The 57,671-nt window shown below is 35.2% G+C and carries 47 protein-coding genes and 1 other RNA gene (1 of these 48 running past the window's edge); 24 read left to right on the forward strand and 24 right to left on the reverse strand.

What is annotated here, in order from left to right:
* Positions 1-130: 130 nt before the first annotated feature.
* Both HNS38_RS01735 and HNS38_RS01740 read right to left on the reverse strand, forming a co-directional pair.
* Positions 131-373: a hypothetical protein gene (locus HNS38_RS01735; RefSeq protein WP_172278385.1), complete on the reverse strand. Its 243-nt coding sequence runs from the start codon at positions 371-373 to the stop codon at positions 131-133.
* A gap of 4 nt (positions 374-377) precedes the next feature.
* Positions 378-3,845: a S8 family serine peptidase gene (locus HNS38_RS01740; protein ID WP_172278387.1), complete on the reverse strand. Its 3,468-nt coding sequence runs from the start codon at positions 3,843-3,845 to the stop codon at positions 378-380.
* A 660-nt stretch (positions 3,846-4,505) separates the two neighbouring features.
* Here HNS38_RS01740 and HNS38_RS01745 point away from each other — a divergent pair.
* The 5 genes from HNS38_RS01745 (at position 4,506) to HNS38_RS01765 (ending at position 11,022) form a co-directional block, all read left to right on the forward strand.
* Positions 4,506-5,852, forward strand: a complete 1,347-nt coding sequence (locus HNS38_RS01745) for a hypothetical protein (protein WP_172278389.1) — start codon at positions 4,506-4,508, stop codon at positions 5,850-5,852.
* 69 nt (positions 5,853-5,921) lie between these two features.
* Positions 5,922-6,452 carry a cytochrome c nitrite reductase small subunit gene (gene nrfH, locus HNS38_RS01750; protein ID WP_172278391.1) on the forward strand — a complete coding sequence of 177 codons (531 nt, stop codon included), beginning with the start codon at positions 5,922-5,924 and terminating at the stop codon, positions 6,450-6,452.
* Between the two features lie 20 nt (positions 6,453-6,472).
* The gene (gene nrfA, locus HNS38_RS01755) at positions 6,473-8,011 is read left to right on the forward strand and encodes an ammonia-forming cytochrome c nitrite reductase (RefSeq protein WP_172278393.1); all 1,539 of its coding nucleotides are present in this window, start codon (positions 6,473-6,475) and stop codon (positions 8,009-8,011) included.
* Positions 8,012-8,134: 123 nt separating this feature from the next.
* Positions 8,135-10,525 carry a cytochrome c biogenesis protein CcsA gene (gene ccsA, locus HNS38_RS01760; protein WP_172278395.1) on the forward strand — a complete coding sequence of 797 codons (2,391 nt, stop codon included), beginning with the start codon at positions 8,135-8,137 and terminating at the stop codon, positions 10,523-10,525.
* Between the two features lie 41 nt (positions 10,526-10,566).
* A complete protein-coding gene (locus tag HNS38_RS01765) occupies positions 10,567-11,022 on the forward strand; it encodes a hypothetical protein (RefSeq protein ID WP_172345872.1) in 456 nt (151 codons plus the stop codon).
* An 88-nt stretch (positions 11,023-11,110) separates the two neighbouring features.
* On the opposite strand, the gene HNS38_RS01770 is transcribed toward HNS38_RS01765, so the two are convergent.
* From HNS38_RS01770 to HNS38_RS01840, 15 genes are all read right to left on the reverse strand, one after another.
* Entirely contained in the window at positions 11,111-11,341 is a 231-nt protein-coding gene (locus HNS38_RS01770; protein WP_172278399.1) for a hypothetical protein, read from the reverse strand.
* A 20-nt stretch (positions 11,342-11,361) separates the two neighbouring features.
* Entirely contained in the window at positions 11,362-12,117 is a 756-nt protein-coding gene (locus HNS38_RS01775; protein ID WP_172278401.1) for a hypothetical protein, read from the reverse strand.
* Between the two features lie 15 nt (positions 12,118-12,132).
* Positions 12,133-13,017 (reverse strand): UPF0158 family protein, encoded by an 885-nt coding sequence (locus HNS38_RS01780; protein WP_172278403.1) that lies wholly within the window; start codon positions 13,015-13,017, stop codon positions 12,133-12,135.
* A gap of 24 nt (positions 13,018-13,041) precedes the next feature.
* Positions 13,042-14,040, reverse strand: coding sequence for an RNA ligase family protein (locus HNS38_RS01785; RefSeq protein WP_172278405.1), 999 nt, complete (start codon positions 14,038-14,040; stop codon positions 13,042-13,044).
* A 386-nt stretch (positions 14,041-14,426) separates the two neighbouring features.
* Positions 14,427-15,842: a hypothetical protein gene (locus HNS38_RS01790; RefSeq protein ID WP_172278407.1), complete on the reverse strand. Its 1,416-nt coding sequence runs from the start codon at positions 15,840-15,842 to the stop codon at positions 14,427-14,429.
* 423 nt (positions 15,843-16,265) lie between these two features.
* Positions 16,266-17,993 (reverse strand): LruC domain-containing protein, encoded by a 1,728-nt coding sequence (locus HNS38_RS01795; RefSeq protein WP_172345873.1) that lies wholly within the window; start codon positions 17,991-17,993, stop codon positions 16,266-16,268.
* Positions 17,994-18,206: 213 nt separating this feature from the next.
* Positions 18,207-18,557 carry a chaperone NapD gene (locus HNS38_RS01800; RefSeq protein ID WP_172278411.1) on the reverse strand — a complete coding sequence of 117 codons (351 nt, stop codon included), beginning with the start codon at positions 18,555-18,557 and terminating at the stop codon, positions 18,207-18,209.
* A 76-nt stretch (positions 18,558-18,633) separates the two neighbouring features.
* Positions 18,634-19,587, reverse strand: a complete 954-nt coding sequence (locus HNS38_RS01805; protein ID WP_172278413.1) for a WD40 repeat domain-containing protein — start codon at positions 19,585-19,587, stop codon at positions 18,634-18,636.
* 105 nt (positions 19,588-19,692) lie between these two features.
* Positions 19,693-20,346, reverse strand: a complete 654-nt coding sequence (locus tag HNS38_RS01810; RefSeq protein WP_172278415.1) for a nitrate reductase cytochrome c-type subunit — start codon at positions 20,344-20,346, stop codon at positions 19,693-19,695.
* Positions 20,346-21,164, reverse strand: a complete 819-nt coding sequence (gene napH, locus HNS38_RS01815; RefSeq protein ID WP_172278417.1) for a quinol dehydrogenase ferredoxin subunit NapH — start codon at positions 21,162-21,164, stop codon at positions 20,346-20,348. The genes HNS38_RS01810 and napH overlap by 1 nt, the downstream gene beginning before the upstream one ends.
* Positions 21,157-21,966: a ferredoxin-type protein NapG gene (napG, locus tag HNS38_RS01820; RefSeq protein ID WP_172278419.1), complete on the reverse strand. Its 810-nt coding sequence runs from the start codon at positions 21,964-21,966 to the stop codon at positions 21,157-21,159. The genes napH and napG overlap by 8 nt, the downstream gene beginning before the upstream one ends.
* Before the next feature lie 10 nt (positions 21,967-21,976).
* Positions 21,977-24,766, reverse strand: a complete 2,790-nt coding sequence (napA, locus tag HNS38_RS01825) for a nitrate reductase catalytic subunit NapA (protein WP_172278421.1) — start codon at positions 24,764-24,766, stop codon at positions 21,977-21,979.
* 407 nt (positions 24,767-25,173) lie between these two features.
* Positions 25,174-26,325, reverse strand: a complete 1,152-nt coding sequence (gene cydB, locus HNS38_RS01830; RefSeq protein ID WP_172278423.1) for a cytochrome d ubiquinol oxidase subunit II — start codon at positions 26,323-26,325, stop codon at positions 25,174-25,176.
* Between the two features lies 1 nt (position 26,326).
* Positions 26,327-27,886 (reverse strand): cytochrome ubiquinol oxidase subunit I, encoded by a 1,560-nt coding sequence (locus tag HNS38_RS01835; protein ID WP_172345874.1) that lies wholly within the window; start codon positions 27,884-27,886, stop codon positions 26,327-26,329.
* A 3-nt stretch (positions 27,887-27,889) separates the two neighbouring features.
* A complete protein-coding gene (locus HNS38_RS01840; RefSeq protein ID WP_172345875.1) occupies positions 27,890-28,105 on the reverse strand; it encodes a DUF4492 domain-containing protein in 216 nt (71 codons plus the stop codon).
* 233 nt (positions 28,106-28,338) lie between these two features.
* Here HNS38_RS01840 and HNS38_RS01845 point away from each other — a divergent pair, with 233 nt between their 5' ends.
* Genes HNS38_RS01845 through HNS38_RS01855 form a run of 3 tightly spaced genes read left to right on the forward strand, consistent with a single transcriptional unit; the run spans position 28,339 to position 30,425 of the window.
* Positions 28,339-29,358: an aminoglycoside phosphotransferase family protein gene (locus tag HNS38_RS01845; RefSeq protein ID WP_172345876.1), complete on the forward strand. Its 1,020-nt coding sequence runs from the start codon at positions 28,339-28,341 to the stop codon at positions 29,356-29,358.
* Between the two features lie 9 nt (positions 29,359-29,367).
* Positions 29,368-29,781 carry an RNase adapter RapZ gene (locus HNS38_RS01850; protein WP_172278431.1) on the forward strand — a complete coding sequence of 138 codons (414 nt, stop codon included), beginning with the start codon at positions 29,368-29,370 and terminating at the stop codon, positions 29,779-29,781.
* Positions 29,781-30,425, forward strand: coding sequence for a cation transporter (locus HNS38_RS01855; RefSeq protein WP_172278433.1), 645 nt, complete (start codon positions 29,781-29,783; stop codon positions 30,423-30,425). Before HNS38_RS01850 ends, HNS38_RS01855 begins: the two co-directional genes overlap by 1 nt.
* Before the next feature lie 444 nt (positions 30,426-30,869).
* Here the strand turns inward: HNS38_RS01855 and ffs are convergent.
* Positions 30,870-30,969: signal recognition particle sRNA small type (gene ffs, locus HNS38_RS01860), an RNA gene on the reverse strand.
* A gap of 156 nt (positions 30,970-31,125) precedes the next feature.
* Here ffs and HNS38_RS01865 point away from each other — a divergent pair.
* The 5 genes from HNS38_RS01865 (at position 31,126) to lon (ending at position 36,991) form a co-directional block, all read left to right on the forward strand.
* Positions 31,126-31,551 (forward strand): SoxR reducing system RseC family protein, encoded by a 426-nt coding sequence (locus tag HNS38_RS01865; RefSeq protein ID WP_172278435.1) that lies wholly within the window; start codon positions 31,126-31,128, stop codon positions 31,549-31,551.
* Positions 31,552-32,637 carry an acyl-CoA reductase gene (locus tag HNS38_RS01870; RefSeq protein ID WP_216663611.1) on the forward strand — a complete coding sequence of 362 codons (1,086 nt, stop codon included), beginning with the start codon at positions 31,552-31,554 and terminating at the stop codon, positions 32,635-32,637.
* A 131-nt stretch (positions 32,638-32,768) separates the two neighbouring features.
* Positions 32,769-33,023 (forward strand): type B 50S ribosomal protein L31, encoded by a 255-nt coding sequence (locus HNS38_RS01875; protein WP_172278437.1) that lies wholly within the window; start codon positions 32,769-32,771, stop codon positions 33,021-33,023.
* 153 nt (positions 33,024-33,176) lie between these two features.
* On the forward strand, positions 33,177-34,355 hold the full coding sequence (locus tag HNS38_RS01880) for a GlmU family protein (protein ID WP_172278439.1): 1,179 nt from the start codon (positions 33,177-33,179) through the stop codon (positions 34,353-34,355).
* Positions 34,356-34,537: 182 nt separating this feature from the next.
* Entirely contained in the window at positions 34,538-36,991 is a 2,454-nt protein-coding gene (gene lon, locus HNS38_RS01885; protein WP_172278441.1) for an endopeptidase La, read from the forward strand.
* Between the two features lie 19 nt (positions 36,992-37,010).
* On the opposite strand, the gene HNS38_RS01890 is transcribed toward lon, so the two are convergent.
* The 3 genes from HNS38_RS01890 to HNS38_RS01900 all read right to left on the reverse strand — a co-directional run bounded on the left by HNS38_RS01890 (position 37,011) and on the right by HNS38_RS01900 (position 40,436).
* A complete protein-coding gene (locus tag HNS38_RS01890; RefSeq protein WP_172345877.1) occupies positions 37,011-39,101 on the reverse strand; it encodes a ComEC/Rec2 family competence protein in 2,091 nt (696 codons plus the stop codon).
* A gap of 44 nt (positions 39,102-39,145) precedes the next feature.
* Positions 39,146-39,943: a gamma-glutamyl-gamma-aminobutyrate hydrolase family protein gene (locus HNS38_RS01895; protein WP_172345878.1), complete on the reverse strand. Its 798-nt coding sequence runs from the start codon at positions 39,941-39,943 to the stop codon at positions 39,146-39,148.
* A 79-nt stretch (positions 39,944-40,022) separates the two neighbouring features.
* Positions 40,023-40,436, reverse strand: coding sequence for a thioesterase family protein (locus HNS38_RS01900; protein ID WP_172345879.1), 414 nt, complete (start codon positions 40,434-40,436; stop codon positions 40,023-40,025).
* 245 nt (positions 40,437-40,681) lie between these two features.
* Between HNS38_RS01900 and HNS38_RS01905 the strand changes: the two genes are divergently transcribed.
* From HNS38_RS01905 to HNS38_RS01950, 10 genes are all read left to right on the forward strand, one after another.
* A complete protein-coding gene (locus HNS38_RS01905) occupies positions 40,682-41,812 on the forward strand; it encodes a glycosyltransferase (RefSeq protein ID WP_172278449.1) in 1,131 nt (376 codons plus the stop codon).
* A gap of 75 nt (positions 41,813-41,887) precedes the next feature.
* Entirely contained in the window at positions 41,888-42,601 is a 714-nt protein-coding gene (locus tag HNS38_RS01910) for a hypothetical protein (RefSeq protein ID WP_172278451.1), read from the forward strand.
* A 364-nt stretch (positions 42,602-42,965) separates the two neighbouring features.
* Positions 42,966-44,573 (forward strand): carboxyl transferase domain-containing protein, encoded by a 1,608-nt coding sequence (locus HNS38_RS01915; protein ID WP_172345880.1) that lies wholly within the window; start codon positions 42,966-42,968, stop codon positions 44,571-44,573.
* Positions 44,574-44,629: 56 nt separating this feature from the next.
* Positions 44,630-46,534 carry an acetate--CoA ligase gene (gene acs, locus HNS38_RS01920; protein WP_172278455.1) on the forward strand — a complete coding sequence of 635 codons (1,905 nt, stop codon included), beginning with the start codon at positions 44,630-44,632 and terminating at the stop codon, positions 46,532-46,534.
* A gap of 84 nt (positions 46,535-46,618) precedes the next feature.
* Positions 46,619-47,422: an enoyl-CoA hydratase-related protein gene (locus HNS38_RS01925; RefSeq protein WP_172278457.1), complete on the forward strand. Its 804-nt coding sequence runs from the start codon at positions 46,619-46,621 to the stop codon at positions 47,420-47,422.
* Between the two features lie 54 nt (positions 47,423-47,476).
* Complete coding sequence (locus HNS38_RS01930) at positions 47,477-49,462, forward strand: acetyl-CoA carboxylase biotin carboxylase subunit (protein WP_172345881.1); 1,986 nt, start codon at positions 47,477-47,479, stop codon at positions 49,460-49,462.
* 51 nt (positions 49,463-49,513) lie between these two features.
* The gene (locus HNS38_RS01935) at positions 49,514-50,662 is read left to right on the forward strand and encodes an acyl-CoA dehydrogenase family protein (RefSeq protein ID WP_172278461.1); all 1,149 of its coding nucleotides are present in this window, start codon (positions 49,514-49,516) and stop codon (positions 50,660-50,662) included.
* A 23-nt stretch (positions 50,663-50,685) separates the two neighbouring features.
* Entirely contained in the window at positions 50,686-51,378 is a 693-nt protein-coding gene (locus HNS38_RS01940; protein ID WP_172278463.1) for a CoA transferase subunit A, read from the forward strand.
* A 144-nt stretch (positions 51,379-51,522) separates the two neighbouring features.
* Complete coding sequence (locus HNS38_RS01945; protein ID WP_172278465.1) at positions 51,523-52,179, forward strand: 3-oxoacid CoA-transferase subunit B; 657 nt, start codon at positions 51,523-51,525, stop codon at positions 52,177-52,179.
* Positions 52,180-52,430: 251 nt separating this feature from the next.
* The gene (locus tag HNS38_RS01950; protein WP_172278467.1) at positions 52,431-53,438 is read left to right on the forward strand and encodes a pyruvate carboxyltransferase; all 1,008 of its coding nucleotides are present in this window, start codon (positions 52,431-52,433) and stop codon (positions 53,436-53,438) included.
* Positions 53,439-53,442: 4 nt separating this feature from the next.
* Here HNS38_RS01950 and HNS38_RS01955 read toward each other — a convergent pair whose 3' ends face one another.
* From HNS38_RS01955 to HNS38_RS01965, 3 genes are all read right to left on the reverse strand, one after another.
* The gene (locus tag HNS38_RS01955; RefSeq protein WP_172278469.1) at positions 53,443-54,759 is read right to left on the reverse strand and encodes a DEAD/DEAH box helicase; all 1,317 of its coding nucleotides are present in this window, start codon (positions 54,757-54,759) and stop codon (positions 53,443-53,445) included.
* A 393-nt stretch (positions 54,760-55,152) separates the two neighbouring features.
* Positions 55,153-55,599 carry a DUF2147 domain-containing protein gene (locus tag HNS38_RS01960; protein WP_172278471.1) on the reverse strand — a complete coding sequence of 149 codons (447 nt, stop codon included), beginning with the start codon at positions 55,597-55,599 and terminating at the stop codon, positions 55,153-55,155.
* Between the two features lie 76 nt (positions 55,600-55,675).
* The gene (locus HNS38_RS01965; protein WP_172278473.1) at positions 55,676-56,626 is read right to left on the reverse strand and encodes a hypothetical protein; all 951 of its coding nucleotides are present in this window, start codon (positions 56,624-56,626) and stop codon (positions 55,676-55,678) included.
* A gap of 293 nt (positions 56,627-56,919) precedes the next feature.
* On the opposite strand from HNS38_RS01965, the gene HNS38_RS01970 reads away from it, so the two are divergent.
* Positions 56,920-57,671: the 5' end (the start) of a glycosyl hydrolase gene (locus HNS38_RS01970; RefSeq protein WP_172278475.1), read on the forward strand. Its footprint extends 2,533 nt past the window's final position; 752 of the gene's 3,285 nt are visible here — the first part of the coding sequence; the start codon lies at positions 56,920-56,922; its stop codon lies beyond the right edge, outside the window.

Here is a 57,671-nt window from a genome sequence, read left to right on the forward strand (position 1 = left end):
AAAAATATTACGATTAACAACTGAATTTCAGATAGTTAAAAACCGAACTCAGGTTCCTAGAAAAAATAAAAAGCTAGAAAAATAGACTTTCCTAGCTTTAAAAATATGTTTTTTAAGAAGAAAAACTTTTCTAAGATTCTTCTTCCACAGTATAGTCTGGTTTTTTTAAATAGTATTTTGCATAACCATAAGCTAAAGCTACAGAAACTAATATGACTATTCCACCACCAATAGGGGCTCCACCACCAACTGGTGTATTCCCACCACCGGGGGATCCATTATTATTATTTGGAGGAGGGGGAGTTTGGGCGAAACCAGTATTTAAAGCCATAAAGAATAAAAAGATAGATAAGGTTTTCAATAGTTTTTTCATAGCTTTATTTTTTGATGATGATTTTTTCTGTTTGTTGTTGGTTTTCACCTATTAATTGAACCAAATATACAGCATTTTCAACATTTAAAGCAAATCTATGGAGATTTTTCTCTGAAAGAGAGCTTTCAAATACCAGCTGACCATTTAAATTATACACTTTTATAGAGGAATATGCTGTTGGTTGTTCTTGAGAAACATATATCTGATTGCCTATAGAATAGATGTTGGTTTGGGAGTTGATGAACGATTGAGTATTGGTAGCATTCAAATGTAATACAAAACGTTCTTCATCATCACTTGTAGACCATTCAAACTCATAAGAACTTAATTTAAGATTGTGTAAGATTCCTGTCTTGGTGTCCTCTAATTCAACAGCTGCGATACCATTTATTTGAACTATATCGATAGAGTATTTACCATTGTTTTGGCATTGGAATCCCAATTGAATGGTATTGGTTTCTGGTCTTCTATCGATACTTAATTGAGTATCTTCATATTTTGTATAAATCTGGGGTAAATCCATTCTGGGTGAAAAGAATTTATGCGCATCGTATTTACGCTCATAGCCAGGGCTTGCATCACTAATAAAACCAATCCAAACTTCATCAGAAATAGCATCAATACCTGTTTTTAATACCACTCCATTCGCAATTGTGTTTTCTTCTTTAACAAAGGTATTTGTCCCGCTATGAACTCGATCTGCATTACCTACATTAAAAGTTCCTGTATAATCGGCCACTATAAAGAATCCTTGACCAGGAGGAATGTATTGGGAGCCATCTCCAGCTTCATCATTATATGTTCTGTAGATTTCGTTTACGCCATCATAAGTATGTTTTGCACCATATCCTATACCATCTAATAAATCCCAATCTATCGATGAAGGAAAAGGATTTCCGATAAGATTAGCTCCTATATATCCACTGGCGTTTGCTGTTTTTGTAATAGGAATATTACTGTTGCCAGTATATGGAGCTCCTGTGAAGGTAAACAAGTTAGTTTTGGAATCAGACCAAAGTGAATATCCTATTCCTTTTTCCAAATCATCAGTTAAGGAAGTGATTTCTATCCAATCAGCTATTGTTTCATCCCATTTTTGCAGATACGATCCTGCAAAAACATCTGCTTTATTACCTGATAATGGAGCGCTAATATAATGCCATGCATCCTCAGCTACATATCGCTCCATATTAAATGTCCCATTATTAAAAATATCTCCTAAAGTTATTAGTGAGCCAATACCTGTAGCATCTGATTTGATATTAAATATACCATTGTTGGTGAAATCTCCATTTACTGTTACTCCATTATTTACACTTAAATTAAAGGTTTTGCCAGAGGTAATGGTCAGATTATTACAGTCCAATGAACCTGAACTGGTGTAGTTTCCATCAATTATTGCATGAATGGAAGCAGTAGGTGCGCCTCCATCCCAAGTGGAGCCTTCCCATGTTGTAGTTGATGTTGTGATAAAATCTTTATCATCTCCATAGCCCGTTCCCGAAGTGTTTGTGGCGTATGCTCTAACGTGATAGGTGGTATTTGGATTTAAACCGGTAACGGTTTCCGAGAAACTTCCTAATCCGCTTCCATCAGGTACTACAACATCGTTAACATCATCAATGTCAGGGTTTTCATCTGTACTATAAACAAAACCTCTGGCAGTAACACCAGAACCATTCTCAAGAGTAACTTCACCACTAAATGTAACGGATGTGGCTGTAGCATCTGTAGGTTCAGACGTAACTACAACAGGGTTGTCAATCACAATTCCGGTAACAATAAGTGAAAATGCCTGATTCCCTCCTGATATACTACCATCATGGGTGATGCTAATGGTATAGCTTGAATTGGTTGGAGAGGCTATATGAATTTGCTCCACATTGTCCACATCATTATCTCCTGTTGTGGCTGCATTGGCTGGATTGTCTTTATCTAATTTATAAGGACTATAGGTGGTTTTTGCTCCTGTAATGCTCATATCCAAATCGTTGACCAGCATGGCAGCAGGATTGTCTAATGTATAAGAAGGAGGATTTCCTTCAGGGTCAGTCCAAACCAAAGTGGCTCTTAATGGATCTGTTCCATTAGCTGTAACAGTAACTGAATAGGTGGTTCCACTATAGTTTTCTTCTTTTATTAAAGAGCTCACATTTCTATTTGTTATCACATTGGCAGTAGTTTCTGCATTGAGCAATCCCCATCCAAACATGTAGTCTGGGCCTTGATTTGGTCCACATTCATCAGCTGTTTGTATAGTCAATGCTTTCAAAGTAGCGGATTTCATATAGGCTGAATTTAAATCATAATAATGTTCTTGAACTAACAGCAATGATCCTGTCACATTTGGAGCACTCATAGAAGTGCCATTTAATCCAGCAAAATATCCTGTTGTGTTTGGGTCATCTTCATCCCAGTAGGCGGACCAAACTCCAACCCCATTTCCACAAATATCAGGTTTAATTCTTCCATCATCAGCTGGTCCCCAACTACTAAAGCTTGACATAACAATATTGTTTGGATCAGACTGATCACCTGCTGCTACATCTTCTACGGCGCCAACTGTTAAAATATTTTTCGCATTTCCAGTACCAGAAATACAATCATAGGGACCATCGTTATAGGGCTCAAAAGCATTTCCTGGTCCATCACCTCGATCGTTTCCTGCAGATTTTACTATCAAGTAATAGGGTGCATCTACAGCAATACCATCAAGAGAAGCGGCACCACTATCATAATAACCAAAAATATTATGCTCACTTGCACCACCTAACCAAACCCATGAAGATCCATTCCAATACCACCCAGCTACATAACCATAGGAATGATTAGAAATAAGCAAATTTGTTGGAGCAGCTGCAGCTGTTGCCATTTCGGCATAATCATCAGTCCAGTCGTAAGAATCGACTGAAGCACTTGATGCCATTCCTTTTGAATTTGCTCCAGTACCAGAATCTGTATAATATCCATGTCCAATCATTGTTCCGGCTACATGAGTGGCATGATAATGATAACCAGATGGCGTATCTTTAATCGTAATTCTAGAGGACCCGGTGTTATTGAACTCAATATGTTCAACTTGAGTACCACCGCCATCCCATTCTCCGATGAGCATGCCAGTTCCACTCAAATCTAAGCCTAAACCACCACCACTATAGAGTTTATTAGTTGATGTAGTAATTGCAGCATCAGAATTTGTTGTAGTATAATAAATAGGATTACCATTTTCATCCAGTCTTTGTATTTCAGCAAAATTATTTTCTGTTGAAATGGTGATGGGCCAACCATTTTCCAAAGCAGCCTGAACGGCAATAGCTTTTTGCTCTTCGGATTGTTGCCTGTATATATTGGCATCTGCCTGTAGCTTGGCGCTATTGGTTTCTTTTTTTACCCGAAACAATTGCTCCGGAGTTTGTGCCAATAATGACAGGCTGAATAGTACTGCCAATGCGGATAGTATAAGATATTTCATAGTAAAAAATTGATTTTGAATCTATAAATATAGCAGGATAATCCTAAATAGTGTTTGTGTATTAGAAATTTAGCAAAAAAATAAGGTTTGGAACATGTGATTCCAAGTCTACATTTGGTCTGAAATCCGTGTTAATTTGTGATAATCCGTGGACAAAATAAAAGTATGGTTTGCCCTGTCATTATACGCGATAGTATCTGAGGATTTTTTTTAAGTAGAAATCGTTTATTATTTAAAAAGTTAATGGGTTTTTAATAAATGAAACCTGTTGTCCTTAAACTTATAAATATTAATGATAGGCTATTATTTGGTGTAGATTCTTCATTTATTAGAGTTCGGGGCCATTATTAATATATAAAAATCTAGATATTTTGATGTGTTAAAATTGTATAAATTCTTCATTCATTACCATTCCAACTTAGGCATTTCATAATCAATACGTTTCATAATGAATTTAATTTAGAAAATTTCTAAATTAGAAAATATTGTTATTTTTTTAACATGAATTCTTGCGAATATCTATTTCATAATTACCTTTGTCATATAAATGGTATTTAAATACCACAATATGGAAAAAACTTGTTGTTTCCGCCTTTTTGAAAATCAAGTTGCCTGAAATTAAATTGAAATAGATAATAAATCAAATCAAAAATCAAAGTTATGAGATTAAAATCTTTACTATTAACACTTGTTCTTACCATTTTAGCCACTTGGGTTATTGGTCAAACAATCAAAGTAGATGGTGAAATTCGCCCTAGAGCAGAACTAAGAAATGGTTATAAAACATTACCTCCAACTGATGCAAAAGCTGCTTTTGCAATTTCTCAACGTACTCGCTTTAATGCTTTTTATGGTTCTGAAGTTTTTAAGGCATATGTAAGTATGCAAGACATTAGAGTTTGGGGAGATGTTAGCCAATTAGACAATGGAGCCTCAAATAGATTTGGAATACATCAAGCTTGGGGAGAGTATTTCTTTAATGAGAAGTTTTCTTTAAAAGCTGGACGTCAGGAATTAGTTTATGATGATTCTCGTATTTTTGGTAATGTAGGTTGGGCGCAGCAAGCCAGAGCCCATGACCTAGGTTTGTTAAAATATGAAGGTGCAAATTTTAAAGCGCATTTAGGTTTTGCTTATAATCAAGAAAAAGAATCATTGTTTGGAAATGACTATACTAACTTATCTAATTATAAAGCCATGCAGTTTTTGTGGCTTCATGCAAAAATTGGAGAATCAGGACTAAGCTTGCTAGTTTTAAATAATGGAATGGAGAAGCTTGAAAAGGCTGCTGATGTTGAAGAAGGAACTGAAGATACTTATAAAGTTGCTTATTCACAAACTATTGGAGCTCGTTTTACTCCTACTTTAGGCCCTGTAGGTCTTGCTGCCGCCGTTTATTATCAAATGGGAAATCTTGATAATTTTGATACTAAGCTTTCTGCTATGTATTTCGCTTTAGCTGGAACTATTAAATCTTCTGAAAACTCAAAAGTAACTTTAGGTTTTGAATACCTTTCTGGAACAAGCTTAAAAGATAAAATGGGAGATGCTAAGAAAATGAAATCTTTTACTCCTTTATATGGAACAAATCATAAGTTTAATGGTCATATGGATTATTTTTATGTGGGTAATCATGCTAATAATGTAGGTCTTATCGATATTTATGCTACCTTTAATCTCAAAGTTAAGAAATGGTCATTTTTCTTAACTCCTCATTATTTTATGGCTGCAGCAGATGTATATAAAGCTAAGCCAGGTGAATTAAGTCCTGATTTTGTAGAATCTGAATATGAAAATATGAGTAAAGGTTTAGGTTTAGAAATTGATTTTGGTGTTACCTATGCTGCAGATAAGAATATGCTATTTACAGCAGGTGTCTCTGAAATGATTGGAACTGAAACGTTAGGACATATTAAAGGATATTCAACTACTGATGCTTACAGTAAAAATGGTACTTGGGCTTATTTAATGGTTGTATTTAAACCTAATTTTTATACCAGCAAATAACAAAACTAGTACAAAGCCTTTAGTTTTTTTTTAAGGCTTTGTATTATCATAAATAACAAATATATAGTTATGGAAAAAAAGAACATTATTAAGAGGCTGGCCATTTTGGCATTTATTGTGGCTCTTGTCTTTTTCGGCTATATGGTACATATTTCACAGGCTATTTCATATATGTCTACCGATCCTAAGGCATGTATAAATTGTCATGTTATGAATACCCAATATGCAACATGGCAGCACAGTTCGCATGCTAGAGTAGCTACTTGTGTAGATTGTCACTTACCTACTGATAATGCTTTTAATAAGTATAAAGCGAAGACCATTGATGGTTGGAATCACAGTGTTGCATTTACAATGAACACCTATGATCACGCCATGCAAATAAGTGACTATGGAGCCGAAAGAGTGCAAGCCAATTGCATTGCCTGCCATAGCAGTCTTACATCTCAGATTATGGTGAATGCTGACAAGTATCATAATTATGATACACCATATGTTGAAGGTGGCAGAAAATGTTGGGACTGTCATAAAAGCGTACCTCATGGTAAAGTGAGAGGTGTGACCACCACACCATATAATTTAGGAGTAAAAGAAAAATAGAATATTTAAAACTAGAAAAGATGAAATCTAAATTCACAATTTTATTAATCGTTTCAGTTGTTGCTATCATTACAATGTCTTCATTATCAGGTAGCATTAACGAGAAAAAAGAGCAAAAAGTGGCTTTGAGCGAAACACCTGCTATCGATGGTGAAAAGCAATATAAGAACGATGAATGGGAAAGATATTATCCACGTCAATATAGTTCTTGGTTAAAGACCAAAGAAAGTGGAGAAATTTTAGACTTATTAGAAGCTTATCCTCAGCTTCCTATTTTATGGGCTGGTTATGGATTTGCAAAAGACTATAATGCACCACGTGGTCATTATTATGCTATTCAGAGTAATACAAATACTTTAAGAACAGGTGCTCCAGTTGATGATAAAACAGGTCCTATGCCAACTGCTTGTTGGACTTGTAAATCTCCAGATGTAGGTAGATTGATTGAGCGTGATGGTGAAAATGAGTTTTTCACTGGAAAATGGGCAAGATATGGTTCTGAAATAAAGAACAGTATTGGTTGTGCCAATTGTCACAATAATGTAACCGCTGAACTTAGAGTAAATGTTCCTCATTTAAATAGAGGTTTATCTGCTGCTGGTCTTAAGACTTTTGAAGAATCTACTCACCAAGAAAAAAGAAGCTTAGTTTGTGCTACTTGTCACTCTGAATACTATTTTAAGAAAACTAAATATACTGATGCAAATGGAAAAGAACAATTAGCTGCAGTAGTTACATTCCCTTGGGCCAATGGTTTGAATGCAGAAGGTATGGAATTATACTATGACGAAGTTGGACACACTGATTTCACAAATAAAATCTCTAAAACACCAATTTTAAAAACTCAGCATCCTGGTTTCGAAATGCACATGACTGGTATTCACGGTCAAAAAGGTATTGCTTGTGCCGATTGTCACATGCCATATACACAAGAAGGTTCTGTTAAGTATTCTGATCACCAATTACAAAATCCTTTGAATACAATGGATAGATCATGTATGCCTTGTCACCGCGAAAGTGAAGATAAATTAAGAGGTATCGTACATCAGAAGTATATGAGAAAAACTCAACTTCATATTATTGCAATGGATAATTTAGCAAAAGCTCACCTTGAAACTGCTAAAGCAATGGAAGTAGGAGCAACTGATGAAGAACTTAAAGCGGTTCGTCAAGAAATCAGAACTGGTCAGTGGAAATGGGATTATGCTGTTGCTTCTCATGGTGCATTCTTCCATGCACCTGAGGAAGTATTAAGAAACCTTTCTCTAGCTAACGAACATGCTATGCAAGCAAGAATTCAATTGATTGGTATTTTAGCTAAGCATGGTGTAATGAATTATGCCGCTCCTGATTTTAGTGATAAAGCATTATCTCAAGAATTAGCTGGCTTAGACTTTGATAAAATGGTTGATGCTAAGTTAGAATTCAAAAGGACTTTAGAGAAAGAATGGATTAAAATGGCCGATGCTAATGGTACGTATAATTCTAAAGCATTCCCTGGTAATGATATTGAAACAGCTTATTCTAAAGAAGTAAATGGAGAACAGGTTAAAAAATAATCTTTCATCATTTGAGAATCTATAAATATAGTATCCAGGACTTTTGTTCTGGATACTTTTTTTTAAAGAGATAATTAACAATTTGAAAAGCTGAAATAAGCTATTTTTACAAAAAAAAGCACCTTGATAAAAAAGATACTGAGTTCATATATTACTATGGTCGTTTTACTCGTCATCCTTGCGACAGGAGCGGCAATAGGTACATTTATAGAAAATGATTTTGGTAGTTCTGCAGCTAAGGGCTTCATCTACCATAGCTTTTGGTATAGCCTTGTTTTTGTTTTGGCTTGTATCAATATGGTATTGATTTTAATAAAGGCAAAATCAAAAATATGGAGTGCCAGAACCATTTTTCATCTGGCTTTTATTCTCATTCTTATTGGAGCTGCCATTACTCATTATTGGGGTATTGAAGGAACAATGAATATCAGGAAAGGCGCCCAGTCAAATATTGTTCAAGTGGGAGATGAAGAAATTGAAATCCCTTTTTATCTAGCGCTCGAAGATTTTCAATTAACTCGATATCCAGGAAGTCAAGCTCCCTCAGAATACCATTCAAATGTAGTGGTTATTGATAAAGCCAATGATACAGAATTTAAAGCCGAAATCTATATGAATAATACATTGACTTACGCTGGCTATAAATTCTTCCAAACCTCATACGATATCGATGAATTAGGAACTCAACTCACTGTGAATAAAGACCCAGGCGTCGAAATTACTTATATAGCTTATGTTTTATTGTTTTTGGGTTTGATTTTGAATTTATTCGATAAACAATCACGATTCCAATATCTGATTCGGAAAATAGGAGAGGCCCCCATCGCTTCATTTCTAATTCCTCTATTATTATTGAATACTCCAATGATGCTTCCAGCCCAAGAATATTCTCCTTATGTGGAAGAGTATTTAAATGATTATGGATCGCAATCTAAAGGTTTGGCAGCAGCTTTCGGTTCATTGGTAGTGCAAGATCCAGATGGGCGAATGAAACCTTTGGATTCCCAAAATCGCGAAATCCTCTATAAATTAACGGGAAGAGGAAGCTGGAATGGGATGGATGCCAATCAGGTGCTTATGGGGATTTTCTCTCGCCCTAAGATTTGGGAAAAGGTATATTTGATTAAAGTTAAAACGCCTAAACTAAGAATCAAGTTAGGATTAAAGGAAGATCAGAAATTAGCGTGTTTCAATGATTTCTTTGATGAAAATGGACACTATAAAATTGCGGAGGAGGTGGAGAAAGCAAATCAGCTGGTACCTTCAAAAAGAGGCACCTTCGAAAGAGATTTGATAAAAGTTGACGAGCGACTCAATGTGGCATTTATGTCGATTAGAGGTGTATTATTAAATGTTTTTCCAGTTCCAGAGGATGATAATAATACTTGGGTAGACTTTAAAACCATGTTCGAGACTTCTCATAATGGAGAGTTGAAACAATCTGCCGGTCGATTCTTAGATGCAGTATATAACCGTAACTTTGAGCAAGGCTTTGAGCATATAGAGTATATCAAAGAGTATCAAAAAGAGTTTGGCGCCAAAGTAATTCCTGATCAAAACAGATTGGACATGGAAATCTGGTATAATGAATCTGCCTTATTTATTAAAATCTCTATTGCCTATTTATTATTTGGCTTCGTTTTGTTGATTTATAGTATCAGTTCTATTTTCTTCAATAGAATAATTAATCCAAAGATAAGTTGGTTTATTTTTAGCCTTGGGATTATTCTTTTGGCTTTTCATACTTTTGGAATAGGGGTTCGATGGTATATTGGTGGGTATGCACCCCTTTCAAATACCTACGAAACCATGATTTATATTGCCTATTCAGCGGTGATTGCAGGGGTATTCTTCTTTAGGAAATCCATCATTGCCATGTCGGCTTCTATGATGGTGGCAGGCATCTTTATTTTCTCAGCCTATTTGGGAGAAATTGATCCTAAAATTACGAGTTTGGTTCCTGTTCTCAAATCATTCTGGTTGAGTTTGCATGTTTCGGTTATTACCGCTAGTTATGGTTTCTTTGGAGTGGGGATGTTATTGGGGATTATTTCTCTAATCCTCTATATCTTAAGATCTAATAATAAGCTTCACATAGATAATCATATTAGAAGTATTGTTCATATTAATGAGGTGACCTTAATCTTAGGACTAACTTTATTGGTCATAGGAAATTTCCTTGGAGGAATTTGGGCCAATGAATCATGGGGAAGATATTGGGGTTGGGATCCAAAAGAAACTTGGGCCTATGTTTCTATTTTGGTTTATACTTTGGTATTGCATATGAGGTTATTGAAAAAAATATATAGTCCCTATCTATTTACAGTTCTTTCGGTATTGGCTTTTTTCTCCATTTTAATGACTTATTATGGGGTGAATTTTTATTTGGCAGGGCTTCATTCTTATGCTACAGGAGATCCGGTTCCAATTCCAACATGGGTATATTATTCAGTAGGGACGCTTAGCTTATTAATCCTTATTAGTTTTTCGAAACGAAAATTAAGTAATCAATAAACTTCTGTTTGCAAGAATAGAAAACAACAAAAAATATAAAAATGAGATTTGTAAAAGTATTAGGAGTAATCGCTTTAGTAGCTGTTTTAGTATATGTTTTTAAGTTTAGAAATATGGGACAAGAATCTGCAGGTGAGTCCATAGAACAAGTTGAAAATATAGATGAGCATGACCACGATCACGATCATGACCATAGCCACGAACAAGTATCAGAAGAGTATAATCATGAGCAAGTACAAAAAGAGCATGAGAATAAACCCTATTATCAAGGTGAAATCATCAATTTGGCGCATGGAGGAGGCTATACTTTCTTAGAAATACTAGAAAGTACTGATTTGTCATTCTGGATTGTAGTAGATAAAGTGGATGCTAAGAAAGGGGATTTTGTGATGTTTAAAGAAGATTTAGTAGCACAAAATTTTCACAGTAAAGCATTGGACAGAACTTTTGAGGAAATCATGTTTGCTACTGATTTGCAGTATCGGGTTTCTGAGTAGCTTGAATTTGGGGTTTTTCTTAAAACATCTTCCTACCCAAATCACCTTTATACCTAATATTCTCTAGTTTTGCTTCTGGGTCCTTGAGCTATTCTGGAATCCTTCCACCTTGCTCTAGTTTCTCTCTTTCCTTGTTTAGCTCATCTCCTGAATAAGCAAAAATGATCTCTGTTGACTTGATCTGTGGTATCTTTTGTAGAAGGATTAATTTATAGCCATTCAGTGAAACAATGGAAGAAAATGGTTTTATCAGAAGGATTTCTCTCAGTAGGGCTGAGAGTTTTAGAGAGACTTCATTTATTTCGTAAAATGGTTTCACTTTCCTCAAGTATATTTAAACTACTCATCAAAACCAGCCCGAAGAAAATCCCAAGCTTTTGGGAACTTGGCCTCTAACTGATTTTTTATTTGGGAGAGGAGGATTAAGAAGTGTAAAATCTCGTCTTCCTTTTCAGGAATTTGCTCCAGAAGAACTCCGAATGCTTCTATGGATCTATCAATAGCTATCAAGGCTATCTTAGCGGAACCATTATTATCGTTTTGAATGGGATCATCGAAGTCGAAATCCTGGTTGTGGAAGGCTCGGTGGGTTTTGGCTCCAATAAATATGGAATACCAATTAATGATTTCAAGGGCCTCAGTGAGTGGGATGAGTTTGTCTTCTCCAATAATGAGGAGTTCTTTTCCTTTCTCCTCAAAAAGACTCCTGTTCTCATCTAACCATTTATAAACCTTGGTGCCATAATCATGAGCTATTTTTTCAGTTATAGTTTTTTCTTTTTCCTGTAATGGATTTTCCTCTATCTCGATTTCATTTAAGTCGATACCTAATTCCTCGGCGCCTTCTTTTACCATTTCCAAGGTGGCGGCAAAGATTAGAGAAAGCTTATTCCAGAATTTTTTGTTGTTTAAATCATGGTCACCTTTTTCTTTTTCTTCTTGCTCCATTAAAAATACAGTACAATGTTTAGTATGCGTACATCTTTCACACCAACGATCGCAGTAATTATGTATGCCGGAAATGATGTCTTTACTGTTGACCATTTCCTTAAGTCGTTTTTTATGTCCTTCTATATCTTCTCTTTTGTGTTCCATAATTATTGCTTTTTATTACAGTATTGTAAAACCAACGAAAATCTTCTTTTTTACATGGTGTTCCACTTGCTTTATCTTAAAGTCGAACCATTGTTCTCGATAAGCAGAGTGCTCGATTAAATGTTTAAAATGCTTAAAAGGTTTCCTATTATTTAGTGCTGTAAACAATTTATCTCGTAGTTCCTCATCGTCTAATTCAAAAGCAAAATTTTCCATTATTTCAAAAGATTCAGAGGGCTCGAGCGGTGCAATCTCAATTAATCCTCTCCAGTTTTTGTATTTGAAATCCATATCCTCTTCTGTTTCCCCAGTGATAAGTTTATATTCTTCAGGGTCTTGGAGCATCATAACTGGAATGTATTCAAATTCCAGAGTATCAGAATTTAACATGCAATACATGCCTAGGTCTATCCATTCTGCTATTGGAGTAATCACCGAGTTAAATTTCTCTGGAAACTCTTCCTCATCAAACTCCTCGTTACACGAACAGAACTCTCCGTATGGACAATCTATTTGGTCACCAGTACAGAGCTCTAAATCCATTCCGGCATTTGGTAAATATTGCACTTCCTGATCCCAACATGAGATAATGGCTTCATAAAGTAGCTCTGGTGGAATATCTTCAGGCTGATCTATTAATTCAATGTTCAATGCTTCGAATACTTGTAAAACAGCATGAATTACATCAATGCATTGTTGGGAACTCAGCTTAAAACCGGGAGGAAAGGCACTTTCTTCGATACCTACAATTTTAGAGATTGGCATAAAAGGAGTGAGGGCTAGTTCAGCTATCACTGGTTCAGATTCTATATGAGGAGGTGCTTCAATATAACTCGGGGGCGGAGGGTTTTTGGCTACCTGTATTAAGTCTTCAATTAATTGATTGATATATTTTTGCATGATGATTTATTATGTTAAATCTAATTATTGATTTTTTATTGCATGTAGAATAATATTTTTGGCAGAATTCGAAATTGACTTTTTGACTAGCTTTTGCTCATTCTTGTCCAGCTCGTTCATCTCTTTTTCAAAATCTTTTTCAAAGTCCTCCACTATATCTTTTGAGAACATACCCAGTACTTTGCCAATGCCTTTATGGCTAAAGCTCCCCAATTTTGAGAGGAGGTTATTGAATCGGTTTTCGGTGATATAATGAAGAATTTCCTCTTGTAAATATTTCACTTTATCGGAGATTTCTTGTGGTGGTTTTACTCTCTTTTTTCGTTTGGCCACTTCGGCCCATTTTTCATTTTTATTTTTTAGAATTACTCTTTGTCCGCCATCGAAAAAACAGGTTTTATTGGGTTTAATCACTATTCCTTCAGCAATATTAGGTAGTATTGGAGGTAATTGGAGTTGACGAGCTATGGTAGATTCAAATTCGTTGGGGTAGGAGAGACATTCTATTATATTTCCTTCGAATAGATTTTCAGCATAAAGCATTCCGGCTTTTTTGAATAAAGAATTGGCAATGTCTATATCTAAGTAGTTTTTGTAATTGATCATCATATCGAAAGCATAAAACTCATTGGAAGGGGAGTAATAAATACCTTTTTGTGTCAAAACAGCTTGTTTGTCTTTTGCTACATCAGCATGATTGTAATTTCCTCCTATAAGCTCACCAAAGATATGAAGGATTTCAACATTCTCAAACTCTTGATTTACTTCTGTCCAGAGCATTTGGAGCTGGATTTTTACCTTTTCAAAAACATATTGAAAATTGTAGAATTTCTCTTCCCACATTAATTCACCAGTTCTTTTACCATAAGAAAAGTTAATACCGTTCTCTGTCCAAAAGCTGAAATTAGCTCCATGTGCTTTTTCCTGAACCACAAAAGTTTGTTGATCGTAGCCTTCTCGCTTTATTCTGTCAACGAATTCTTTTTGATAGGAGTTTTCAATAGAATTATATTTTCTAAACATCAATGTTGAATTTAAACCACTAATTTACACAAATTCTACAATGAATGTTTAGAGGCCGGTACTTTATTACATACCACATAAATCTTGTTGCCAATTAGTGTTAGTCTTTAATGTGTTGTTATTTGATTCAATAGTAAGGTTCGTTTATCGCAATAGATTTCTCCATACAGCTCTTAACTCTGTTACGAGATTTCTGTCGAAATGACATTACCTTGTTTTCTGGGGCAAAGGCAGCGAGGACTACTTATGGAAATTAAATGTGTCCTCGATGCCTTTGCCTAATCCCCTATGTATCGATGTCATTTCGACGACTACTGGGAGGAGAAATCTAAAAAAAAATTCCCGATTTTTTTAATGAGTTTACCTACTGACCTCTATGAATGTTTTTAATCATCTAGCGTTTTTAAAGTTTCTTGTAAAGCCAATAAAACGCTAAGTTTATGATAGAATAACTTTTCTAATAATTTTGTCTCAAATTGTTCTGCTAATCCATATTCTAAAATACTACTTTCAAAATAGGGGAGGCTTGCAACAAGGTTTTGCTTTTTAGTGATGTTAAAAAAGCAATTCATTAATTCTAGAGCTTCTATTTCATGAATTTGATGATTGTTTCCATAGAATTTTTGGTGTAATTCATGAATATCTATGATTTTGGGCTTGTTGGAATTGTTAAGAGTAAATTTCAGTATTTTAAACAGAGTGATATCGGGAAATAGTTTATTAGCCTTTTTTATAATATCTATCTGCTGCTTGGGATTATCAGTTACAGTTAAAAAGAAATAATAATGTAAAATAGGAATATTGGGGTTTTGGTCTAGTAGAATCCTGACTTTGTCTTCTTCGAAATCATGTTGATTGCTCAGCTTTTTTAAATCATCATCTATTGAGGAGGTTTGTGAAAAAACGGATTGTTGATTATTGTACTCTGTATATAATTCTTTAGGCCCCTCTTTTAAGATTTCATTTTGGTCAAAATAATCATCTAATTGAAAATACCAATCTTCATCTATATAGCTGTGTTCTTCTAATTTACCTAAAATGTAGTTAGTGAGTAAGGTGGCATTGCTTTGTTCTTCAAGGTCTTTTGATTGGAATAACTGAAGGGTATTGTCTACTAAACTTTCTAAGTCTGATTTTCTAACTGTATTTTGCAAAGTTGGTGGGAGGTGATAAAAGAATTCATTTTCTTCAGTGTATTCATCATCTTCATCAATATCATTATTGAAATAACCAGTACCATCTATAAATTCAAAATTACCTGGCCCCACAGCCTTCTCTAATTGCTTTAAGGTTTGTTGAATCAATTGCTCGCTATCGCTGTCGCTACTCATAAAAGTAGGTTTCCCGTTGAGTCCGCATTCAATGTCAATCAGTTCAATATTTTCATCATCCTCTTCAAGGAAATGTTCGGTTACAGCTTCAAAATCTTTATGAGGTTTGAAGCCTAATTCCTCGGCATATTCCAAAGCTGCATATATTATATTGTGAGCAGTAGGATAATCAATTTCAATAAGGAAATCTTCATCGCTTTGTGATTTAACAAAATTCAGAAACTCTTCTTCATAAATATTAAATTGATAGTGCGTATCTTTTATCCCAAGGCTATATAAATCTACCAAATAATGACAGATGGTAATATTTTGATTGCTATGTTTCCTAGAGATCATAAGGTTAGCTTTGCCGCCACTTTTCCAACTCTTATTAATCCAACACTTATGGAGTGGAAGGTTTTTAGATTTTTTTACTATATAGTTTCCAGGTTTTAGTAAAGGGATAACCTTAGTCTTTTTCTTCTTTGCCATGATTTTTTATTATGAAGCTAAAGTATTTAATTTTTATATTGAAAAATCATTAAGCACAAAAAAGCCAATACCTATTTCAAAGTATTGGCTTCATTTTATTTATAATGGTTTTAATTATTGTTAATCAATAGCATCCTAATAATCACAAAAGACTCCTCGCCTCTGCAAATCTATCTGGCTACACAGCTAGACAGAGTCAGACGGGCTACGAATCGGAGTGACAAGTGTTGTGGTGAGGAAACTGGAAGAATGGGTTTGATTTTGCCATTGAAAAAATCAAATCTATTCTTCCTGAATGTCATATGCTAATATATTGTCATTCAGAACGAAATGCAATGAAGTGAAGAATCTTTTTATTCTATGAAACTAATTGGGGACGCAATTAATTGTTGTTATAAAATCTGATATTATTAAAACCTGAAATTATTGATTAATATCAAATACTTTAGAATCAACTGGTGATTCATACCAATTAGTATTTTGAGTTCCACCGGATTGTGCCCAAGGTAAAAATTGTGGGTATGCTTCAGAAATCTCTATGTATTCTATAGGGCTACTATAATCACCTTCCATAATAATTTCAATGCCCCAAGGGATACCATTTGCAGTTTGGTAATTTCCATTATCATCAGAAGTATTAAATAGAGTAGGGTCAGCTACAGCAGTTCCAGGAAATATACTTCTATGAATTTCGTGAGAACGATCGTTAGATCGGAAGATATATAGTTCAGGGGTGAAATCAGCTACTCCATTATTAAAAGTCACAGTAAAGGAAAGGGTGTCTGGATTTTGGTTTGTTGGGCCCACACCATTATTCTGATAATATTCTTCAATGGAACTATATACATCATTGCTTAAAATTAGACCATTAGTATTGTCTGGGTCAAGGCTAACATCACCCGAAACAGAAGCAATAATTTCATTTGGGAAAGTATTTCCTTCTTCATCATAGAGCATCATTCCAATTCCATTATGAATACCAGCTCCTATGGCATCAATGCTTACTTTGAAGTCAGCAAAAAGAATGTCAAAGGTTTCCCCTTTGCTAATGGTGATTTGGTTAGACAAGGTTAAATCGTTAAAATCAAAATCCCCAAGGCTAGGCCATAAATCTTCGAAAGCTATTATTTGTTTTCCTGAAGTAGGGAAATAGGATACATAAGCTACATCAGGGTTACCTGGATCATCATCTTCACTATCAGGAATACCGTCGCCATCAAAATCACATTCTATTTCAAAATTATCGAGGAAATTACCAACGGAATTAGAACCAGCAGAAGATACCGAACTAAATACAAAGAAAGTAGTTTCTTGTCCTTCAGGAACAGTATAGGTTCCCATGTAGTGTCCCCAAGCATCAGTTCCGTCGGTCATTACTTCTAAAGTTACAGCAGACTCTACAGAACCACCAATTTTGACCTCAGCTACATCAACACCTGCACGGCCCCTATGCCAAACAGACCAAACTATAGATGAACCTGGGTTAAGGCAAAGCTCTTGGTATAAATCTGCAACACGATTGGCATTAAGCTCGAAAAACTGATTGCCTTCTTGTGCTGGAACACCCTGAAAACCATTTGTCCAAATTTCTATTCTATGATCCACAGCATTGGTTTCCCAGCCAGGAACATCATCTTGATGTTTTATAGAATATCCACCATTTAAAGCTGGGGCTTCTGCTCCAGCATTTTCCATTGGGTTGTCGCAAGTAGTACAATTCTCTATATCCTCATTTATTGCTGTTGAAGATTTAAAAGAATTAGTTGGGCCTAAGTCCAAAACCATGTCTTTAATTTCTGTTATCTCGAATTGTTCACCAGTTACTGGGAATTGAACATAGTATGTTGAATTTTGAGGAAGTTCAATATTAAAACTGACTTCTCCATTAAGAATTCTATTTCTTTTAATGATTTGTCCCTGTTCATCAATAATATTAATAATCTCAAATTCAGTGGAAACATTATGAGGATTGTTGAAGCTAAGATTGAGTTGGCCTGTTAATCCAGATTGCCAAGTGAAATTATCAGCCACTACTAATTGAGTAAGAGAGGTGATTGGAGTTTCTTCGTTTGCAGTTTTATCTAATTCCTTTGTACAAGAAAAAAGAGATGCAAATACCAAAAGACTCAGCGCTATTTTATATATTTTCATAATCTTCAATATTTAATTCAATATACAAAAATAAGTAAATTACTGAGTGTAAAAATCTCTAATAAGTAAATGCTTTCCCTGAATTCGTAAACGTTAAATAAATATCTGAGAGTTTACTATTCTAAGTTTCTATTTGCGGAATCTCTATTCGTTTCCCACTTATTCATTAATCAGGTTTGGATTTCAGTCATTAAATATCCCCATCTAATATTCCTAAAATCTCTTACCACGTAAATCTCCATTATACTTAATGTCTTCAGGTTGCGCATCTGGATCGTTAAGCCAATCTGGAATTTTTCCACCTTTCTCCAATTTCTCTCTTTCCTTGTCCAGCTCATCTTCTGAATAGGCATACATCATATCTGCTGAGATGACATGTGGTATTTTTTGGAGTTGATTTAGTTTAGCAATCTCCTCTGAAACGTCTTCGCCTTCTATGGTTACCACAATTTTTCCCTTTTCGTCATGCATATGATAATCGCCAAATTCAGATTCTTTAATGGCATTGATGACTTCTTCGGTATATTCCGGTCTTACTTGTACTAATATTCCACTTATATTCATTTTATTTCTAGTTAAAAGTTTATAGTTTGTTTGTAAGGAGCATTGAACATCATACATAAAACATTCTTTTATATTTTTATCTCCACTTCCAAACCATTATTTCAGGGTCTTCGCTTGAGGAGATAATGTAATTTTCTTCTACGAATTTAATTTGTGTGAGTGTGCTTTTTTGCCCTTTGAGTATAATTTTTTCTGATTTTGTGGAGATGCTAAAAACTTTAATATCGTTTTCTTCTCCATCGGCAAAGGCGCCCCATTTCCCATCTCGGCTCATTCCTACACTATAAACTAGGAAAGATGATTCTAAATAATAGGAGGAAAGATTGCTATATACACAAATTCGTCTGTCTTGGCCCGCTCCAATTACTTTTCCTGCAAAGAAGGCCAATTGATAGATGTTGTCTACATTTTGACCAGAATATTCTTTGATAGATTCCCCTGTTTGGGTATTTAGAATATGAATGATTCCGCTTTCATCGGTTGCTGCTAATTTGCTTTTGTCTTCATTGATGCAGAAATCGGAAAACACAGAAGTACCGATATGCTTTTTATATTCCCACGTTTTATTTTCAATATTATAAACCATAATTTCATTTCCTAAAGTGGCTATAATAATCTGATTTTCATTCAAAAAATAAGCCTTCTTTATCATCATCTTATCTTTTTCAGCATCTAATAGTTTTTCTAATTTATTATTGATGATGAGGTGAAGATTTCTAAAGCCATGTACTCCTTGACTTACTCCAATGAGTTTACTTTTACCTTCAATTTTGTCAATGGAATATACTTTTGGGGGCATCTCATCACCCATAAAATCTTTTATGTTTTCAAATTCAATAGAGAAATCTAGTTTTTTAGATTTCCAATTAAAACATTCAATACTTCCTTTATCATTAGCGGCGTATAGCTTATCGCCTTCAAGAATAATGGAGGTAACCGCACCTTTTGCTTTAATACTATATAATGGGCTTTGTGCAAAGCTGGACAAGTTAGAGATAAGTAAGAAGATTAGATATAGGAATGTTTTCATCTATTTATCAATTTATACTAAGGTAGCATATTCCTTAAAAAGTTTGAGAGTTTTCTGGTATTTATAATCAGAAACTCCCAAACCTTAAATTCAAAATCAAATAGTTTATTTAACTCCTTCGCCAATGTTTTCAGAAAGATTTGTTTTCTTGGAATCTCCTTCAGCACGGAAAATTGGATTAAAATTATTGTCGATAAAAACAGTAGGTTTTACCTGTGGAACATGACATTGGGTACAATTATAACGAGCGAGGTTATAATTGGCACCCATATCTTTACTAACTACTTCACCTTCTTTGGCATCTACTTTATATAAGCCAGCTTCTTCAATAAGCTCTGGTCTATAGTCCGTAAAATGTGATTGAGGCATTGCTGTTGCTTTTAAAGCAGCTGCTACCGCAGGTAAGTGACAAGCCAAACAAGTATTTGCTCCCGCTTTAATGGGCACAAAGCCCACCATGGTATGAGGAATCAAAGGTGGAGCATTCTCAAAAGAACGTTCCCAGTTCCCTACCGTTCCTGCAGCCCCAGCTGAATAGTCAAACTTAGGGATTTCTACTGTGCTTTCATCAAACAAATCAGTATGGCCATAGCCAAGTTCAGCATCGTTAATTAGTTCAGCATTTTCTAATTTTACAACAGCAACTTCAGTCTTTGGAGCTACTTTCGCGGCTTCAGTTTCCACTGTTGCTTTTTTGCTGGAACACGACCAAAGGAAAGTGCCCATCAAAATTGTTAATATGATAATTTTAGTTTTCATTATTTTTCCTCCTGTATCTTTTCTTTTTTAATAAATTTCAAAGCATAATCATTACAAACTTCAATACATCTTCCGCAGTTGGTACATTCAGAATTAGAAATAGCTCCGCTTTCTTTACCAATAATTCTTAGTACTTGAGGTTCAGGACAGGCTTTTATACAATCCAAACAATCGGTACAATTCTCAACCGTATGTTGCACTTTAATCCAGTGAAACTTTCCAGTGAAAGAATAGAATGCACCTATTGGACAAACATGCCCGCACCATCCATTTTTCAATACTAATAAATCGAATAAGAAAATGACAGCAATAGCTGCCCAGCCAAATCCCATTCCAAAAATAATTCCTCTATGTAACATGGCAACAGGGCTAACGAATTCAAATGCCGCTACTCCAGAAATAAGTGATAAAACAAGTCCTAAAATAAGAACCCAATATCTGATATTTCTTTTGATAGGTGTATTAAATTGAATTTCGTTTAAACGCCATTTTTTACGTAACCATAATGCGGTATCCGTAACCATATTCATAGGACAAATCCAACTACAAAATGCTCTTCCGGCAAATAGTGCATAGAAAAGGAGTATGATAAGTCCACCAATCAATGCATCGGTTCCCACAATAAATCCTGCAAATAGCATCTGAATGATGGCATGTGGATCTGTTAAATGGAATACATCGAAAACACGAGCTGAACTTAAATCTCCAACCAATACATTCCAGGCAAAAAGGTTCGCTCCAACAAAAAGGAAGAGAATTCCCACCTGACTGATTCGCCTTAGGATTAAAAAACGGTTATTAAATATTACATTAGTCATCTATCAAATCCTCCCAATCATTTAAATAATCTTCATCATTGGTTCTACCTTTGATAGTAGATTCATCTTTATCTGTTCTTAAACGGACTTCGTCGTTTTTCTCCCAACCTTTAATATAAAAATTCCCAGCTTTTCCTTCAGCCACCTCACGAGGTAACACAAAGATTGCTGCCTTTTCGGTAACACATGCATGTTCGCATTTGCCACATCCGGTGCATATATCTGGGTTTATTCTAGGTTTTAGGAAGGCATGTTTTCCTGTTCTTTCATTTCTTTCAAAATCTAAACTAATGGCCTCATTAATGAGAGGACAAGCACGATAGCAAGCATCGCATTGTATTCCCCAAAAGGCAATACACGATTTTTCATCTATCATAGCTACTCCCACATCCATTTTATTCACATCCATATTTTGCGGAATTGTTGTTTCTCCTTCAGGAATGAGTTTTTGAATATCAAGAGCATTAGTTGGGCAAACAGGAACGCAAGGGACATCAACGCACATGTGACATGGTACCAAACGAGGATCGAAATATGGAGTTCCCACGGGAATTTCTTCCTGAGGTTGTGCCAATCTCAATGTCTCATAAGGGCAAGCCTGAACGCAAGCACCACATTTGATGCATGCTCTTAGAAAGTCGTCTTCTTTCATAGCAGCAGGTGGTCTGAGAACTAATTTGGAGGCTTTGGCCTTATTCAGGTAGGCTCCCCAAACCAATCCACCGAGACTCAAAATTCCCGCGCCTTGAAAAACTTTCAAGATGGCTTCTCGTCGACTTGTATTTTTAGTTTGCTTTTGCATGATATGCTAATTATGCCTTATAAATTTTGACAGCTGCCTTTTTAAAGTCAGTTTGCTTAGAAATAGGGCAGGTTGCATCTAAACATACCTTATTAATAAACACTTTCTCGTCAAACCAAGGCACATAAATTAAACCAACAGGAGGTCTGTTTCTACCTCTAGTGTCGATATGAGCTTTTACTTTTCCCCTTCTGGATTCTACCCAAACCAAATCGCCTTGTTGTAGGCCTTTTTTCTCAGCATCCTCTGGATGTAAATAACATAAGGCTTCGGGAACAGCACGGTATAATTCAGGAACTCTCATGGTCATGGTTCCACTATGCCAATGTTCTAATACACGGCCAGTGCATAACCATAATGGATATTCTTTATCAGGCATTTCTGGAGGATCCATATAAGGTCTAAAGAAGATTTTTGCTTTATTCGTCAGGTCATAATTATCTTTGTCAGCTTGAACACCAGTTAAATCACCTTGAGGAAGATTTTTGAAAGCAGCACCGTAGAATGCAAATTCTCCAGTATCGGCTTTACGAGCATAAGGATCGTATTTAGCATTAAAACGCCATTGAGTTTCTTTACCATCCACCACTGGCCATTTTAGTCCACGTACTTTATGATAGGTGTCGAAATCAGCATAATCGTGAGCTTTTCCTTCACCAAATTTACGATACTCTTCCCAAAGATATTTCTGAATAAAGAAACCATAACCTTCCCAAGGCTTGTCGTCACTACCAATAATTTCTCTTTTGTCTCCTTCTACTTCAGTATTTGAGAAACCATCACCAATTGGATCTGGCCAGCTATAGGACTTTGCTTCTTCGTTGGCATAAAGCAATTCGTATAGGGTTGTTTTTTTATTATAACCCATGGCTTCTGCTTCGGCCATAACATCAGGTAGACCAGCTTCTAAACCGGGAATAGGTTGTGTGCCCCAAAGTTCGCCTATGGTAAAACGCTTTGAAAGTTCAACAATTTGCCAAGTATCTGACATGGCACCACCAACTGGAGTTACTTGTTGTTTCCAATGCTGTGTTCTACGTTCTGCATTTCCATAAGCTCCCCACTTTTCGTAGATCATGGCAGTTGGAAGAATTAAATCAGATACTTTTGCAGAAATACCTGGATAACCATCACTACAAACAATGAAATTGTCCATTTGGCGAGCGGCTTTAATCCAGTGATTGGCATTAGCAGTATTTTGCCAAGGATTATTAACTTGTACCCAAGCAAATTTTACATTACCATCCTCTAAATCTCTCATGAGTTTCATGAAGTGTGTTCCTACTTTTGGATTTAATGTATCTTTTGGCAGTTTCCAGATTTTCTCAGAAACAGCTCTGTGTTTTGGGTTGGCGACTACCATATCAGAGGGTAAGCGGTGAGCAAATGTTCCTACTTCACGTGCTGTACCACAGGCCGATGGTTGGCCAGTTAAGCTGAAAGCACCATTCCCAGGTTTGGCTTGTTTTCCCAATAGGAAATGGACCATATAAGCTTGCTCATTCACCCATGTACCACGAGTGTGCTGATTCATTCCCATCGTCCAGAAAGAAACTACTTTTCTTTGTTGATCTACATATAAATCTTTAAGAGCTACTAATTTCTCTTTATAAGCTTCAATATCTTCATTGCTATCACCTTTTGATAATTCAGCAACAAATTCTAAGGTATAAGGGGCAAGAGCTTTTTTAAACTCTTCGAACTCAATCTTCCAATGTTTACCAGCACTTGCGGTATTTTTCATTTCTAAAGTATCGCCCGCTTTATGGCCTAAATATCCAAGCGTAACCCCTTCAGCTTCTGATACTATTTTAGAAGATTCTTTGGCATTGATAACAGATTCTTTTGCATCATATTTAGGATGACCAGCTTTACGCATGCCATATCCTGTATCAACAGGACCAGTAGCAAAAATAATATGTTTATCTATGAATTCTTGATCTACAGATTTCGGGTGATTATATACAATTTCACGAGCCAAGTAGTTCCATAAAGCTAAATCGGTTTGTGGTTTAAACACAATTTCAATATCAGCTAAATCAGAAGTTCTGTTGGTAAAAGTGGTTAGATTAACTACTTTAACTTTGTCTGGTGCACTCAATTTTCTATCGCTCACTCGAGCCCAAAGAATAGGGTGCATTTCTGACATATTAGCTCCCCAGGTTACCACTGTATCGGTAAGTTCGATATCATCATAACATCCTGCAGGCTCATCGATACCAAAAGTTTGGATAAAACCAGCAACGGCAGAAGCCATACAGTGACGAGCATTAGGATCGATATTATTAGATCTGAATCCAGCTTTCATTAATTTAACAGCAGCATATCCTTCTTGTACTGTGTATTGTCCCGAGCCAAAAATTCCTATGCCAGTAGGGCCTTTCTCTTGTAGACTACTTTTGATGTGTTTTTCCATTTCATCAAAGGCTCTCTTCCAACTTACGGGCTTAAATTTACCGTTTTTGTTGAAATTTCCAGTTTCATCTACACGTAATAAAGGTTGTTGTAGGCGGTCTTCACCATACATGATTTTTGCATTAAAGTATCCTTTAATACAATTTAAGCCCCTGTTAACAGGAGCGGCTGGATCTCCTTTTACAGCTACGATTTTATCGTCCTTGGTTGCTACCATAATACCACATCCGGTACCACAGAACCGGCAAACTGATTTGTCCCAGCGCCATCCGCTTTCAGCATCGTTCATAGCAGCTTGAACACCCATTGGGAGTGACATACCTACCGCCGTGGCCACAGATGCTGCAGCAGAGTTTTTTAAAAATTCTCTTCTTGTTGTACTCATATCATTTCTATTGATAAATATTTACATTTCTTAGAGTTGAGGTAATTAGGTACTAAAAGTACTAAAATACCTTATATGACATATCTAGTTAATTATATGTAATCAGGTACCAGAAGTCTTTAAAGTTTTTAAAAGTCAGTATATCAATAGTATATGTTGTTTAAAAAAAGTTAAAAATTTCCTAAAAAAAATGCAGCATCCGATAAGAATGCTGCAAAAACATCAGCTTTCGCTGATTATCAAAATGAAATGAATGAGTATTATGAAATAGCTATAAGCTAAATTTCCTTATTTTAATAGATGATCGAACTTTTTGAGTGCCCACTTGATGAATAAGTATGTTAAATAGATACTTATTGGCCACGTGATAAGCATGATAATTTCTTTAGTATACATTTTCCTTGTTTTTAATAAATGTGATGTTCATTTTCCATTTCTTCTGCATCTATTTTCTTCTTGTTCATCGATTTCCATGCATACCAAATATAAGCAAGAACGAATGGAACTAAAAGTGAAACATAGGACATAGCTACTAAGGTATAGTGACTACTTGAGCTATTATATATGGTTAGTGAACTTTGTATGTCGGTATATGAAGGATAATAGGCCGTGTGATTAAAGCCAGCCATTAAAAATAAAGCAAACACAGTAAGAATAGTTCCTATACCTGCTGGCCATATTCCTTTTGAAGAACATTTGTGTACCAGAAAAGCTCGGGCGATTCCAGCTAAAACCATTAATACTCCAATGATTAATAAGATGAATACCACAGGTATTTGAATCAGGTTATTGAAATATTTATAAGGTTCTAAACTGATCATTCCATTTTCACTAACTGCAAAACCATCTTTCACCAAAATATTGATCAAGAAGAAGAGAAAAAGCACCACGAATGGAATGGCATTTTTTAGTATGTTTTCTCTAGAGCGTCTTAAAATGGAGTCGTCCTCAATGCTATTCATAAAATAGAGGAGGGCTAGCGTTCGGCTGAGGAAGAAGACAGCCAATCCTAGGCTTAAATTAATATAAGTATTATAGTCAGTCAGGGTAAGAGCCAATTCGAGTCCTCTAAAAGGAGAATCCCAGAAACTTTGGTTGAGGTCGTTAATATGGAATGGTGAGCCAGTGAAAAAGGTAGCCACTGCAGTTCCTAAGAAGATAGGCGCTATAAGTCCATTGGCAAATAGAAAACCATTAAATACTTTTTTACCCAAGAAATTATTGGGTTTTGAGCGGTATTCATAGGAAACGGCTTGCACAATGAATGCAAATAAAATAATCATCCAAACCCAATAGGCACCACCAAAACTAGTGGAATAGAATAGGGGGAAGGATGCGAAAAAAGCGCCACCAAAGGTCACTAAAGTGGTAAAAGTAAATTCCCACTTTCTGCCGAGTGTATTAATGAGCATACTTTTTTCTAGTTCCGTTTTCCCGATGCAATTAATAAGTGTTTGTCCGCCTTGTACAAATAGTAAGAATACCAATAAGGCCCCAAGTAATGCGTTGATAGCATACCAATAATGCTGTAATGTGATTAAGTCTAAATTTTCAAACATCCTAATGTCCTCCTTCGTTTGGTCCGATATGAATTTGCTTTAGCATAATTTTTATCTCAGCAATAAGCAGTGCTGTAAATGTGATAAAGAAAAGTGCAAAGGTGATGATGACACTATTGCTGTCAATATTTGAAACAGCAGTCATGGTAGGCATTAAATCTTGTATCACCCAGGGTTGTCTTCCCATTTCTGCAATAATCCATCCGCTTTCTGAAGCCACATAGGCTAATGGCATGGTCCAAACCGCTAGCCATAAAAGCCAGCGCATTTGATGTAATTTTTCTTTGTATAAAAAGAATAGAACTACCATAAAAAGAACTAGAAAATGTCCTCCAAGTACCACCATAATATGGAAACTATAAAAGCTAAAAGGAACACTTGGGATAATATCGTGTGGGTTATCAAAATAGCTATATCCAAAATAAGCAAAGTAATTATTGAGGAAGTCTTCGTCTTCAAATTGTGCTGTTAATTTGCTTATTTGAGCTTCGTTATTGTCTTTTTTGGCTAGTTTAAAGTCGGTGAGTGCTTGACGAGCAATTTTACCTCGTTCCATCTTTTCATAATAAGACATGATGCCTTGTTCCTCATTGCCATGTACCAAATCGTGTATGCCAGCAACAAACGCATCTCCATCTAAGAAAGCCATATAACTTAAGGCACTAGGTATTTCTATTTCGAAGAAGAAATCTTTCTTTTTGGCATTTTCTGGAATGGGATCGTCTTTTAGGATTCCAGCTGCAACCAAAGGAGCATGGTCTGTACCATAATATAGACCTTCCATGGCTGCAAATTTCATGGGTTGTGATTTTGCTATTTCTCTGGCACTTTCATCTCCAGTTCCGATAGTTAACACACTGAAAATAAATCCAAAAATAGCTGCCACAAGAATGCTTTTTTTGGCCAAAGCAGCTTCTCTATTTTTGAGTAGGTACCAAGCTGAAATTCCAAGAACGAATACTGCTGCTAAAATATAGGAAGAGTATATGGTGTGTAAAAATTTATTGATGGCATTAGGATTAAATAATACTTCCCAGAAATTATTCATCTCCATGCGGGCTGTATCTGGGTTAAAGTTCATGCCTATTGGATTTTGCATCCATCCATTAGCGACTAAAATCCAGAGCGCAGATAAGTTGCTTCCTATGGCTGTTAACCAAGTTGCGGTAAGGTGGAATCCTTTACTCACTTTATTCCAACCAAAAAACATAATGGCGATAAAAGTAGATTCCATAAAGAAAGCCATAATTCCTTCAATGGCTAGTGGGGCTCCAAAAATATCTCCAACAAACCAAGAGTAGTTAGACCAATTGGTGCCAAATTCAAATTCTAATATGATACCAGTAGCTACTCCAATGGCAAAGTTAATTCCAAAAAGAGTCATCCAAAATTTGGTGATTTTTTTCCACTCTACGTTCCCCGTTTTTACATAGATGGTCTCCATGATGGCAATGATGAAAGTAATTCCGAGGGTGAGAGGTACAAAAAGCCAGTGATATAGGGCCGTGAGCGCAAACTGAGCTCTGGACCAATCAATTAATGTAAAATCAAATTGTTCCATAAATTATTTATTAGGCGTAGTTAATTGTTCCAAAACATAATCGCTTTTTTGCCGATTGTTTTCAAAGTGTGATCCCAAAAAATCACTAAAGAAAAAAAGTCTGAAGATGGCAAACATGATGAATAGCTTGATGAATATAATGAGCCACAGATTTTTGCCCCAAGTCATGTCTCTATAGCCATCGATATAAAAACTAAAGATATTTTTAATTGTTTTCATAGTGCTTTTTTCTTTGTTGAATGATTAAATATCATTTTGGTATTCTGACACCTTAATATGAGAATTATCTCATATTGAATTTACAAATATAATGAACATAATCTCATATGGAAGATATCACTTCATTTTTTTTCAATTATTTATCGGTTTAATTGATAAGGGAAAATCTATAGTATTTGCTATACGCAAGAAAAACAAAGTCTCAAATTCCATGAAATTTCTATATTTGAACAATGATTCGCATAAATACAGAAATACTTATTTCAAAAGAATACCAAAATTGGCAATCGAAGGTGCCAGAACGGATTGAAGTATTAAACTCTGGTTCAGCTTCTAGTCGTCATTATTTTCGTTTATATTCTGGTGACAAAACAATAATAGCCACCTACAGCACAGATATAAGAGAGAATGAAGCTTTTTTTTATTTGGCTGATTATTTCCGACAAAAAGGAATTCGTATTCCTGAAGTATATTATATTTCGGAGGATCGCTATGTTTATTTACAGCAAGATATTGGGGATTTAAATTTACTCAATTACTTGAAATCTGAAGGGTTAACCACTGGAACTAAGCAATATTATAAGGAGAGCTTGGAAATGCTCATGAAAATGCAATTAGGTGCTCGTGAACTCGACTACTCAAAATGCTATCCTCGCGCTTCTTTTGATGAGCAGTCGATAATTTGGGATCTCAACTATTTTAAGTATTACTTCCTTAAAGTTTCAGGAGTTGAATTTGATGAACAATTATTGGAGGATAATTTTCAGTTTTTGGCTCAAGATTTGGCGATAAATGAATTGGAACCTTATTTTATGTTTAGAGATTTTCAAGCTCGAAATATTCATATACATAAAGGGGAAGTTTGGTTTATCGATTTTCAAGGAGGTAGGAGAGGCCCCATGCTTTATGATCTGGCTAGTCTATTATATCAGGCCTCCGCTAACTTGCCCAATGCCTTTAGAAAGCAATGTTTAGATGACTACTTTATGCTCTGTACACCAGAAATAAGTCAGAATAGGATGGATTTCGATAATAATTTCAAAAAAATCCTTTTAATACGCATTGTTCAAACACTTGGAGCCTATGGATTTAGAGGATTGATAGAAGGAAAGCCCTATTTTAAAAACAGCATTCCCAATGCTCTGGATAACCTGCAAAGACTACTGGTACAGATGGGCGGTGATGATAAAATATCCTATTTTTTAAAGATATTAGCTGATGTTGTGCAAATAAAAAATAATTTTGAAAATTAATTCTAGAAGATGTTAAAGATAAAAGTCAATAGTTTTTCATTTATATATGGAAGTATTCCTACCGACCCCAATAATGGAGGAGGTTTTGTTTTTGATTGTCGTGCTTTACCAAATCCTGGCAGGTACGACGAGTACAAAAGTTTAACAGGAATGGACGAGCCAGTGGTGGATTATCTCCTTAAAGAAAAAGAAGTGCATAGCTTTTTAGAGCAAGTCTATACCCTGGTTGAGCAATCTGTTGACAAGTACCTAGAACGTGGCTTTACTGATTTAATGGTAAACTTTGGTTGTACTGGAGGTCAGCATCGTTCTGTTTTTGGAGCAGAGCAATTGAGCCAACATTTAGCCGATAAATACGATGATGTATTGATTGTAGTTCGTCATTTGGCAAGAGAAGCAGCCGAAAATCAAAAGACGAGCTAGTGGAGGTTACAAGCGATTTATTACAAAAGAAAAAGCGAACGCTTTGGATTAACTTTTTAGTGATATTCGCTACTTGGGTGCCCTTTGTTTTCATTAGTATATTGTCTAACTCGATTACTCTAATAGCCCAAATGCTGATGGGAGGAGCTCAATCCCTATCTGTCTTCCTCAGTTTACGTACCGCTCAAAAATCGGTTAAAAAGCAAGAGGTTTTGATAAAAAAGGAAGTTTTTAATGCCAGAATTATGGTATTTGTATTTTTTGTTTCTTTTATTGTAGTTTCCTTTATTGCCATTAAAAGATTTTTTCACCCTAAAGAATTGGAGTTTTATGCTTCCATGGCTGGAGTCTTTGGAAATACAATTGCTGTTTTTGTAAATTTTTACCAATGGCGCAAAAATTTAAAAATAAGTAAAGAAGCTTTTTCTCCCGTTATGGAAAGTCAATGGACCTTATTCCGTATAAAAACCTTTACTGCTTTAACTGCAGTGATAAGCATTTTGGTTTATTATTTTGTACCTAGTGTTATTATTCATGATTATGTGGATCCAGCCTTCTCTATTGCACTCGCAAGTTTGATACTTTATTCCGCTATTTCTTTGCTTCGTAAAGCTCGATTTGGTGGTGGAAAAGTTAATAATTAGATTTCTTGAAGGTTCACGTTTCTAAAATTAGAATAGCGATAATGTACTGTATATTAGGCTTTTAATGTGTTAAAGGTAATTGATACTGGTGCTTATTGAGAATGGTAGCAATAGGTTCTGATGTTAATTATAGTTGGGAATTGTTAGGTACTGAAAAGAACTTATTTAGCTATTTCTTTTACTTCAAATGATCCTATAAACTTTCTTTTATTAGAAAATTGTTTTTCTTTGATACTAAAAATCTATTGTATTTCGATTTAAAGCATGATATGTAATAAAGGTCCAATTTGGTTAGTCAGTATTAATGGAAAAAGGTTTCATAGCTAAATAATTAACAGGTATAAAGAAAGCCTTTCAAACAAATTAATATTTAAAAGGCTAAGATTATAATAAATTTCTCAAGATCAGTGTTGCAAATTTTTGAGAAAAATGATTGCACAAAAAAAAGGGCAAGCTACTTGCATCGCACTGCTACAACTTCATACCCTTGCTACGTTCCCGTCCTGGGGGAGTTCTGAAGGAGCTAGTCGTACAAGACTTACCCAGCTGCAAAAGTACAAATGTTTTTATATTTTTCGCAAATAAAAACTAACATTTTTTTAATTGTAATCTGATCAGATAGTTGTAGCTAATTTTTCTTAAAATAGAGTCCTCTCTTCAGCTTTTTTATACCTTTGCCAGCACCAAAAAAAACATTTAAATGTCAGAAAAAATCGGTGATCAAATACAGCATGATGGTATTATCACTCTAGTAGAGCCTGATAAACTCTCTGTGAGTATTATTTCAATGGCAACTTGTGCTTCTTGTCAGGTGAAAGGAGCTTGTTCTGCTTCCGATATGAAGGAGAAAATAGTTGAGGTGAAGCCACATACCAACCAAGACTATAAGGTTGGTGATAAAGTGATTATTGCTATTGATCAGAAAGTTGGAACCTGGGCGGTCCTATTTGGATATGTGTTTCCGCTAATTATAGTAGTGGTGGCTTTAATTATTTTTACTAACCTCATTGAAGATGAAGGTCTGGCTGGATTGATTTCTATTGCACTATTAGCTCCCTATTATGCTATTTTGTATTTTACTAGAAAGCGAATGGCGAATAATTTTGAATTTAAACTTTTGAAATAAATGATAGCATTAGAAACACGAATCGCTGCTTTTTCTAAGGTGGGCGCTTTTTTAAGATTATTATTAGATAATAACATGAAGCCACTGAAACTGGAGGAGCTTAAAAAATGGAACGATCAAGTGGGTACCGTCATACAGCTTCAGGATGAGTTATTAGACTATTTTGAGCATGCTCATCATTATAATGGTTGGTTTACTCAAGAGTTTGTGAGGATGGCCTTGCAAGACTGGTCAGAGGCATTAAGAAGAGATAGAATGCAGCGTTGGTTGAAACCCTATCCTTTTAAAAAGGATTACGAGCAAAAAAAAGTAGGGGTAGTCATGGCTGGTAATCTCCCTTTAGTTGGGTTCCATGATTATTTAAGTGTTCTCTTGTCAGGACATCAATTGATAGCCAAATTAAGCTCCGATGATGCCCATTTGCTTCCATTATTAAATCAGATACTTGGAGTGGTTGATCCCGAATTGGCTAGTCAAGCCTACTTTACTAAAGGACAACTTGAAAACTTTGATGCTGTTATTGCGACTGGCTCTAATAATACTGCTCGATATTTTGAATACTATTTTAGTAAGTATCCTCATATCATCAGAAAAAACAGGAATGGAATTGCAGTCCTTGATGGTATGGAAACTGAGCAAGAGCTTTTTGCTTTGTCCAAGGATATTATGAGTTATTTTGGTTTGGGTTGTAGAAGTGTTTCCAAGTTATATGTCCCAATAGGATATGAGCTGCGCTCATTATTTGAGGCTATGGAGTCTTATAAACATTTCGAACATCATAATAAATATTATAATAATTACGAATATAATAAAGCCATATATTTGGTAAATAAGGTTATGCATCGTGATAATGGGTTTCTATTAGTAAAGAAAGACCTTTCACTTGCCTCTCCAATTTCTGTTCTTCATTATGAGGAATATAATTCCTTGTCTGAATTAAAAGAATATCTGGAGCTTAAAAAAGATGAAATTCAATGCATCATTGGACATCAAAATGAGTTTTTTGACTTTGGCCAAGGACAGCATCCAGCGCTTAATGATTATGCAGATGGGGTAGATACTATGGCTTTTTTAGTTGCTTTATAGTTGAAAATACCAATGTTTTCAATAAAAAGAAAAGACTTTGAAATTAATACGTAAAAAAACTTGAAAAATATTTTTATTTTAACTGAAATTATATACTTTTGCACACCGAAAATATTAAGGAGAAAAAAGAAATGAGAAAAGATATCCATCCAAAGGAATACAGATTTGTAGTATTTAAAGATATGTCAAACGGTTATGCATTTTTAACTAAATCTGCTGCCAAAACTAAAGAAACTATTGAGTTCGAAGATGGAAAAGAATATCCATTGATTAAGCTTGATATTTCAAACCAGTCTCACCCATTTTACACTGGTAAGATGAAGTTAGTGGATTCAGCTGGTCGTATCGATAAGTTCAAAAATAAATACAAGAAACACCTTAAGTAATTCTTGTTTTAAGATATTTGATAAAGCCCATTTCTTCGGAGATTGGGCTTTTCATATTTAATGTTTTTTCACAAAATATTCTTTGAAATGCCATAAATAATGCTTATTATTGTATAAACAGAAGTAGAGTTATAAATATTTAATAATCAATATATGAATTATATCCTATTTGACGATTCGTCCAGAAACAATCTTTTGCCTCTAACACTCGTTAGGCCGATTGCTGATATTCGAATAGGTATTTTAACCATCAGAGAGAAATGGGAGAAATATTTGGGAGAAAAAACATCAACCATAACAGAATCTTATTTGGCAAAGAAATTTCCTATTAAAGAAGGAAAACAAAATATACTTATCAATGGTTCAGTATGTCCAACTCCTGAAATGGTAAAGGCAGTTAAAAACCTGAAGATAAATGAGACCTTAAATACTGAAGATTATATTATTGCCATGAATGTAGGCGAAGATATTAGTGGTGAGCCTAATTTTGATGCTGAATACAGTCATGATTTTAATGAAGAGCATATCAAGTTAATGTATACTTATGATGTCTTTTCTAATAATGACAAGGCTATTCGTGATGATTTCATTCTTCTTACAAAAGGGAGGAAATCTGCGAAACTAAGCGATAGTAATAATGTAATTGGGCTGGAGAATATATTTGTAGAAGAAGGTGCCACTGTTGAATTTGCGACTCTAAATGCAAATACAGGGCCAATATATATCGGTAAGGATTCTGAGATCATGGAAAATAGCGTTATTCGTGGTCCTTTTGCATTATGTGAAAATGCAGTTGTGAAAATGGCAGCCAAAATATATGGAGCTACTACTGTTGGTCCCTATTCTAAAGTTGGGGGTGAATTAAATAATACTGTGATTTTTGCTCATAGTAATAAAGCGCATGATGGTTTTCTTGGAAACAGTGTAATCGCAGAATGGTGTAATTTGGGTAGTGATACTAATACCTCTAATCTTAAAAATACATACGAACCTGTAAGATTGTGGAATTACCCTCAGTCAAGCTTTGTGAGTACAGGATTAACTTTCTGTGGTTTAATAATGGGTGACCATTCTAAATGTGGTATCAATACCATGTTTAATACAGGAACTGTGGTTGGAGTGAATTGCAATATTTTTGGCTCTGGATTCCAAAGAAATTATATTCCTTCTTTTAGATGGGGTGGAACAGGAAGACAAAGCAATTATCAAATAGATAAAGCATTTGAAGTTGCGAAAATTGTTTATGGCCGAAGAGGTAAAGAATTTGACCAAATGGAGCAAGATTTATTACAATCGGTATTTGATTTAACTATTGGAAATAAGTCCTATTAAAATTTTGGATCATATAATATTGAAGCCCTTTTTTACAAAAGGGCTTTTTTTTGGTATGTTATTTGAAACACTTATGAATTCAATTAGTGATATTAAATAAATAATTGATATACAATGTTTTACGATGGGGCTGTTTGTGTTTTTTCCATGGTTTAATCAAATGTCTGTCAAATTGTCAATATATGAAAGAAAAAATGACAAATCTATTATACTTGTCCGACTTAATGGACCACGATGCAGAATATATTCCTCTTTTATCTAGCGAAGATGAGGATCTTATGAATAATGAAGATTTACCTGATGCCTTACCCGTTTTGTCTTTAAGAAATACGGTGCTATTTCCAGGTGTGGTCATTCCTATTACAGTAGGCAGAGATAAATCTATAAAGTTGATAAAAGAAGCCTATAATAATGGAAATAAAACCATAGCTGTAGCTTCTCAGAGAGATGTAGCGATAGAGGATCCTGAAATTGGAGATCTTTATAACGTTGGGACTACCGCTCTAATTCTTAAACTGTTGAATATGCCTGATGGTACTACCACAGCAATTATTCAGGGTAAGAGAAGGGTTGAGTTGAAAGAAGTGGTTCAAACAGAACCATACTTGGTTGCTCGAATAAAGAATAGAGCCGAAGTTTTGGCTGAGAAGAATGATAATTTTACAGCATTGCTCGACTCTTTAAAAGAGCTTTCTGTTCAAATTATTAAGCAATCACCCAATTTACCTTCTGATGCAGCCTTCGCTTTGAAGAATATTGAAAGTCCGAACTTCTTAGTGAACTTTATCTGTAGTAATTTGAATGCTGATGTTAACGACAAACAAAAATTGTTAGAGGTAGATTCTATTACTGAAAGAGCACAAGGCGTATTGAAAAATTTGCATAAGGAGTTGCAAATGTTGGAGCTTAAAAATCAAATTCAAAGCAAAGTAAAAAAGGATCTCGATAAACAGCAGCGTGATTATATGCTTAATCAACAATTGAGAACCATTCAAGAAGAATTAGGAGACGTTCCAAGTGAAACTGAAATAGAGGAGCTTAAAAAGAAAGCGAAGAGTAAAAAGTGGAATAAAGAAGTTAAGAAGACATTTGACGAGGAGTTGAAGAAATTAAGAAGGATGAATCCTCAAGCTGCTGAGTTTTCTATACAACTCAATTATCTCGATACACTTGTAAGTCTTCCTTGGGGAGAATATACCGAGGATAATCTAGATCTTAAAAATGCTCAAAAGGTTTTAGATGATGACCATTATGGCTTGGAGAAAGTAAAAGAGAGAATTATTGAGTATCTAGCAGTTATAAAGCTGAAAAAGGATTTGAAATCTCCTATTATATGTCTTTTAGGCCCTCCCGGTGTTGGGAAAACCTCACTAGGTAAGTCAGTTGCTAGAGCTTTAGGTAGAAAGTATATAAGAATGTCCCTGGGTGGTTTACGTGATGAATCTGAATTGCGTGGACATAGAAAAACCTATATCGGAGCTTTGCCAGGTAGAATTATTAAAAATTTAAAGAAAGCTAATTCCTCTAACCCCGTATTTGTTTTAGACGAAATAGATAAGGTGAGTGGGAATAATTATAGTGGCGATCCTCAAGCTGCTTTATTGGAAATATTAGACCCAGAGCAAAATACAGCCTTTCACGATAATTATTTAGAAGTAGATTATGATTTATCTAGAATCATGTTTATTGCAACAGCTAATAATATAAGTACCATTCATCCTGCCTTAAGAGATAGGATGGAAATTATCGATTTAAGCGGTTACTTGAAAGAAGAAAAAATAGAGATTGCCAAGCGTCATTTATTACCTAAACAATTAAGAGAACATGGTGTTAAGAAATCCCAACTTACTTTCTCTAAAGCCATATTGGAGCAGATAGTAGAGGATTATACTCGCGAAGCTGGTGTAAGAACTTTAGATAAAAATCTGGCTAAGATTATTCGTAATAGGGTAAAAGCTATTGTGATGGAGGAGGCCTATAATATAAAGGTGGATAAAGAGGATGTTGTAAATATTATGGGAACACCACGATTTCGTCGAGATAGAGATCTAAATAATGATATTGCTGGCGTAGTGACTGGATTAGCTTGGACAAGCGTTGGGGGAGAAATTCTGTTTATTGAAACCAGCCTCAGTAAAGGAAAAGGAAGTTTTAGCTTAACCGGAAACTTAGGTGATGTGATGAAGGAGTCAGCTACTATAGCTTTCCAATATATTAAATCACATGCAGCTGATTTTGGTATTGATGAGGATGTGTTTACTAAATATAATGTGCATATTCATATTCCGGAAGGAGCTACTCCTAAAGATGGCCCTTCAGCTGGTGTTACTATGTTAACTGCTTTAGTGAGCTTATTTACTCAAAGGAAAGTAAAATCTAAGATTGCTATGACTGGTGAGATTACACTTAGAGGTAAGGTTCTTCCAGTTGGAGGTATAAAAGAGAAAATTCTAGCGGCCAAAAATGCTAAGGTTACTGAGATTTTGCTTTCTAGCGAAAACAAGAAAGATATTGATGAAATCAATGAGAAATATATCAAAGGTTTAAGTTTTAAGTTCTTCGATAGTTTAGTAGATTTGGTTCAATATGCTTTAACAGAAACTAAAGTAGTAAACGCTATTAAGTTTGAAAAATAATCGTTTGAAAAAATGAATTTTAAAAGGAGTTTTCAATCATGAAAGCTCCTTTTTCTTTTGTATCAAAATAGGGGATTCTTAAACTATCACATTCCATTTTCCACTTGTGTACATTCCAATATTTATTGCTCCCATCCATAATAATGGTGTCAAAACTTAATTTATTGCTCAATTGGTGTAGGCTGATTTTAGGATTGTTTCTTAGATATAGATAATTCAAGTGTATTGCATTTTCTGGAATTTGAAGACTTTTATCCAGAATAAAAATAAGCCTCCCATCAAAATTAATACAAGAAGAAGAATAAATGCTATCAAAAGTTAGATATTCGGTATGATCTATTCTTCTATAGAGTTGACTCTCGTATAAATATCTCTCATAATTCTGGCTATTGAATAAAGAAGTATCCATAATCACTTGGCTCTTATTGCTTGTTGACCATTCTACTAAAGACGCCTTTGGAACGTGATAGATAATAAAAAATTCTTTTTCATAATCTTCCATCCTTAAATAGGCATTAGAAACCATTAAAATAATGGCAATAGAAAGGAATACAATCAAAATTTTAGCTTTTTTATACATGAGAGCTAGAATAAGAAAGAGGATAAGAAAATAGACTAATAAGGTATCCCAGAAAGTAAAATATAAGTTCCTACTCACTGCATAAGGCATCTGATTAATAAAACCAATAGAGCTGTTTAGAATAAATAATAGCCAATACAGGATTTTTTGTGAGAGAAGTCCCAGAATAGACTTTAAAAAGGGTAGGGCGTGAATGAAAATGGTTGCGAAACCACTTAGAAGTATGGCGAAACTAAGAGGAATAACAATGAGGTTGGTGAGTATGAAATAGTTTGGGAATTGGTGGAAATAGTAAATGGCGAGTGGAAAAGTTCCTATCTGAGCTGCTATGGATACAGCGATCAAGTCTTTTGTTTTGGTCAGAAATCCATTTTTAAAATAGTATAGTTTGGAAAGAGGGGGCTGAATAAACAATATGGCCAATACTGCTAAATAAGACAATTGAAATCCAATTTGGAAGATTAGAAATGGATCATTAATCAATAGAACCACTGCTGAGGCTGCTAAACTATTATAAGTGCTAGTTTTTCTATTTATTAAACTACCGATTATAATAAATGAAAACATGGTGGTTGATCTGAATACTGAAGGAGAAAGTCCGGTAATTAATGCATAAAGCCAAATGAGAGTAATGATGAGGAGTGAGTTGAGATAGGAACCATATTTTGTTTTTCTTAATGGAGCAAATAATACGTTAAAAATCATAAAAATAATTCCGACATGTAAGCCACTAACACAAAGTATGTGCATAGCGCCTGAACCTGCATACTTTTGTCTTAAATCGGGATCTAAATATTCGTCATAGCCTAATAATAGAGCAGAAGCTACTCCGAATTCAGAATCTCCCAGTTCCATATTTTCAAGAAGCTTTAATAAATGATTTCTAGTATTTAAACTCCATAGTTTAATCAAGTTTGGAGACTGATGATTAGTCGTAATCCAATCTGTTTTAGTTAAAAATACATGATGGTGAATGTTTTGCTTTTTGAGGTAAGAAGTAAAGTCAAACTCATTAGGGTTTCCAAGATTTCTAATGGCTTGTAATTTATCTGCTGCGATGAGTATTTCATCTCCATAATCCATTTTGATAAAATTGACTTTCTCAAAATAAATCAAGATTTTGCCCTGTAACTTAATAGCATTGGTATCATTTTCTTGAAATCCACCAATTACTAGTCCGGTGGCTTTAAATGATTTTCTTTTTTCGGTGAGCGGACTATTTATCCTAATGATTAAATGACTAACACTGTCATGATTGGAATAATGTAGATGATTGTATTTTTCTGTTTTTACTTCTGTGAGCTGATTTCCAATCAATAGAAAAAGTAAGCTTATAACGATTCCTCCAATAATTCTTATGGAGAATTTCCTTAAAGATAATGGTCGGAATGCCCAGAATAGGAGGATGGTAGTTAGAATAAAAAGGCTCCAAAATGGCAATATAATATTGGGATAATAAAAAGCCAAAAGGATGCCAATTATTAAAGGTAGGAGTATTCTTAGAAGAGGATAATCATTCCAAAATTTCATGATGCGCTTAAAATTTTTGGATTATCCGGTGGGTAGATAATCCGTTATTTATAAGTATGGTACTGCTCGGCCTGAAATAGCATCTCTCTTATAATAGGTAATGATAGTTCTGGGTTTACAGTATCAAGTCTTTCTGGATGCCATTGCACAGCTATCATAAATCCTTTGTCTTTTGGATTCCTCCACTCTACAGATTCTATAATACCGTCTCTTGCAATAGAGCTGATTTTTAAGTCATCAGCTAGTTGGTCTATGGCTTGGTGGTGGTTGCTATTTACTTTGCCCTCGCTCTGTGAGCTTAATTTACTCAATAAGCTTCCTTTTGTCAGTTGAATTTGGTGAAAACAGTTTTCCCAGTCAACTAGTCTGTGTTTTATAACAGTATCGTGGTCGGTGGGAATATCTATAATCAGACTTCCTCCGAGGCTTACATTTAGAATTTGTTGACCTCTGCAAATTCCCACTAAAGGCATTTTTAATGCCATAGCTTTTCTAATCAATTCAATTTCTAAGGTGTCTCTATATCTATCAAACGCGCCACAGTTTGCTGTATCGGCTAACTTACCATACCAACCAGGATATACATCTGCTCCACCAGAAATAATTAAACCATCACAATAATCTAATACTTGAAGTGCTGAATCCAGACCCAGCTCATACATATTGATGATTTTAACCTTGGAATCGGCTTTATGCACCCATTGTGGATAATTACCATACCATTTGTCAGGTTTTGCTTTTGATATAGCAATAGTAAGTTCTCGTTCATTATTTTGACAAGCATTTAATACAAATGCAATAAATAATAATAAAGACAGCTGAAATACTGATTTTCTAGTCATTTCTTTAATTTGTTCCTGTAAAGATAGAAAGAAAAACAATGAGGAAACTACAAACTCAATAAATCCCTATGAATTAGTTTTATGAGCTAAGGGAGTTTGTTAAAAGTGCAATGAACCATTCTGGCGCTCGCATCGGTCTTCCTTTTTCTTTGCTCAAGAAAATCAATTCATTATAACCTTCGTTAATGAGTTCGTTTTCCTCGTTATATATGGAGTATTCAAACCGGATTCTAGCTTTAGGGATTTCGGGTATGCGAGTTATAATAGTTAATACGTTGTCGTAGAAAGCGGGCTTATAGAAACGACTATATTGGTTAATGAGCGGCATGACAATCCCATCATCTTCCATTTGTTTATAGGTATGACCCAATTGACGAAAAGATTCTGCACGACCCACTTCGTAAAATGTGGCATAATTTCCATTATAAACAAATCCTGATTGATCGCAATCTACATATCTTACCCTTACTTGAGTTGAAAATTCTAATTTCATATTTTGTGTTTTTGCGTTTACTGATGTTTTATGCTCTTCATTTCGGGGGCAAAATTAATCAGAAAATTTAATCTTAAAGGATAGCTTGATATAAATAGTATATAAATAAGGAAGAAAACAGATTTGGAGAATCAGTGAAGACAATAGCTAAGTATAGTTGAAAGAATTCTATTTTATTATAAGAAAACAATAAAGAGAAGGGAAATATGTTTTAATTTTGAGCAGATTTTATAATTGAATAATAAATGCAAAATTCAGATCTCCATCTTCATATCATTTCTTTTGATATTCCTTATCCTGCAGATTATGGTGGAGTGATTGATGTTTTCTATAAGATTAAGTCTTTGCACGAATTGGGACTTAAAATCCATTTACATGCCTATGAATATGGTAGGAAACATAGTGAAGAATTGAATAAGTTTTGTGAAACGGTTTCTTATTATCAGAGGCAAAATGTATTGATTCAATTGTTTAAGAGTAAGCCATATATTGTTGCTTCTAGAGAGTCTGAAGATTTGATAAAGGCATTACAACAAGATGATTATCCTATTTTATTTGAAGGTTTACATACCTGCGGAATTTTGTCTGATATTAGACTAAGTTCCCGATTGAAATTGGTTAGAACTCATAATGTAGAGCATCAATATTACCATCACCTTTCATTGGCCTCCAAGCAATTTCTACAAAAGTTTTATTATCAGCAAGAAGCAAAGAAGCTCGAGAAATTTGAATCTCAATTAACCCATGCAGATGTAATTTTGCCTATTTCCCAGAGTGATGAACAATATTTCTCAAGTAGGTTCTCCAATGTGAGTTTTGTGCCTGCTTTTCATCCTGGTTTTGGAATTACAAGTTTAGTTGGTAAAGGGAGTTATTTGGTTTATCATGGGAATTTATCAGTAGAAGAAAATGAGAAAGCTGCTACTTTTTTAATTGATGAGGTTTTTTCAAAAGTAAAATACCCTTGTGTAATAACAGGTAAAAATCCTAGTTTAGAGCTTGAGAATAAAGCGGCCCATTATAAAAATATAAAAATTATAGCGAACCCCGCTACTGAGGAAATGGATAGATTGATAAAGGAAGCACAAATCAATATTTTACCTACTTTTCAAGATACAGGAATCAAATTAAAGCTATTGAAATCAATATCTGAAGGGCGATTTTGTATTGCTAACACTTTGATGGTAAAGAATACTGGTTTGGAAGATTTATGTTTTGTAGAAGATGAACCTTTATCAATGGTTTCATTAGTAAAATCATTAATGCGTACTGATTTTAAGCCCAGTCATGTGGATGAACGTAAGTTAGTATGGGATAAATTGTTCTCTAATGGTGGAAGTGCACAATTGATTATTGACACAATTAACAAAAAATAGTCAATATTTCCTTGTACATTGAAATTGGTTTGCTTATATTTGTTTTGAGCAATTTATTAAAAAAAACCAATCATTATGTACCTCATCTCTACATTCGTCGTATTCTCATGTATCCTTGTTTTTCTTTTTAGAAATTATTTAAAAGTATTCCTCTATGGAATCATTTATGGTCAATATCATATTAATTATTTGAGTCTATTCGATAAGGATAATAGTTATTATGAAGGGAATTATTATTCAAAATCTGATTTATATAATCAAGTATCTTTAATCAGAAATTCTTTAAATAAACGTGAAAAGGAATTAACAGATAAGCCTTTGTTTTTTCAAAATATCGAATTTGGAATTGGAACGAAAAAGTTAATTTCAATACTAGGCAAACCCGTTTCCCATGAAGTGTTGGATATTAATAATGAAAAAGTGGTCAGCCTTGAATTTTATATTCAACCTAATAATGTAGTGGATAGATATGTATTTTACTTTATGAATGATTCCTATTATTTCGGAGAATTTATTTTTAATAAAGTTACAGAATCATTTTCTAATCAAGTTTTGGATAAAATTAAGGCCCTTTATGAGTGTGGCACATTAATCGATAACGAAATGATGATTTATAATTCCAATGGAAATAACTTACTGTATAAGGACTTTGGGTTTAGAATAACGGTCAGTTATTTTAACCAAGACCATCTTGCCATTAGAGAATTATTAGAAGCACAACAGGAATTCAGAACCAAAATGAAATCCTCTTATGTATATAATTTAGATATACAGCAATTAAGCTTCTAATAATTAAGATGGATTTTGTGTTCGGTTTTTTTTATTTCACTAATGTTCAATCCAACTAGGGCTAAGGTTAGATTAATCTGTTCTTCCCTTTTGGAAAAACTCTTCTCCAATAGCATCGTTTAGGTGTAATTACCAATTTTTTATGAAAACAATCTAAAATATATTATGCATGCATAGTAAAATTTGCTATTTTTGAGTTCTTAAAAAAAGTTTCTTAGTACTCATTTGTTTTTACTAACTTAGAGGCTGTATTTTAAAGCGCAATATATCAAGTGATTATAAATTGAGTTGCTGGTTATGTATTTTGCTATTAGCGCTAGTATTCAAAGGACTTTTCATAGAAACAAAATAAAAACCAAGATAAGTGTATCGAATAAAATCCAAAATAAACACCCAGTCTGATTCTTTTCAGAACAATAAAAAGCAATTCGAAGGATTACTAAACGAATATCGTGATAAGTTAAAAATGGTTCAAGATGGATCTAGTGCTAAAGCGATTGAGAAGCACAAGTCGAGGGGGAAACTTCTGGCTCGTGAACGCATTAATTTACTTGTGGATACCAATACACCTTTTCTAGAGCTTTCTACATTAGCAGCTTATGGTAGTTATGATAACCAGTTTCCTTCTGCAGGAATCATCACTGGGATCGGAGTAATTCAAGGCAAAGATTGTATCATTATAGCCAACGATGCCACAGTAAAGGGAGGAACCTACATTAAAGAGACTATCAGAAAGCATATTAGAGCACAAGAAATAGCCATGGAAAACCATTTGGCCTGCATTTATATGGTAGATAGCGGTGGTGTTTTTTTACCTGAGCAAGCCAAAGTATTTCCCGATCGCTTTGATTTCGGAAGGTTCTTTTATAATCAAGCTCGAATGTCGGCTGCTGGGATTCCTCAAATATCTATCGTCATGGGTTCATGTACCGCTGGAGGAGCTTATGTTCCTGCTATGAGCGATGAAACCATCATTGTTAAGGAGCAAGGTACCATATTTATTGGTGGACCACCATTAGTAAAAGCAGCAACTGGAGAAGAAGTGAGTGCAGAAGAACTGGGAGGAGCGGATGTTCATACCAGCATTTCAGGTACTGCAGATCATTTTGCGGAAGATGATCGACATGCCATTTCCATTTGTAGAAATATATTTGAGAGTATTGAATATCACGACAAACAAAACCTAGAAACCAAAGAAATAGAGGAACCTTTTTACGATCCTCAAGAGTTATACGGATTAGCTCCCGTTGATTTAAAGAAACCCATAGATGTACGAGAAATTATAGCAAGAATAGTTGATGGGAGTCGTTTTCAGGAATTTAAAGAGCGTTATGCTCCTACTATTGTAACTGGTTTTGCGAAAATCATGGGCTATCCCGTTGGAATTATTGGTAATAATGGAGTTCTATTTTCAGAAACGGCTTTAAAAGGAGCCCATTTTGTAGAGCTATGTACAGCCAGAAAGATTCCTATTATTTTCCTTCAAAATATTACAGGTTTTATAGTGGGCAAAGAATACGAGAGAAAAGGGATTGCAAGAGATGGAGCTAAATTTGTTCATGCTGTAGCCAATGCCAATGTGCCTAAATTTACGGTAGTATTCGGTGGCTCATTTGGTGCTGGAAATTATGCTATGGCTGGCAGAGCTTATGACCCAAGACTATTATTGATGTGGCCCAATAGCAAGATTTCTGTTATGGGAGGAGAGCAAGCTTCTGATGTATTGATTCAAGTAAAAATGGATCAACTAAAAGCTCGAGGACAAGAAATGGCCCAAGAAGATATTGATCAACTAAAGAAATCTATTCTGGAAAAATACGAATATGAAGGTTCTGCTTATTATTCCACATCACGCCTTTGGGATGATGGAATTATAGATCCAGTAGATACTCGAAAAGTTTTAGCATTGGGGATAGCTATGACTTTAAATAAGAAATGGGAAGATACCAAAAATGGAATTTTCAGAATGTAGAGATTTATATTTTTTATTAAAAACAATCTAAATACCTAAAATAAAAACCTTTAACTATGGCAATTAAAATTAAAACATTAAGTGGCTATTTTCATGAATACCAAAAGAGCGCAGTAAATCCAGAAGATTTCTGGGGACAACAGGCAGAAGCTTTTTATTGGCGGAAGAAATATGAATGTGTTTTAGATTGGAACTTCACAGAACCAAGAATTGATTGGTTTAAAGGAGGAAGATTGAATCTTACTGAAAATATTTTTGAGCGTCAGATGTTTTTTAAGAAAGATCAGGCTGCCATTATCTGGGAGCCAAATGACCCTTCTGAGGAGGGTATTACTATAACTTATTCTGAACTTTTTGATAAAGTGAAACAATTTGCCAATGTGCTCCTTGAAAAGGGAGTAACAAAAGGTGACCGGGTGGCTTTGTATATGCCCATGATTCCCGAATTGGCCATTGCCATGTTGGCTTGTGCTAGAATTGGAGCCGTACATTCTATTGTATTTGCAGGATTTTCAAGTAATGCATTAGCTGATAGAATAATTGATGCTCAAGCAAAAGTGGTTATTGCTTCTGATGGAGGATTCCGTGGCACCAAAACCATTCCAATAAAGAAAATTGTAGATGAGGCAGTAGAAAGATGTGATTCAGTAGAAACGGTCATCATTAAAAAGAGAACTGGTGAAGAGGTAAATATGTTAGCAGGTCGCGATTATTGGTGGGATGAACTTACTGAAGGTGTGTCTTGTGATAATGATGCTGAAATATTAGATGCTGAGGATCCTCTTTTCATCCTCTATACATCTGGTTCTACCGGCCAACCAAAAGGCTTAGTTCATACCACTGGTGGCTATATGGTTTATACTTCCTATACCTTCCGCAATGTATTTCAATATGGGGAAGGTGATGTATATTTCTGCTCTGCTGATATTGGCTGGATTACTGGCCATTCTTATATTGTTTATGGCCCATTATTAAGTGGAGCCACAACATTAATGTTCGAAGGAATTCCTACTTTTCCTGATGCAGGAAGATATTGGGATATTGTAGAAAAGTATCAAGTGAATCAGTTCTATACAGCACCAACTGCTATTCGTGCTTTAATGGCAGAAGGAAATGAGTTTGTCGAGAATAAAGAAATGAAAAGCCTAAAGGTTCTAGGTACAGTAGGAGAACCCATTAATGAAGAAGCTTGGCACTGGTATCATGATCATGTGGGTAAAGATCGTTGTCCCATTGTGGATACTTGGTGGCAAACGGAAACGGGTGGGATTTTAATCAGCCCTATAGCTGGCGTTACGCCCACTAAACCTTCTTATGCCACATTACCACTTCCTGGTGTTCAACCTGTCATAGTGGATCCCGATGGAAAAGAGTTAAAAGGAAACAGTGTTCAAGGTAATCTTTGTATCAAATTTCCATGGCCGGGAATGGCAAGAACTATTTATGGTGATCATGAACGTTTCCAACAAACTTACTTTTCAACCTATCCTGGCTACTATTTCACTGGAGATGGTGTAAAACGAGATGAGGATGGTTATTATAGGATACTAGGTAGAGTTGATGATGTCATCAATGTTTCAGGTCATAGAATGGGAACAGCCGAAGTAGAAAATGCGATTAACGAGCATCCTCGAGTAGTGGAATCTGCTGTTGTTGGTTTTCCTCACGATATCAAAGGACAAGGGATTTATGCCTTTGTAGTTTGTACCGATATGGATGAAACCACCAGCGAGGAGGGGATTATAAAGAGTATTAAAATTGGAGTTAATAATATTATTGGTCCAATTGCTCGTCCTGATAAAATTTTAATAGTAAGTGGATTGCCAAAAACACGCTCTGGTAAAATTATGAGAAGAATCCTCAGGAAAATAGCTTCCAACGATACTTCAAGCTTTGGAGATACTAGTACTTTATTGGATCCTGGTGTTGTCGAGGAGATTATGGAAAAAGCTAAGAAATAATATATCACGCAAAGATACAAAGACGCAAAGGAGAATATTTATTTTCTTAGTGCCTTTGAGTCTTGGTGGCAAATCAAATAAAAAATGAAAGTATATAAAACCATAGAATTAGAAATAAACAACGAAGTAGGCACCGTTTGGCTTAATCGTCCAGAAATACACAATGCTTTCAATGAAGTCATGATAGCGGAGTTGATAGAGATGTTCGAAGAAATCAATGATAATGAAGGAATCAGAGTAGTGGTTTTAAGAGGTAGAGGAAAGTCATTCTGTGCTGGAGCAGATTTGAACTGGATGCGTGATGTGGCAAAATATTCCTATGAAGATAATTATAAAGAAAGTCTCAATCTTTCACTCTGTTTTTATAATATCTATACCTGTGCTAAGCCTACCATCGCTATTGTTCATGGAGCAGCTATTGGCGGTGCCAATGGATTATTAGCAGCTTGTGATTTTGCTTATGCAGAGGAGAATACCACTTTTTCTTTAAGTGAAGTAAAGATTGGCATTGTGCCGGCTTGTATTTCTCCATATGTGACCAAAAGAGTAGGAGAGTATGGTTCCAAAGAATTAATGCTAACAGGCAAAAGATTTAAAGGCGCCGAAGCAGCCCATCATCGTTTGGTGAATAAATCATTATCCTCAAGCAATTTAGACCTTCATCTAGAGGAACTCATAGGATTGTTAAAGACCAGTGGCCCTAAAGCCATGACCCAATGTAAGAACCTTCTCTACGATATTTCCAATAAGCTGAGTCTTCAAGAAGCCATTGATTATACCGCCAAGATGATAGCCGAAATCAGAGCCAGCTCAGAAGGTCAAGAAGGCATGGCAGCATTTCTGGAAAAGAGAAAGCCAAATTGGGTGGCCACCAGTCCTGAAAAATAATAAATTACTGCTTGCGTTGATTTGTAATCGACGCGTTCTAATAATAGAGGAATAATGAAGAAATTCAATAAAATATTAATTGCCAATAGAGGTGAAATTGCAGTAAGAATTATTAAGGCTGCTCAGAAAATGGGAATCACCAGTATGGCTGTCTATTCACAGGCTGATAAGGATAGCTTACATATTCGTAAAGCTGATGAAGCCTTTTGTATAGGTGAAGAATCACTGTCTGAAACCTATTTGAATGTTGGAAAAATAATGGAGATTGCTCTGAAACATGGGGCTGATGCCATTCATCCAGGTTATGGTTTTTTGGCGGAAAATCCTGAATTGGTGGCAGCTTGTGAAAAGAACGATATTGTTTTTATTGGACCGTCGAGTCGAGCCATTCAGTTAATGGGAAATAAAATAGAGGCACGAGCTTTTGTGGATAGCCTTAAAATCCCCATGACCAAAGGTGTGACGGGTAGCCCTGAAGAACTTCTGAGTCTGGCAAAAAACATAGAACTGCCTATCCTTGTAAAAGCCGCAGCTGGTGGAGGAGGGAAAGGAATGAGAATTGTGCGTGATTGGAATGATTTGGAATCCGTAATTGAGTCCACAAGCCGTGAAGCCTTAGCTTATTTTGGTGATGCTGAAGTTTATGTGGAGAAGTTCATTGAGAATCCTCGTCATATAGAGATTCAGCTTTTAGGTGACCAATTTGGAAATGTGATTCATTTATATGAACGTGAATGTAGCATTCAACGTCGTTACCAGAAAATAATTGAGGAATCTCCATCTCCCACTTTAGATCAAGCCACAAGAGAAAAGATGGGGAAAGCAGCAGTAGATATTGCCAAAGCCATTAATTATACCAGTGCTGGAACTATCGAGTTTTTAGTGGATTCCGATTTAAACTACTATTTCTTGGAGATGAATACTAGAATTCAAGTGGAACATCCTGTTACGGAAATGGTGACTGGCGTAGACTTGGTTCAAGAGCAAATTAGGATAGCACAAGGAGAAGAATTAAGCTGGAAGCAAGAAGATATTAAGCAAAATGGTCATGCCATTGAAGCACGAGTTTATGCGGAAGAACCTGAGAATGATTTTCGTCCAGCACCAGGTTTCGTAAGTTATTATAAAGAACCCAAAGGAGTTCATATTAGAGTGGATTCAGCTATTGATCAAGCCGTAGAGATAAAAAGCTTTTTCGACCCCATGATAAGCAAGTTGGTCGTGTGGGAAGAGAACAGGTCCAAAGCGATCACGAAAATGATGGCTAGTTTAGAGGAATTCGTCATTTTGGGCTTGTCGACTAATATTCCTTTTATGCTGGCTTTAATGAAAGAAGAAGATTATATACTGAATTATATCTCTACTAAATATTGCGATACTCATGCTTCTCAAATACTAAAAAGTGCTGAAGCTTATCATCTTAATATGGATAGGAATATCCTTGGAGCAGCTTATGCCTCTATAAAAATAGCCTCCTCTAATTCACCTCATAATATTTGGGAAAAAATAGCTTATTGGAGATTACAAATGGATTTTCAATGGAAATTAGGAGAAGAATTCCTTTCTTATCAATTGATGGAAGTAAAACCTTCAAGTTTCAGATTAAAAAATGGACAAGATATTCTTCCAGTTGAAATTTTAAGTGTAAAGAATAATTGTATTGATTTAAGTATTGATAACAAAGAAGAACGAGTTTACTTCGTGAAGAAAGATGAAGCCCATATTCTTTTTAATTGGAAAGGACAAGTATTTAAATTAGAAGATTTAGAGGTCTTAGTTCAAGAAGATTTTTACGAATCTAGTCATGAGGCTGAAACTAGCGATATTTTAAAATCTCCAATGCCTGGTAAGGTGATCAAAGTATTGGTGGAAGAAGGGGGAGAGGTTAAAAAAGGTCAAACTTTATTGATAGTGGAAGCCATGAAAATGGAAAATAATATCTTAGCCAGTCGTGATGGAAAAATAGAAGAAATTCTAGTTCAAGAAGGAGAAATGGTGGATAATACTAAAATATTATTACGTTTGGAGGAGGCTGAATAAATCATCAATTCTATCACAAAAATCAATTTTTAATCAAATAAAACATCATATATGAATTTCGAATTAACAGAAGAACAAGAGTTGATTAGACAAACGGTAAGGGATTTTGCTGAAAGAGAAATCAAACCTATTGCTCAAGAGTTGGACGAGAAAGAAGAGTTTTCAGAGGATTTAACTCGAAAAATGGGTGAGCTTGGCCTTTTTGGTATGTATCTTCCAGAAAAATATGGCGGACAAGAATTGGATACCTTATCCTATATTATCGCAGTTGAGGAATTAGCCAGAGTTGATGGCTCTCAAGCAGCCACTTTAGCGGCTCATAATTCTTTGGGAATTGGACCACTCTATTATTACGGAACAGAAGAGCAGAAATTAAAATACTTGCCCAAATTATGTACTGGTGAAGGGCTTTGGGCTTTTGGTCTTACTGAGCCCGATGCCGGTTCTGATAGTCGAGGTTCTAAAACCACTGCAAAACTAGAGGAGGGAAAATGGAGAATAAATGGTTCTAAGATATTCATCACCAATGGTGCCTCCGATTTGTCATTAGGAGCAACTGTACAGGCCGTAACAAAGGTTCTTCCTGATGGTAAAAAAGAATTCACCACCGTAATTGTAGAAAAAGATACTCCTGGTTTTAAAAGAGTAGCCATGCATGGAAAAATGATGTGGCGTTCTTCAGATACTTCAGAATTATATTTCGATGATTGTATAGTACCAGAAGAAAATCTACTAGGAGATATTGGACAAGGAAGTAAGATTATGCTTTCGACTCTAGATAATGGAAGACTTTCCATTGCTGCTATGGGTTTAGGGTTGGCACAAGGAGCTTATGAAATGGCTTTGCAGTATTCTAAAGAACGTAATCAGTTTGGAAAACCAATTTCTAAATTTCAGGCCATTGCTTTTAAGTTGGCCGATATGGCCATGCAAATTGAATTAGCCAGAAATCTCCTATACAAAGCATGCTGGTTAAAAGACAATAAAAAACCATTTGCCAAAGAAGCAGCCATGTCGAAATTATACTGTAGTGAGATTGCAAAATCAGTAGCTGATGAAGCAGTGCAAATTCATGGTGGTTATGGCTTAATGAAAGATTATCCAATAGAAAGATTTTATCGTGACCAACGATTATTACAGATAGGAGAGGGCACTTCTGAGATTCAAAGAATGGTAATATCAAGATATATTGGTTGTTAAAACGAAAAACAAAAACCTAAAATATGAATAAAGTAGTAAAAGATGCTAAGGAGGCTTTGCAAGGAATGCAAGACGGACAAACCCTAATGTTGGGTGGTTTTGGTCTTTGTGGGATTCCGGAAAATACCATCAAGGCCTTAGTGGAATCTGAGTTCAAAGATTTAACCTGTATTTCTAATAATGCTGGTGTCGATAATTTTGGCTTAGGTGCATTATTAAGAAAACACCAAATTAAAAAGATGATATCTTCTTATGTAGGTGAAAATAAAGAGTTTGAACGTCAGATGCTTTCTGGTGAGCTAGAGGTGGACTTGGTTCCACAAGGGACTTTAGCAGAGCGTATTAGAGCAGGTGGAGCCGGTATTCCAGCTTTTTACGTTCCGGCAGGTTATGGAACTGAAGTTGGTGAAGGTAAAGAATCAAGAGAATTCAATGGAAAAATGCATCTTTTAGAACATGCATTAACTGCGGATTTTGCAGTAGTAAAGGCTTGGAAAGGGGATACCATGGGAAATCTTATTTACCGAGAAACAGCTAATAACTTTAATCAGCCCATGGCCATGGCCGGTAAAATCACCATTGCAGAAGTGGAAGAACTGGTTTCTGCCGGTGAGTTGGACCCCAATCAGATTCACACACCAGGTGTCTTTGTTCAAAGAATATTTCAAGGTGTAGATTATGAAAAGCGAATTGAATTTGAAACAGTTCGTGATTAGATTAATTAACCACTAAGACACAGAGACACAAAGGTACACGAAGAGCTCATTAATTATACTTTGGTTTTAAAGCGAGCGTATATAGAATTAAACTTTGTGTACCTTAGAGTCTTGGAGCCTTTGTGGCAGATAAAAATAAAAACAATGAGTCTAGATAAAAACGGAATAGCAAAAAGAATAGCCCAAGAATTACAAGATGGGTATTATGTAAACCTAGGGATTGGAATACCAACATTAGTTGCAAATTATGTCCCAGATGGAATAGAAGTAGTGCTTCAGTCGGAGAATGGATTATTAGGAATTGGCCCCTTTCCTGAAAAGGGAAAAGCAGATGCCGACCTGATAAATGCGGGTAAGCAAACGGTGACTACATTGGCAGGTTCTTCTTTCTTTGATTCTTCGATGAGCTTTGCCATGATTAGAGGAGGTCATATTGATTTAACTGTCCTTGGTGCTTTTGAAGTTACTGATAAAGGAGACATCAGTTCCTGGAAAATTCCCGGAAAAATGGTAAAAGGGATGGGAGGAGCCATGGATTTAGTGGCGGCAGCAAAGAATATTATCGTAGCCACCACTCATACCGATAGAAATGGGAATCCAAAGCTGAAAACAGCTTGTAGTCTTCCTTTAACAGGAGTAAACTGCGTAAAGAAAATTGTTTCGGATTTAGCCGTCATCGAAGTAACAGACCAAGGCTTCAAATTAATAGAAAGAGCTCCTGGAGTTTCTGTTGAAGAAATTGTGGAGAAGACCGGTGCCCCTTTAATTATTGAAGGTGATATTCCAGAGATGAAGATTTAGGGCAAAGGGCAAAGGGCAAAGAGCAAAGAGCAAAGGGCAAAGAGCAAAGAGCAAAGAGCAAAGAGCAAATATCCTTAATAAACATTTCGTAAATAATAGAATTATTAAAAAATAATCTTTTGAAAAAAGTGTTCAAGAACGAGGCATGTGAGTCATTTTAATTTGAGAGCTTACTACGGTAAGTGACAAAATTAAAATGTGAACATAACGAAGTTATTGGACAATGTTTTCAAAATCTAAATACCTGAATTATGAATTATCCAAAGAGAGTGACTATTGGCGATATTACTGTCAGAGACGGTTACCAACACGAAGAAAATTTTATCCCAACCGAAGCCAAAATATGGATGTTAGAACAATTAGTTTTAGCAGGTTTTAAACATATTGAGGTATCTAACTTTGGTAATCCAAAAGGAATGCCTCAGTTTAAAGACTGCGATGATTTATTCAAAGGTATTCATCAATCAAAGAAAGTAAAGCATCTTTTAGAGGAGGTAAGTTTAACTGCTGTTACTATTAGAGAAAGAGCAGCTGAAAGAGCCATACAAGCAAAATTAGAAGGCTGGGGACCCGATAGAATCCTCTTTATGGTATCCACCAGTGAGAGTCATCACAAAAAGAATAGTGGTCTTTCTTTAAAGGAATATTGGAAAATGGCTGAGGAATATATAAAGAAAGCTCATGATGTGGGTATCAAAGTAAATGGAACCGTGAGCACCATTTGGGGCTGTCCGATTGAAGGTCCTACTGATATGAATAAAGCCATAGAATTTGCACAGCGTTGGATAGATATTGGAGCCGATGATGTGGAACATGCAGACCATGACGGTAGTGCTTCACCAGATAGGGTTTATCGCTATTATTCTTCATTACTTGAGCATTTTGGAAATCCAGATAAGCATATTGTACATTTTCATACCACTAGAGGATGGGGCTTGGCCAATGTGCTAGCTGCCTTGCAAGCTGGGATGACCAATTACGAATCTACTATGGGTGGAATTGGCGGACAGCCCGCTAATTTTGTAAGTGGAGTTCCTGTGTCAGGAACAGGAGCCTATTATTATAAAGACTCAAATTTGGTGGGTTTAGTCAGTACCGAAGATATGGTGGTTATGATGGATGAAATGGGTATTGAAACCAATTTGGATATTGATAAAATTCTAGACATAGGAAATATGAATGAGCGGATAGTGGGTCGTAGATTACGCTCTGAAGCTATCAAAAGTGGCCGCATACCTAAGGATTTGACTGGGAGGTAGTTTGTTATCGAGCCAAAGCAATTTTAGGCTTTTTGTTTTTCATCTTTTTATCTTTTGACACTTTAAGTAAATCTTGGTATTTATCTCTTTTAACTGCTATATAAGCAGCATAGTCTTTCATTTCAATGAGACCAATATCATCTTTTGCCATAAAATGAAATTGCAGAAAGAAACCAACAATATCTATTTTATTTACTTTGTCTTTTTTGCCTTTTCCAACATATAGCGTCACCCATTCGCTTTGGCTTAATTCTCTGCCTTCTTTCAGCTTTATATTTTCAGGTTCTTCTTGTAAATAGGACGGTAGTTTATCTAATTGACTCCTGATGATGACCGCAGTTCCTGTAGCTTTCATTCTGGCTGTTCTGCCATTACGATGGGTAAATACTGTTTCTTGAGGAGGGATTTGATAATGAATCACATAATCCAATTCAGGTATGTCGATACCACGAGAAGCTATATCAGTGGCAATGAGTACACGAGAACTTCCATTTCGGAACTTGGTGAGCTCCAATTCTCGTTGATCTTGTTCCAACCCACCGTGAAAGATAGAGTAAGAAATCTTGAAGATATTAAAATACTCTGCAATTCGATCGCAAGCATCTCTATGATTTACAAAAACCAGAGCGTTTTCACCATCTTCTAGATTATTGATGATCTTAATCAGTCCTTCTGGCTTTTCTTCTTTAGAGACTAATAATTGCTTTAATTCTAAATCTATTTTCTCTTCCTGACTAAAATCTAAGGTATGTAAATCTTTTAATTGCAAATATCCGGGTATTTCAATCCGTTGAGTAGCAGAAACCAATAATTGTCTTTTTACGTGTTTGAGCTCTGCTCTAATAAACTCCATTTGTTTAGAAAAGCCCAATTCCAATGATTTATCAAATTCATCAAAAACCACTTGCTCAATAGTTGATACATCGAATGTCTCTCTTTGCATGTGATCTTGCACTCGTCCGGGTGTTCCTATTAAAATTTCAGGAGGATGAGTGAAATTTTGACGCTCCACTGAAAAAGGATGGCCACCATAAGCCACATTTATTTTCCATCCGGTTTTCATTTGTTTCAAAACACTTTCTACCTGCAAAACCAATTCGCGTGTAGGAACTAGGATTAAAGCTTGAACACCTGGTTTCTTCTGAATTCTAGACAGGATACTCAAGAGATAGGCCACCGTTTTTCCGCTACCTGTTGGTGCTAATAATAAAAGGTGAGGATGTTGTGTCGCTGCATCAATAGTAGCATTTTGCATTTCGTTGAGTTCAGAAAAACCTAAGTTTTTTATGATTTCAATCTTGTTGTGTTTTGATAAATTCATTGGGCAAAGGTAGATGATCGTATCTGTTAAAAAAAATGCGATTTTGAGCCTAGGAAAGGTTAAAATTATAATTAGAGAACAATATTGTCCAAAATAAGTTTCATATTATTAAAAGATTCTTCACTTCATTGCATTTCGTTCAGAAAGACAATGTATAGAATATGACACCATGGAAGAATGGATTTTATTTTTCTATAGCAAAATAAAACCTATTCTTCCAGTTTCCTTACCAAAACTCTTGTCACTCCGATGCGTAGCGAGGAGTCTATTGTAATTATTAGGACGCTATTGATTAGAGAATTATTAGTGTTGAATCTTCTAATCGAAAAAATAGGCATAAAAAAACAACCCACAAAAAAATATGAGTTGTTCTATATTATCATAAAAAAGTATCTATTCAGCTTTGGTCCAATAGGTAGTTTTTCCTACCCATTTAACACCAATATATCCCTTGATCATTAATGAACCATTGTCTTCGAATTCCATATAGCAGCTGTAGGTTTTGCCACTTTTAGGATCATAGATTTCTCCATCTTCCCACTCATCATCATCAAAAACGAAATCTTTTAAAAGAACGATTCCTTGTAGCTCTCTTTTCTTCATTTCATCATCAGGATTTTCAACATCTAGTTTTGGAGTTCCATCTTCATTATTTGGAGTTTTTAACCAGACCAATTTGCCAAAGTATTTGTCTCCTTGTTTATAGATTTCTACTTTCCCATCTTTTTCTTCATTAAACCATTTCCCAATAATTCTATCCGAATCGGTTTGTGCTATTAAAGGTAGGAAAAAGAAACTCAGCATAAATAATAATGCAATTTTCAGCTTACTGTTTTTCATAAATTATTTTTTGTTTTAGGTTTTTCTAATTCTGTTTGTGAAAAGATATTCAATTCATTAGGAGCAAATATAGTATTTATTCATTGGATTCAAATAAGTCAAGAGAAGGTTTTTTTCTCTCCACTTTTTTCACTTCCATATTCCTAGCATCTATATCTGCTTTCATTCTCCATTTCCCTTTTTCAAAATAAAAAGCATCTACCGCATTACCCATAGGTACCATAAACTCTGGTAAATTTGCTAAATCTGGATACATTGGAATGAGATGATCAAACACTATTAAATCCTCGCTAAAAGTACTGGTCTCGTACTTCTTTTTCTTCTTGTTCCACTTTCGGGTCGAGAAACTATATTCTCCATAGTCCAATTGAAATTTACTTTGGAAATTATAACTAAATAGCATCCTCTTATGATATTCTTTTTCAATCATAAAAAAATTGAGCTTGCCAAAACTAGGCTTCCCACTTTTACTTAATGTAATCACTTCAATCAATTTAAAAGCAGTTTGGTCTTGAGAAGGCAGCCAACCTAACAAAGTATAATAATCTTTATCATTATAGCTGTTTTCAACCATTTTCAAATAGAGGGCTGCAGGCCAATTGTCATTATTAAAAGATTCTTTGGAGTTGATACTTTGATGAAAATCACTTGGAATGAGCTCAAATACAGCATACTCTTTTTTGTTTTGATTATAGCTTTTAACAAATCCATAATGCTCCCAATTGCCATCAAAAGATATGGCCCAAGTAATGATTTGGAGCTTTTTATCGCTGCTTACCAAAGAATATAATAATCCAGTGGAGTCAATTTCTTGAAGTTTTTTTGGTTCTGATCGGAGTAAGGAATCTAATTTTATTTTGAGCTCACTGTTTAAAATAAGCTTCTTATCCGCTTCATTTGATGAAAGGATTTCAGTTGATATTTGTTTTATGGTATCAATTTGAGCCATTCCATCCACCATACTTCCAAAGCTAAAAAGTAGCAATAGGGTATGAAAACCGAAGATGTTATTTCTTTTTGTTACCATAATCAGTATCTGCAAGTATATTATGCATTTCTCTGTATCTCTCGCAAAAGAGCTTCGAGAACAAGGCTTGGTTTTTATGAAAATCAAGGAGTTGACTTTTGTCAATGACTGTTTTCGTAAAAAGTATAACGCAGTTATCGGAGTTTTCTTGCAGAGAATAATAAAACACCATTGGCAAATATATAACGCATATTTGATTAGTTTATGGTGTATTCTATATTTTTAACTAAATTTGAAGCATCTAATAGGATTTTTGTAAGCCCATCCTTGTATTATAAATAAAACATAAAATCATGATCAATCGTTTTACGACTTATGTGATGACGGGAGTCCTTGTATGTGGACTTTTGTTCTCAGGACCCGCATGGGCCAAAAAGAAAAAAGAAACAGCAGAGAAAGAAACCACTGCTCTTGAAAAGGCCAATATTGGTTTAACTTGGAGAGGAATTGGGCCTGCTTTTACTTCAGGAAGAATTGCTGACTTTGCAGTTAACCCAGATAATCCAAGTGAATATTATGTGGCAGTTGCCTCTGGTCATATTTGGAAAACCTATAATAACGGTACCACTTGGGAGCCAATATTTGATAATAATGGAGCTTATTCTATTGGTTGTTTGAAAATGGATCCCAATAATCATCATGTGATTTGGGCTGGAACGGGTGAGAATAATCACCAAAGAGCTTTGGGTTACGGAAATGGTGTTTATAAATCAGAAGATGGTGGAGCTAGTTGGACCAATATGGGACTAAAAGAAAGTCGTCAGATTGGTATGATAGCCATTGATCCTAGAGATAGTGATGTGGTTTATGTGGCTGCTGAAGGATCTGCTTGGGGACCTGGAGGCGAAAGAGGATTGTATAAATCTATCGATGGTGGAGCCAACTGGGAATTGGTTTTAGAAATCAGCGAAAACACAGGTATCAATAATGTGGTTTTAGACCCCATTGATCCTGATCTAATTTATGCCACTGCTGAACAAAGAAGAAGAAGTGGATTCGGAAAAATTGGAGGAGGGCCAGAATCAGGTCTTCACATTTCAAAAGA

Origin of the sequence: Lentimicrobium sp. L6, assembly GCF_013166655.1 — a bacterium.
Lineage (GTDB): Bacteria > Bacteroidota > Bacteroidia > Bacteroidales > UBA12170 > UBA12170.

Bases quoted from the DNA above. Each gene is read 5' to 3' on its own strand.
- HNS38_RS01945 (WP_172278465.1), top strand. From the start codon at position 51,523: ATGAGTCTAGATAAAAACGGAATAGCAAAAAGAATAGCCCAAGAATTA.
- napH (WP_172278417.1), bottom strand. From the start codon at position 21,164: ATGACTAATGTAATATTTAATAACCGTTTTTTAATCCTAAGGCGAATC.
- HNS38_RS01925 (WP_172278457.1), top strand. From the start codon at position 46,619: ATGAAAGTATATAAAACCATAGAATTAGAAATAAACAACGAAGTAGGC.
- lon (WP_172278441.1), top strand. From the start codon at position 34,538: ATGAAAGAAAAAATGACAAATCTATTATACTTGTCCGACTTAATGGAC.
- nrfA (WP_172278393.1), top strand. From the start codon at position 6,473: ATGAAATCTAAATTCACAATTTTATTAATCGTTTCAGTTGTTGCTATC.
- HNS38_RS01940 (WP_172278463.1), top strand. From the start codon at position 50,686: ATGAATAAAGTAGTAAAAGATGCTAAGGAGGCTTTGCAAGGAATGCAA.
- HNS38_RS01765 (WP_172345872.1), top strand. From the start codon at position 10,567: ATGAGATTTGTAAAAGTATTAGGAGTAATCGCTTTAGTAGCTGTTTTA.
- HNS38_RS01900 (WP_172345879.1), bottom strand. From the start codon at position 40,436: ATGAAATTAGAATTTTCAACTCAAGTAAGGGTAAGATATGTAGATTGC.
- HNS38_RS01780 (WP_172278403.1), bottom strand. From the start codon at position 13,017: ATGCAAAAATATATCAATCAATTAATTGAAGACTTAATACAGGTAGCC.
- nrfH (WP_172278391.1), top strand. From the start codon at position 5,922: ATGGAAAAAAAGAACATTATTAAGAGGCTGGCCATTTTGGCATTTATT.
- HNS38_RS01800 (WP_172278411.1), bottom strand. From the start codon at position 18,557: ATGAATATAAGTGGAATATTAGTACAAGTAAGACCGGAATATACCGAA.
- HNS38_RS01950 (WP_172278467.1), top strand. From the start codon at position 52,431: ATGAATTATCCAAAGAGAGTGACTATTGGCGATATTACTGTCAGAGAC.
- HNS38_RS01935 (WP_172278461.1), top strand. From the start codon at position 49,514: ATGAATTTCGAATTAACAGAAGAACAAGAGTTGATTAGACAAACGGTA.
- HNS38_RS01810 (WP_172278415.1), bottom strand. From the start codon at position 20,346: ATGAAAACTAAAATTATCATATTAACAATTTTGATGGGCACTTTCCTT.
- napG (WP_172278419.1), bottom strand. From the start codon at position 21,966: ATGCAAAAGCAAACTAAAAATACAAGTCGACGAGAAGCCATCTTGAAA.
- HNS38_RS01870 (WP_216663611.1), top strand. From the start codon at position 31,552: ATGATAGCATTAGAAACACGAATCGCTGCTTTTTCTAAGGTGGGCGCT.
- HNS38_RS01840 (WP_172345875.1), bottom strand. From the start codon at position 28,105: ATGAAAACAATTAAAAATATCTTTAGTTTTTATATCGATGGCTATAGA.
- HNS38_RS01735 (WP_172278385.1), bottom strand. From the start codon at position 373: ATGAAAAAACTATTGAAAACCTTATCTATCTTTTTATTCTTTATGGCT.
- cydB (WP_172278423.1), bottom strand. From the start codon at position 26,325: ATGTTTGAAAATTTAGACTTAATCACATTACAGCATTATTGGTATGCT.
- HNS38_RS01890 (WP_172345877.1), bottom strand. From the start codon at position 39,101: ATGAAATTTTGGAATGATTATCCTCTTCTAAGAATACTCCTACCTTTA.
- HNS38_RS01865 (WP_172278435.1), top strand. From the start codon at position 31,126: ATGTCAGAAAAAATCGGTGATCAAATACAGCATGATGGTATTATCACT.
- HNS38_RS01960 (WP_172278471.1), bottom strand. From the start codon at position 55,599: ATGAAAAACAGTAAGCTGAAAATTGCATTATTATTTATGCTGAGTTTC.
- napA (WP_172278421.1), bottom strand. From the start codon at position 24,766: ATGAGTACAACAAGAAGAGAATTTTTAAAAAACTCTGCTGCAGCATCT.
- HNS38_RS01745 (WP_172278389.1), top strand. From the start codon at position 4,506: ATGAGATTAAAATCTTTACTATTAACACTTGTTCTTACCATTTTAGCC.
- HNS38_RS01930 (WP_172345881.1), top strand. From the start codon at position 47,477: ATGAAGAAATTCAATAAAATATTAATTGCCAATAGAGGTGAAATTGCA.
- HNS38_RS01875 (WP_172278437.1), top strand. From the start codon at position 32,769: ATGAGAAAAGATATCCATCCAAAGGAATACAGATTTGTAGTATTTAAA.
- HNS38_RS01805 (WP_172278413.1), bottom strand. From the start codon at position 19,587: ATGAAAACATTCCTATATCTAATCTTCTTACTTATCTCTAACTTGTCC.
- HNS38_RS01905 (WP_172278449.1), top strand. From the start codon at position 40,682: ATGCAAAATTCAGATCTCCATCTTCATATCATTTCTTTTGATATTCCT.
- HNS38_RS01790 (WP_172278407.1), bottom strand. From the start codon at position 15,842: ATGGCAAAGAAGAAAAAGACTAAGGTTATCCCTTTACTAAAACCTGGA.
- HNS38_RS01785 (WP_172278405.1), bottom strand. From the start codon at position 14,040: ATGTTTAGAAAATATAATTCTATTGAAAACTCCTATCAAAAAGAATTC.
- HNS38_RS01740 (WP_172278387.1), bottom strand. From the start codon at position 3,845: ATGAAATATCTTATACTATCCGCATTGGCAGTACTATTCAGCCTGTCA.
- HNS38_RS01880 (WP_172278439.1), top strand. From the start codon at position 33,177: ATGAATTATATCCTATTTGACGATTCGTCCAGAAACAATCTTTTGCCT.
- HNS38_RS01895 (WP_172345878.1), bottom strand. From the start codon at position 39,943: ATGACTAGAAAATCAGTATTTCAGCTGTCTTTATTATTATTTATTGCA.
- HNS38_RS01845 (WP_172345876.1), top strand. From the start codon at position 28,339: ATGATTCGCATAAATACAGAAATACTTATTTCAAAAGAATACCAAAAT.
- HNS38_RS01965 (WP_172278473.1), bottom strand. From the start codon at position 56,626: ATGGTAACAAAAAGAAATAACATCTTCGGTTTTCATACCCTATTGCTA.
- HNS38_RS01795 (WP_172345873.1), bottom strand. From the start codon at position 17,993: ATGAAAATATATAAAATAGCGCTGAGTCTTTTGGTATTTGCATCTCTT.
- HNS38_RS01955 (WP_172278469.1), bottom strand. From the start codon at position 54,759: ATGAATTTATCAAAACACAACAAGATTGAAATCATAAAAAACTTAGGT.
- HNS38_RS01850 (WP_172278431.1), top strand. From the start codon at position 29,368: ATGTTAAAGATAAAAGTCAATAGTTTTTCATTTATATATGGAAGTATT.
- HNS38_RS01775 (WP_172278401.1), bottom strand. From the start codon at position 12,117: ATGGAACACAAAAGAGAAGATATAGAAGGACATAAAAAACGACTTAAG.
- HNS38_RS01910 (WP_172278451.1), top strand. From the start codon at position 41,888: ATGTACCTCATCTCTACATTCGTCGTATTCTCATGTATCCTTGTTTTT.
- acs (WP_172278455.1), top strand. From the start codon at position 44,630: ATGGCAATTAAAATTAAAACATTAAGTGGCTATTTTCATGAATACCAA.
- HNS38_RS01835 (WP_172345874.1), bottom strand. From the start codon at position 27,886: ATGGAACAATTTGATTTTACATTAATTGATTGGTCCAGAGCTCAGTTT.